Source organism: Streptomyces sp. NBC_00289, assembly GCF_041435115.1.
Taxonomy (GTDB): domain Bacteria; phylum Actinomycetota; class Actinomycetes; order Streptomycetales; family Streptomycetaceae; genus Streptomyces.
The window spans coordinates 3,738,831-3,794,515 of the sequence record NZ_CP108046.1 but is presented as its reverse complement, the minus strand read 5'-3'; the positions used below and the strand labels follow the sequence as shown (position 1 = coordinate 3,794,515).

Below are 55,685 nucleotides of genomic sequence, written 5' to 3'. Positions count from 1 at the left end.
GCTCACCCCCGAGGAACGGCGGGTGATCGAGCTGCACCCCGAGTACGGGCACGAGATGGTCCGCGGGATCTCCTTCCTCGGGGAGGCGCGAGCGGCGGTCCTGCACCATCACGAACGGCTGGACGGCAGCGGGTACCCCTACGGGCTGAGCGGGAGCCAGATCCCGGAGTCCGCGCGCGTGGTCGCGGTCGCCGACGCCTTCGACGCGATGACCTCCACCCGGTCCTACAGCAGGGCCCGGCCGGTGGAGACGGCACTGGCGGAACTGGGGCGCTGCGCCGGGAGCCAGTTCGACCCCCGGATGGTGACGGCCCTCCTGCGGGCGCTGACCCGGCACGGCTGGCACCCGGTCGCGACCGGGGACGACGCCCGCCCGCCCCGGCCCCGGCCGTCGGCCCCGAGCCGGCCGAAAGCGCACCGATGAGCGCCCGCCGGCCCTCCTGCCTCCGCACGCCGATCCATGCCGCCGCCGCCCTCCTCGCCGCGGTCTGCCTGCTCACCACCCTCTGGACCGGCCTCGACGAACGCCCCCTCGCCCTCGCCTTCGGCCTGCTCGTCACCGTCGGTGAGCTCACCGGCCCCCACTACCGGCCGGGCTCCGGCGAAGGGACCTCCGCGCCCGGTGCCCGGGGCAGGGAGACCGCGCCGCTCGGGGCCGCGGGGGCCCTGTCGTACGCGCTGGTCGCGGCGGACGCGGGGCAGCCCACGCATCACGGTGTTCCGCAGGTCGTGTCCGTGGTCCTCGCCGCCTCGCTCCTGGGCAGTGTGCCGCACATCGCGCGCGGGCAGCGGGCGACGGCCGACCATCTCGCCCGGCGGGTGCTGACCGCGGGATTCGCGGCCGTCTGTTGCCAACCCCTGCACCAGGAGGGTGTGCTGGGCACCTGGGGCGGCCCCGCCTACGCCGTGTCGCTGCTGGCGCTGCTGTCCCTCACCGCACTCTGCGACGCCGTGCTGGCCGCCGCGCAGGCCCACGCGCGCACCCGCTGGCCCTTCGGTCCGCTGCTGCGCGACCAGCTGCGGGCGCTGCTCGGCATCGGGTCCGCGGTGATCGCGACCGGGGCGGTGATGGCGCTCGGCGTCGCGGTGGTCGGGCTGTGGGCGTTGCCGGTGTTCTCGCTGCCCTTGCTGCTCGCCCAGATGTCCTTCCGGCGGTACGCCGCCGTGCGGACCACCTACCGGCAGACCATCGCCTCCCTCGCCCGCGCCACCGAGGTCGCCGGGTACACCCCGGCCGGACACGCCCGCCGGGTGGCCGCGCTCAGCAAGGCCGTGGGGCGGGACCTCGGGCTGTCCGGACCCGAACTGTCCGTGCTGGAGTACGCGGCCCTGATGCACGACATCGGACAGCTGAGCCTGGTCGATCCGGTGCCGGCGGGCGCCACCGCGGGGCTGCCCGTCGCCGAGCAGCGTCGGATCGCGCTGCTCGGCGGCGCCGTCGTCCGGCAGACCGGCGTGGACGCGGCGGTCGCCCTGGTCGTGGAGCGGCAGGCCGACCCCTGCGGGGAGCAGCCGGTGGCCGCCCGGATCGTACGGGCCGTGAACGCCTACGAGGAGAAGGTGCGCGACGCCGGGCCCGGCGGTCCCCTGAACGCCTTGGAGGAACTGCGCCTCGCGACCGCGGGTGACTATGCGCCGGAGGTCGTGGAAGCGCTGGCCCGGGTCCTGTCGAGGGACTGTCTGACCCTGCCCGCGGCTGGGTAACCCATGGGTAATGAGCGCCCTTCCAGCGGTACGTGGTTGGATGCGATGGAAAGGGTGTCCGGGGGCAGCCAGCCCACTCCACGGAACTGGCAGGCGGGAATCGTGAGGATCTTCGGCAAGGGACGGCACCGGCCCTCCGCCTCCTGGCGGCAGGCCACCGACCGCGCGTTCACCCTGATCGGCGACGGCCGGTACGAGGACGCCGGGGCGCTGCTCACACGGGCCGCGGACCTGGAACCCTGGCTGTCGGAGTCCTGGTTCAACCTCGCCCTCCTCCACAAGTTCCGGCACGACTGGGAGCAGGCCCGTGCGGCCGGGCTGCGCGCCGTGGCACTCCTCGAGCGGGAGACCGGGGCGCCCGACTGGTGGAACGTCGGCATCGCCGCCACCGCCCTGCAGGACTGGCCGCTGGCCCGGCGGGCCTGGCAGGCGTACGGGCTGCGGGTGCCCGGCGGCGCCACGGCGGCCGGTGAGCCCCTCGGCATGGACCTCGGCAGCGCGGCCGTACGGCTGTCGCCCGAAGGGGAGGCCGAGGTGGTGTGGGGGCGGCGGCTGGACCCCGCCCGCATGGAGGTGCTGTCCATTCCGCTGCCGTCCTCCGGGCGGCGCTGGGGCGAGGTCGTGCTGCACGACGGGGTGCCGCACGGGGAGCGGACCACCGCCGTGGGACACGCCTATCCGGTGTTCGACGAGATCGAGCTGTGGGCTCCCTCACCCGTCCCCACCTGGGTGGTTCTCCTGGAGGCCGCCACCGAGGCGGACCGGGACGCCCTGGAGCAGCTCGCCGCCGACGCCGGCTTCGCCGCGGAGGACTGGTCCTCGTCCGTACGGCTGCTGTGCCGGATGTGCTCCGAGTCCCGGATGCCGTCCGACGAGGGCGACGGCGAGCACCTCGACCCGCACGACCACAGTGAGCCGGGACATCCCGGGCCGCTCGGTCACCGGACGGACGGGCAGCTGTGGGTGCCGGAGCGGGAGTGCGGTCTGGCCGCGCCGGCCTCGCTGGTGCGGGGGTTGCTGGACGGGTGGGTCGCGGACAGTCCGGATTCACGGGACTGGCGGGACCTGGAAGAGGTCTGCTGAGGCAGTCGTACGGCCGCGGGGCGTCCGCGGCCGGTGGCGCCCGGGCTGCCCGGCCGCACGTCGAGACCGGCCCGCGCCCGTCGGGGGCGGGATCCCCGTACCCTGTATCAGCAACTCACCCCCAGGTTTTTTGAGGAAGGCGTACGTCGGTCATGGCGCAGCAGGACACCGATCAGCAGCACGCGGGCGTGCTCCCCGTGGACGACGAGGGCTTCGTCGTCGACACGGAGGACACGGAGGAGCGCGAGAACGCCTGGCGTGAGCGCGGCACCTCGCGGCCGATCACGGTCGTCGGGAACCCGGTGCTGCACAAGGAGTGCAGGGACGTCACCGAGTTCGGCGAGGAGCTCCAGCAGCTGGTCGCGGACATGTTCGCCTCGCAGCGCACGGCCGAGGGCGTGGGCCTGGCCGCCAACCAGATCGGCGTCGACCTGAAGGTCTTCGTCTACGACTGCATGGACGACGAGGGCAAACGGCACGTCGGTGTGGTCTGCAACCCGAAGGTGGTCGACCTGCCCGCCGACCAGCGCCGGCTGGACGACAGCAACGAGGGCTGCCTGTCCGTGCCCACCGCGTACGCACCGCTCGCCCGCCCGGACTACGCCGAGGTGACAGGACAGGACGAGCGGGGCGAGCCGGTCAAGGTGCGCGGCACCGGATACTTCGCCCGGTGTTTGCAGCACGAGACGGATCACCTGTACGGCTACCTCTACATCGACCGGCTCTCCAAGCGTGAACGCAAGGACGCGCTGCGGCAGATGGCCGAGAACGAGCCCCGCTACCCCGTGGTCGCGAACGACTGACGCCTCACAACACCCCTGCATCCGACGCCTGTTCAGGTCTCCCGTCCTGAACAGGCGTCGTGCGTCTGTGCGTCGCACATCCGATCGCTTGTGCGCGTGCGGTGATCTGTAAGCAGTCGCAGAGGGGGAGCAGCACGGCACTGTGGGGTAGTGAATGAAGCAAATCCGTTCCCAGAACGGTCAGTTGTAGGGCTGAATGGAGTGTGCGGGGATACGCAACGGCGCACGCCCGGCACGGCGGGAGGGGTGTGCGCGACTGGCGGCTGAGAGGGGTTTGTTCGTGCATGCTTTCCCACACAGCACCACATCGACACCGACGGCGATCGCGGTTCCTCCTTCGCTCTCTCTTCCGGTGATCGAGGCAGCGTTTCCCAGGCAACTCCACCCGTATTGGCCCAGGCTCCAGGAGAAGACGCGCACCTGGCTCCTCGAAAAACGGCTCATGCCACCGGACAAGGTGGCTGAATATGCCGATGGCCTTTGCTACACCGACCTCATGGCGGGGTACTACACCTCCGCCCCCGACGAGGTCCTCCAGGCGATAGCGGACTACAGCGCGTGGTTCTTCGCCTGGGACGACCGGCACGACCGCGACATCGTCCACGGCCGGGCCGGAGCCTGGCGGCGCCTGAGGTTCCGTCTGCACGCGGCCCTCGACGCCCCACGCGACCACCTGCGGCACGAGGATCCGCTGGTCGCCGCGTTCGCCGACAGCATGGTGCGGCTGTACTCGTTCCAGCCCGGGGCGTGGAACGCGCGGTTCGCCCGGCACTTCCACGAGGTGATCGAGGCCTACGACCGGGAGTTCCACAACCGCACCACCCAGACCGTGCCCACGGTCGAGGAATACCTCGCCCTGCGCCGCCTCACATTCGCGCACTGGATCTGGACCGATCTGCTGGAACCGAGCGCGGGTCGCGTACTGCCCGACCGTGTGAGAAAACACCCGGCATATCGGCGGGCGGCGCTGCTCAGTCAGGAATTCGCCGCCTGGTACAACGACTTGTGCTCGCTCCCGAAGGAGATCGCGGGCGACGAGGTCCACAATCTCGGACTCTCCCTCATCACTCATGAGGGACTGACCCTGGAAGAGGCGGTCGGAGAAGTCCGGCGACGGGTCGAGGAATGCATAGCCGCATTCCTCGTGGCCGAACGAGAGGCATTACGGTTCGCCGACGAACTCGGTGACGGAACGGTACCGGAAAAGGAACTCGGCGCCGCCGTGCGGACCTGCCTCGGAAATATGCGGAACTGGTTCAGTTCCGTCTACTGGTTCCACCACGAGTCCGGCAGGTACATGGTCGACAGCTGGGACGACCGGTCCACGCCCCCGTACGTCAACAACGAAGCGGCAGGTGAGAAATGACCGTCGAGTCCGTACGGCCCGAACCCCCCGAGGTCCGGGAACCGTGTGAGCCGCCCCTCGCGGGCGGGGGTGTCCCGGGCCTCGGCCACGGGTGGCGACTGGTCCGCGACCCGCTGGCGTTCATGGCCGGGCTGCGCGACCACGGAGACGTCGTACGGCTGAAGCTCGGCCCGAAGACGGTCTACGCGGTCACCGCGCCGGCCCTCACCGGAGCACTGGCGCTCGACCCCGACTACATCATCGCGGGGCCGCTGTGGGAGTCGCTGGAGGGCCTGCTCGGCAAGGAGGGCGTCGCGACGGCCAACGGGCCGCAGCACCGGCGCCAGCGGCGCACCATCCAGCCCGCCTTCCGGCTCGACGCGATCCCCGCGTACGGACCGATCATGGAGGAGGAGGCGCACGCGCTCGCCGAGCGCTGGCAGGCCGGGGAGACGATCGACTGCACCTCCGAGTCCTTCCGGGTCGCCGTGCGCGTCGCAGCCCGCTGTCTGCTGCGCGGCGACTTCATGGACGAGCGGGCGGAGCGGCTGTGCGTCGCGCTCGCCACCGTCTTCCGGGGCATGTACCGGCGCATGGTGGTTCCGCTCGGGCCGCTCTACAGGCTGCCTCTCCCGGCCAACCGCACATTCAACCGGGCCCTGGCCGATTTGCATCTTGTCGTCGACGAGATCGTCGCCGAGCGGCGGGCATCCGGTCAAAAGCCGGACGATTTGCTGACGGAATTGCTGGCGGCGAAGGACGACAATGGCGACCCCATCGGGGAACAGGAGATCCACGACCAGGTGGTCGCCATCCTCACCCCCGGCAGTGAAACCATCGCCTCCACGATCATGTGGCTGTTGCAGATGCTGGCCGAACACCCGGAACACGGGGACAAGGTGTGCGCGGAGGTCGAAGCCGTCACCGGCGGGCGCCCGGTCGGATTCGAGGACGTCCGGAAGCTCACGCACACGAACAATGTCGTCGTCGAGTCCATGCGTTTGCGTCCCGCCGTATGGATATTGACGCGACGGGCGGTGGCCGACACGGAACTCGGTGGCTATCGCATTCCGGCTGGGGCCGACATCGTGTACAGCCCGTACGCGATCCAGCGCGACGCGCGTTCCTATGCGCACCACCTGGAGTTCGACCCCGACCGCTGGCTTCCGGACCGGGTGAAGGCGGTGCCGAAACACGCGATGAGCCCGTTCAGCGTGGGCAACCGCAAGTGCCCGAGCGACCACTTCTCGATGTCCATGCTGACCCTCATCACGGCGGCGCTGGCGACGAGGTACCGCTTCGAGCAGGTGTCCGGGTCCGACGACGGCACCCGGGTGGGCATCACCCTGCGCCCGCAGAAGCTGCTGCTGCGGCCGGTGCCGCGGCGGTGACGGCTCAGGCCGCCTCCGGCCCCCGGAACGTGCGCCGGTAGGCGTTCGGGGTGGTGTCCAGTGCCCGGGTGAACTGATGGCGCAACGCGGCCGCGGTGCCGAATCCGGTTCGGCCCGCGATCGCGTCCATCGTCTCGTCGGTCTCCTCCAGCAACCGCTGTGCCAGCAGCACCCGTTGACGCAGGATCCAGCGGTACGGAGTCGTCCCCGTCTCCTGCTGGAAGCGGCGGGCGAAGGTGCGCGGGGACATGTGCGCGCGGTCGGCGAGCTGCTCGACGGTGACCTCCTCGTCGAGGTGCTCGGCCATCCACACCAGCACGTCACCGACGGTGTCGCACGAGGACCTGGGCAGCGGCCGCTCGATGTACTGGGCCTGCCCGCCGTCCCGGTGCGGCGGCACGACCATCCGCCGGGCGATCTTGTTGGCGACCTCGGTGCCCTGGTCCTTGCGCACGATGTGCAGACAGGCGTCGATGCCCGCGGCGGTGCCGGCGGAGGTGATGACCGGGTCCTCGTCGACGTACAGCACGTCCGGCTCGACGGTCACGTGCGGATACCGGCGGGCGAGCGCCTCCGCCTGGTGCCAGTGCACGGCACACCGCCTGCCGTCCAGCAGCCCGGCCGCGGCGAGCAGGAAGACGCCGGAGCAGACGCTGAGCACCCGGGTCCCGCGGGCCACCGCGCGCCGCAGGGCCTCGAGGAGTTCGGGCGGGAAGTCCCGGGAGGCGTAGTTCTCCCCGGCCGGTACGGCGATGAGGTCGGCCTCCTCCAGCCGCTCCAGGCCGTGCTCGATGTGCAGGCTGAAGCCTGCCCGAGAGCGCAGCGTCGGCCCCTCGGCCGAGACGACCGCGAAGTCGTACACGGGCAGTCCGTCGTCGCTGCGGTCGGTGCCGAAGACCTCGCACGCGACGCCGAGTTCGAAGGGGTTCACGCCGTTCAGGACGACGGCGGCCACGTTTTCCAGCATGGAGCCAGTGTGCCTCGAAAGTGGCAGTAAATCGAGCCCCTGCGGCAGTCCTGCCACTGTTGGTAAGGAGTGTCGGTGGTCAGACTGGTGTACATGAATACGACACAGACGCAGGCAATCATCGGAATGCTGGCCGCTCTCGGGCTCCTGGTGTTCATGGTCACCCCCGCGGTGATCGGCATCGCGCACGAGCGGCGGATGGAACGTCAGATCAGGAAGGCGGAGCAGTCCCGCCGCGACCCGCAGCCCGCCCGGCCGGTGCGGAGGCGGTCTCAGCGCTTCGTCACCACGACCGTCACCCACCACTCCTGAAGCCCCTTGCACGAGATGCGGCCGGACGAGGTGGCGCACAGCGGCCGGGACGAGGACAGCCGTACCGTCCCGGCCGAGACCGCCTCGAAGGCGGCGGAGGCGTCACCGCCCCGCAGGACGATGCCGCTGTTGACGGCCTTCAGGCCCGGTCCGTCGGCGGTGACGGGAGTCCAGGCGCGGTCGGCGGTACCGTCCAGACCGATACGGATCACGCCACCGGTCGACAGGCAGAACCTGCGGCCGGTGTCGGCCGCGTCCAGGGCCGATCGTGCCGCACAGGTCTCTCCGGAGGCGCCCGTCGAGGGGGACGGGGACGGCGACACGGGCGAGGTCACGGCGTCGCTGCCCCGGCTGTCGGTCCCGGGGTCGGTTCCGGCCCGCGTGCCGCCGCAGCCCGCGAGGGTGAGTGTCACCGCCGCGAGGGCGGCGATCCGGTACTGGATGGTTCGGCTCATGGCAGGGCCTCCTTCTCCATGGGACGTGCGCGGCGGGCGAGGGGATCCACCGGGGCCCCGCCCGCGTCGGCAGCCGAGGCCCAGGTGCGGGGCGGGGATCAGCTCGTCGTGACGGCGGTGTCGTCGATGACGAAGCTGGTCTGGAGGGAGGAGTCCTCGACTCCGCTGAACTTCAGCGTGACGCCGGAGCCGGCGAACGAGGGCAGGTCGATGGTCTTCTGGGTGTAACCGGTGGCCTTGTTGAGGTTGGAGTAGGTCGCCAGGGTGGTCGATCCGGCGGTGACGGTCAGCTTGTCGTAGGCCGTGGTCGTGCTGGTCTCGCCCGAGTCGACGTGCAGGTAGAAGGTCAGCGTCGCCTTGCACCCGCTGGGGACCGTCACCGACTGGGAGAGCGTGTCGGTGTGGGCCGAGCCGTAGCCGTCCAGCCAGGCGTAGGAGGAGCCGCCGTGCGCCGCCTCACCGGTGGCGTTGGTGATGACCCCGCTGCTGGAGCTCCAGGTGGTGCTGCCCGACTCGAAGCCCTGGTTGCCGAGCAGTTGCGCCGAGGTGCAGCTGCCGCCGCCCGAGGTGCTGACGGTCCAGGTGAAGGAGACCGAGCCGGAGGCGCCCGTGCCGTCGGTGGCGGTGACCGTGGTGCTGTAGGTGCCGGCCGTGGTCGCGGTGCCGGAGATCAGTCCGGTCGAGCCGCTGATCGACAGCCCCGTCGGCAGACCGCTCGCGCTGTACGTGAGGGTCGCGCCCGCGCTGTCCGAGGCGGAGATCTGCAGGCTGACCGAGCCGCCGGTGGCGGTGGACCGGCTGCCCGGGTTGGTGACGGTCACCGTGTTGCCGGTGCTGCCGCCCGACGCGAAGGCGGTGGTGCCGTTGGGGGTGCCCCAGCCGGTCGGGCCGTCGTAGCCGGTGACCGCGGTGCAGAAGTAGGAGGGGGAGCAGCTGCCGTTGCTGCCGCTGGTGACGTCGTTGAGGCTCGAGGTGTGGGAGTAGGGGTACTTCGCCGGGTAGTCGCCGCTGCCCGGGGTGCCGGCCAGCGCGTACACGCCCGCGATGATCGGCGCGGAGGCACTCGTACCGCCGTAGACCGCCCAGCCGGAGCCGCCGTAGGTGTCGTAGACGGCCACGCCGGTCGCGGGGTCGGCGACCGCCGAGACGTCCGCCTCCATGCGCTTGGAGCAGCCGGTGTCGGTCTGCCAGCTCGGCTTCGGGTCGTACGCGGAGCAGCCGGAGCCGGTGCCCTCGGTGCTGCTCGTCTTCCACACGGACTCGGTCCAGCCGCGGGAGTTGGAGGAGGTGGACAGCGCGGTGCCGCCGACGGCGGTCACGTACTGGGAGGTCGCCGGGTACTCGGCGCCGTAGGCGGAGTCACCGGAGGAGACGGTGATGGCGACGCCCGGATGCTTGAAGTACGAGGTGTCCTCGCCGGTCTGGGAGGAGGACTCGTCGCCGCCCCAGCTGTTGGACACGAACTTCGCGCCCAGCGACACCGCCTCGTTCTCGGCGGTGCCGAGGTCGGAGTCGTTCGCCGAACTGGCCTCGACCAGAATGATGTTGCAGTTGGGGCAGACCGCGCTGACCATGTCGATGTCCAGCGCCTCCTCACCCGCCCAGCCGGTGTCGTTCGAGGGCAGCGAGGTGGTCGAGCCGGTCTGGCCGACCTGCTTGAAGCAGCCGTTGGCCTTGGTGCACGCCGACAGCCCGAACTGGGAGCGGTAGGTGGCGAGGTCGGCCGCGGCGTTGGGATCGTTGTACGCGTCGACCACGGCGACCGTCAGACCGGAGCCGCCGGTCGAGGGGAGGTTGTACGCGCTGTGCAGGTTGGCGGGGCTGAGGCCGGACACCGCGGCGGCGGCGTCGGGGGAGACGGCCGCGGCCAGCTTCTGCCGGATGTCGGTTCGGCGCTGGGCGAAGCAGGAGGCGTGACCGGGGGCCGGGGCGCCGCACAGGTGGGTGGTCGGCACCTTCTGGCCGGCCTTGCCGGTCGTGTGGACGGCCTGGGCCGCGGGGGCGGTGAGGGCCTTGGCGTTCTGGGTGACGCGGGAGGTGTGGGCGGCGGCGGGCGCCGCGTGCGCCGGTGCCGCGACGAGCCCGGCGAGGCTGAGCGCGAGGGCGGGTACGGCGGCGGCCAGGAGTCTTCGCAGGCTCCGCCTGGACTTACCGGTGTGCGTCTGACGCATGGGGTACTGCCTCCGTCAAGGGAGTGGGGATCTCGACGCTGGTGGCAGGCCTGTGACGCGCGTAGCGGCGGCGGTGCGCGATGCCGTCATGGGCATGACACTTCTGGCGTCCTGTGGTGTCGCCGTGCCGTGCGGTTGCGGGTGACATGACAGAACGGGCAGAACGTAACCGGGGCCCGTGCGGCGCGGATAGCGGCGCCGGAAGAACTTTGCCGCCCCATAGGGGGTCCATGGACGGCCCATGGACGCTCCATGGGCCGTCCCAGGCCAGGCGGCTTTCGGACCGTCAGCAGCCTGGCGGCTTGCGGACCGTCAGAAGTCCTCGTCGAGGTCGACCGTGCCCTCCACCGCGACCTGGTACGCCGACGGGCGCCGCTCGAAGAAGTTCGTCAGCTCCTGGACTCCCTGCAACTCCATGAAGGAGAAGGGGTTTTCGGAGCCGTACACGGGCGCGAACCCGAGCCGCTGCAGGCGCTGGTCGGCGACGCACTCCAGGTACTGGCGCATCGACTCGGTGTTCATGCCGGGCAGCCCGTCACCGCACAGGTCGCGGCCGAACTGAAGCTCCGCCTCCACGGCCTCCCGGATCATGTCGGTGACCTGCTCGCGCAGTTGCTCGTCGAAGAGCTCCGGCTCCTCCTTGCGGACGGTGTCCACCACCTCGAAGGCGAAGGACATGTGCATCGTCTCGTCGCGGAACACCCAGTTGGTGCCGGTCGCCAGGCCGTGCAGCAGACCCCGGCTGCGGAACCAGTAGACGTACGCGAAGGCGCCGTAGAAGAAGAGGCCCTCGATGCAGGCGGCGAAGCAGATCAGGTTGAGCAGGAAGCGGCGGCGGTCGGCCTTCGTCTCCAGGCGGTCCAGCTTCTCGACCGAGTCCATCCACCGGAAGCAGAACTCCGCCTTCTCGCGGATGGAGGGGATGTTCTCCACCGCCGCGAACGCCGCCGTGCGGTCCTCCGGGTCGGGGAGGTAGGTGTCCAGGAGGGTCAGATAGAACTGGACGTGGACCGCTTCCTCGAAGAGCTGCCTGCTCAGATACAGGCGCGCCTCGGGGGAGTTGATGTGCTTGTAGAGGGTCAGCACCAGGTTGTTCGCCACGATCGAGTCGCCCGTCGCGAAGAACGCGACCAGCCGGCCGATCATGTGCTGTTCGCCCTGCGACAGCTTCGCGAGGTCCGACACGTCGGAGGCGAGGTCGACCTCCTCCACCGTCCACGTGTTCTTGATGGCGTCCCGGTAGCGCTCGTAGAAGTCCGGGTAGCGCATGGGGCGGAGGGTGAGTTCGAAGCCCGGGTCGAGCAGGTTCTTGGTGATGTCGGCGGTCATTACTGGCAGGCCTCGCAGGACTCGGGGTTCTCAAGGGAGCAGGCGACCGCGTCGGGGTCGGCGACCTGCTGGACGGGAAGGGTCTGCTCGGGCAGCGCCTGGGCCCGGGCGGCGCGGGCGATGCGGGTCGCCGGGCGCGAACGCAGGTAGTACGTCGTCTTCAGGCCCTGCTTCCAGGCGTACGCGTACATCGAGGAGAGCTTGCCGATCGTCGGCGTCTCCAGGAAGAGGTTCAGCGACTGCGCCTGGTCCAGGAACGGGGTACGGGCGGCGGCCATGTCGATCAGGCCGCGCTGCGGGAGTTCCCAGGCCGTGCGGTACAGGGCCCGGACCTCCTCCGGGATCCAGGCGAATCCGCTCACCGAGCCGTTCGCGTCGCGCAGCGCCTCACGGGTGCGCGCGTCCCAGACGCCCAGCTCCTTCAGGTCCCGCACCAGATACGAGTTGACCTGGAGGAACTCCCCGGACAGGGTCTCGCGCTTGAACAGGTTGGACACCTGCGGCTCGATGCACTCGTACACGCCCGCGATCGACGCGATGGTGGCGGTGGGGGCGATCGCGAGCAGCAGCGCGTTGCGCATGCCGACCGCCGCGACCCGCTCCCGCAGGGCGGCCCAGCGCTCCGGCCAGGTGAGCTCCACGTCGAAGTGGTCGGGGTGCAGTACACCCCGGGCGGTACGGGTCTTCTCCCAGGCCGGCAACGGGCCGTTGCGCTCGGCGAGATCGGTGGAGGTCTCGTACGCGGCGAGCATCACGCGCTCGGCGATGCGGGTCGAGAGCGCCTTCGCCGCCGGCGAGTCGAAGGGCAGCCGCAGCGCGAAGAAGACGTCCTGCAGGCCCATCACCCCGAGGCCCACCGGACGCCACCTGGCGTTGGAGCGGCCCGCCTGCTCGGTCGGGTAGAAGTTGATGTCGACGACCCGGTCGAGGAAGGTGACCGCGGTACGGACCGTCGCGTCCAGCCGCTCCCAGTCGATGTCGCCGTCCCGGACGAAGGCACCCAGGTTGACCGACCCCAGGTTGCAGACCGCCGTCTCCCCGTCGTCCGTGACCTCCAGGATCTCGGTGCACAGGTTGGAGGAGTGGACCACGTGACCCGGCTCGGCCGTCTGGTTGGCGGTGCGGTTGGCCGCGTCCTTGAAGGTCATCCAGCCGTTGCCGGTCTGCGCGAGGGTCCGCATCATCCGGCCGTACAGGTCGCGGGCGGGCAGGGTTCGGCGCGCGAGCCCCTCGGCCTCCGCCCGGCGGTACGCGGCGTCGAACTCCGCGCCCCACAGGTCGACGAGCTCCGGCACGTCGGCGGGGGAGAACAGCGACCACTCGGCGTCCGCCTCGACCCGGCGCATGAACTCGTCCGGGACCCAGTGCGCGAGGTTGAGATTGTGCGTACGGCGGGCGTCCTCACCGGTGTTGTCGCGCAGCTCCAGGAACTCCTCGATGTCGGAGTGCCAGGTCTCCAGGTAGACCGCGGCGGCGCCCTTGCGCCGGCCGCCCTGGTTCACGGCGGCCACCGAGGCGTCCAGCGTCTTGAGGAACGGGACGATGCCGTTGGAGTGCCCGTTCGTGCCCCGGATCAGCGAACCCCGCGCCCGGATGCGGGAGTAGGACAGGCCGATGCCGCCGGCGTGCTTGGAGAGGCGGGCGACCTGGTGGTAGCGGTCGTAGATGGAGTCCAGCTCGTCCAGCGGGGAGTCGAGGAGGTAGCAGGACGACATCTGGGGGTGCCGGGTACCGGAGTTGAAGAGGGTGGGCGAGGACGGGAGGTATTCGAGGCGGCTCATGAGTCCGTAGAGCGCGGCGACCTCCTCCAGTGAGCGCGCCGTGTCGTCCTCCGCGAGGCCGCTCGCCACCCGCAGCATGAAGTGCTGAGGCGTCTCGATCACCTGACGGGTGATCGGGTGCCGGAGCAGATAGCGGCTGTGCAGGGTGCGCAGGCCGAAGTAGCCGAAGCGGTCGTCGGCTTCGAGGTCGACCAGCGCGTCGAGCCGGTCGGCGTGCACGCGCACGAACTCGGCCGTGCGGTCGGCGACGAGCCCCTCGCGGTGTCCGACGGCGACGGAGTCGGTGAAGGTCGTCACGCCCTGCGAGGCGGCCTCGGCGGCGATGCTCAGCGTCAGCAGCCGCGCGGCCAGCCGCGAGTAGGCCGGGTCCTCGGAGATGAGGCCCGCCGCCGCCTCGGTGGCCAGCTCCCGCAGCTCCGTCGCGTCCGCCCGCGCGGACCGGCCGCGCAGCGCGGCGGCGGCGACCCGGCCGGGGTCGGCGTCGGGGAGGTCGGCGGTCAGCCCGGTCAGGATCCGCAGCAGCGCGGCTCCGGGACCGTCGTCGGCCACGGGGTTGGCTGCCGCTGAAGCCGGTTCGGCTGGCGCGATGGTCACGTGGGGCTCTCCCTCGCTCGGCACGGGGCCTTGCGGAGGGGGCGGTTCACGAGCGCACGCGGCGTCGCGTCCACCGGCCCATTCCACGAGGCCCGGACGTCCTGGCAGCCCGGCCGGATGGCCGGGCGCGCTGTCGGCAGGTCCTCGGACTGACGCTCGTACGCGGATATGCGCGCATGAGTACACCGTTGCGGGACAGTTCCGGATTCGCACCGGATTCCCCTGCGGCGACAGCGAGCATGAGCATACATCTTGTGCCGGGCCGCGGTTGCACCCCCAGATGTTGTGTCACGTCGGCTTCGGAGCGTGTCTGAGCGGCAACGCGGGGAGGGCGACGGCGGGGGCGGAGACGAGCTCGCGGAGACGCCGGCGGGCCGCCGGACGTGCTCCGGCGGCCCGCTGGCGGGTGCGTGCGTCGGGTCAGTGCGAGGTGCCCGCCGTGGCCGGCGGCAGCTCCACCTCCACGCCCGGATCGCCGGCGTCCGCCGTGTAGTCCACCGGGCTGGTCTCGTCGATGCCCTCGGGGGCCTTCGCGGCCTTCAGGACGAAGGTGAGGACCACCGTGACGACCAGGTTCAGCACGAACGCCGTCAGGCCGATGTAGCCGATCTCGCCGATGCCGGGGATCTCCTTCGCCGAGCCGCCGAAGTGCTTCTGGGTGGGGGAGGCGACGCCGTACGCGGCGAAGGTGCCGTAGACCATGCCGACCGCCCAGCCTGCCAGCAGTGCCCAGCGGTGGAACCAGCGGGTGAACAGGCCGCCGACCAGGGCCGGGAAGGTCTGCAGGATCCAGATTCCGCCCAGCAGCTGGAAGTTGATCGCCACCGTCTTGTCCATGGTCAGGACGAAGACCAGCGCGCCCACCTTCACCAGGAGGGAGACCAGCTTGGAGACCTTGGTCTCCTGGGCCGGCGTCGCGTCGGGCTTGATGAAGTCCTTGTAGATGTTGCGGGTGAAGAGGTTCGCGGCCGCGATCGACATGATCGCCGCCGGGACGAGCGCGCCGATGCCGATCGCCGCGAAGGCGACACCCGCGAACCAGTCCGGGAACATGTCCTCGAACAGCTGCGGAATCGCCAACTGCCCGTTGGTGACCTTCACCCCGGCCGCGATCGCCATGAAGCCGAGCAGCGCCAGCAGGCCGAGCATCAGCGAGTACAGCGGCAGGATCGTGGTGTTGCGACGGATCACCTCACGGCTGCGTGAGGACAGCGTCGCCGTGATCGAGTGCGGGTACATGAAGAGCGCGAGGGCGGAGCCCAACGCCAGGGTGGCGTACGTCCACTGCCCCGCCTCGGCCGGGACGAGCGCCCCGCGCGGCTTGCCCGTCGCCGGGTTCGTCTGGCTGAAGGCATCGGCCGCCTTGGCGAAGATGTCGTCGAAGCCGCCCAGCTTGATCGGAATGTAGATGATCGCCACCGCGATGACGATGTAGATCAGCGTGTCCTTCACGAACGCGATCAGCGCGGGCGCGCGCAGCCCCGACGAGTAGGTGTACGCCGCCAGCACACCGAACGCGATCAGCAGGGGCAGGTCCTTCACGAACCAGTTGGTGTTCTCGCCGCCGCCCACCCCCATCACGTCCAGCACGGCCTGGATGCCGACCAGTTGGAGCGCGATGTACGGCATCGTCGCGAGGATGCCGGTGACGGCGACCGCCAGCGACAGGCCCTTGGAGCCGAACCGGCCGCGCACGAAGTCCGAGGTGGTGACGTATCCGTGCTTGTGCGAGACCGACCACAGACGCGGCAGGAAGGTGAAGATCAGCGGGTACACCAGGATCGTGTACGGCACCGCGAAGAAGCCGGCCGCGCCGGCCGCGTAGATCGCCGCGGGCACGGCGACGAAGGTGTACGCCGTGTACAGGTCGCCGCCGAGCAGGAACCAGGTGACCCAGGTGCCGAACGACCGGCCGCCCAGGCCCCATTCGTCGAGGCTGTGCTCGTTCTCGGCCTTGCGCCAGCGTGCGGCGAGGAAGCCCATGGCCGTGACGGCCACGAAGAAGAAGATGAAGACGGCGAGCGCGACGCCGTTGACTCCGTCGTTCACGTCGACGCACCCCCGGTCCGTGCGGCGCGGGCGCGCTGGTCACGGCGCCACAACGCGTACGCGGTCATCGTCAGGACCGTGGAGATGAGCACCCACAGCATCTGGTACCAGTAGAAGAACGGGATCCCGATGAACGCCGGGTCCGTCTTCGCGTAGGAGCCGATCCACAGCATCGCGACGAACGGCGCTATGAGACAGAGCGCGATGACCACGCGGACCGGTGTCACCACCGGTGGTTGCACTTCGGGCACATCTGACATGTCGCGGCTCCGTCCCCTCGCTGATCACCTGGGCAATGCGCAGGCAATGTAGGCGACGGTGTCAGGACAGCGGAAGACCCCGTCCGAATATCGACTCCACATCCTCACTCGGCCGCACCGAACCGGGGACCTGCCCTGGTCGGAGGGCGGCGGAGCCTAGTCCTGCGGCCGCTTGAGCCTGGCCACGAACTTGTAGCGGTCCCCCCGGTACACCGACCGCACCCACTCCACCGGCTGTCCCTTCCGGTCCAGCGAGTGCCGGGACAGCATCAGCATCGGCAGACCCACGTCGGTGCCGAGCAGGCCGGCCTCGCGCGGGGTGGCCAGCGAGGTCTCGATGGTCTCCTCGGCCTCGGCGAGATGGACGTCGTAGACCTCGGCGAGCGCCGTGTAGAGGGAGGTGTACTTGACGAGACTGCGGCGCAGCGCCGGGAAGCGCTTCGCGGCCAGATGCGTCGTCTCGATGGCCATCGGCTCGCCGTTGGCCATGCGCAGCCGCTCGATGCGCAGCACCCGGCCGCCGGCCGTGATGTCGAGCAGACCGGCGAGCCGGTCGTCGGCGGTGATGTAGCCGATGTCCAGGAGCTGGGAGGTGGGTTCGAGGCCCTGGGCGCGCATGTCCTCCGTGTACGAGGTGAGTTGGAGCGCCTGGGAGACCTTCGGCTTGGCGACGAAGGTGCCCTTGCCCTGGATGCGCTCGAGCCGGCCCTCGACGACGAGTTCCTGCAACGCCTGGCGCACCGTCGTGCGCGAGGTGTCGAACTCGGCGGCCAGTGTGCGCTCGGGCGGTACCGGCGTGCCCGGCGACTGCGTCTCCGTCATGTCGAGCAGATGCTTCTTGAGACGGTAGTACTTGGGCACGCGCGCGGTACGGACGGTGGCCCCACCCTCGTTCTCCGCACTGCTGACGTCGGTGCTCATGCTCCGCCTTCCCGGCTTCGGATGCCGAAACGACCGACACCCGTCGGCCACGGCTCACATCGTGGCACGGCTCCGGGCGGGTTGGCCCCACACGCTCCGTGATCCCCTCTGTATACCGTCGGCGCCGGTGTTGGTCTAGTCCACCGCGCCGTTCCTCACGCTGTGGTACAGCGGCACTGGTCCGTCCGATCTGTCGCTTGCGCAATGAAAGGTCCCTGCATATCTCGGTCGCATCACGGACGCCCGGAGCCCGCCTGAACACCCTTGACACGCCTATTGGTCTGGGCCAAGCTCCCCCTACTGGTCTACACCATTGGTCCAGTCCCGGCCCCGCTGGGCGGTATCCACGACAACGGTCACCGCAGGGAGCGTGGGGGGTTTGAGGGCATCCCTGAGGAGGGTGGCGTGAAGCGCAAGCTGATAGTCGCGATCGGTATCGCGGGCATGATGGTCTCCATCGCGGCGTGCGGGGACGACAACAGCGGGGGTTCGGACAAGAGCGGCGCTGACGCCAAGGAGCTGACCGTCTGGCTCACCGTCGACGCTCAGAACAACTGGCCGGAACTGGTGAAGGCCGCCGACGCCGCCGTGCAGAAGAAGCACCCCGGCGTCAAGATCAACCACGAGTACTACGGCTGGCCGGACAAGAACACCAAGCTCGACGCGGTGCTCGCCACCGATAAGGCCCCCGACGTGGTCGAGATGGGCAACACCGAGATGCTCGGCTACATGGTCAAGGGCGCCTTCGCCCCCCTCGACGCGGCCAAGTTCGACAACTCCTCCGCCTGGCTGGACGGCCTCAAGGCCTCGGTGACCTACGACGGCAAGACCTACGGCGTCCCCTACTACGCCGGTGGCCGCGTCGCCAACTGGCGCAAGGACCTGTTCGCCTCGGTCGGCGTCAAGTCCACCCCGAAGACGTACGCCGAGCTGACCTCCGCCCTGAACAAGGTGCAGAAGAAGGAGGGCGACAAGTTCAGCGCCTGGTACCAGCCCACCCGCGACTGGTACGCGGCCATGTCCTTCGTCTACGACGCCGGCGGCTCGATCGCCGCCGAGTCGGGCGGCCAGTGGAAGGGCACCCTGTCCTCGCCGGAGTCCGTCAAGGGCCTCACCGCGTTCAAGAACGTCGTCGACAAGTACATGCACGGCGACAAGACCAAGGACGAGTCGGACCGGTACATCGTCTACGGCCAGGGCAAGTCCGGCATGATCTTCGGCGCGGCCTGGGAGGGCGCGACCTCCGAGGACCCGAAGAACGACAAGACCGGCAAGCTCAAGGGCAACCTCGAGAACTTCGTGATGCCCGGCCCGTCCGGCAAGAACCTCCCCGTCTTCCTCGGCGGCAGCGACCTCGCCGTACCGGTGAAGTCGAAGGCGCAGGCCCTCGCCGCCGAGTGGATCAACGCGTTCACCGGTCCGGCCGGCCAGAAGGGCCTGATCGGCAAGGGCAACCTGCCCAACAACAAGACCGACCTCGCGACCCTCAAGAACGACCCCGCGACCGCGGTCCCGGCCACCGCGGCCGAGTCCAACTGGTTCGTCCCGATGGCGCCGGGCTGGGGCCAGGTCGAGAAGGCCCAGGTCCTGCAGACCATGCTGCAGCAGATCGGTACCGGCAAGAAGTCGGTGGAGGCGGCCGCGAAGGACGCGGACGCCGCGATCGACAAGGTCATCAACACCAAGTGACCTGAGGCGGGGCCCCGTTGTCGGCGGGGCCCTGCTTTCCGTACGACCTGAGGGACCGCTGAGGAGCGCGCGGATGAGTGCCGCAGACACGACCACTGCCAAAGTGCCGCCCACGCGGCAGTCGCCACCACCACCGGCCGTCGCGAAGAAGCCACCCGGCAAGCGGAGTTCGGGCGCCGGCACGCCATGGCTGCTGCTCGCCCCCTGTCTTCTGATCCTGGTGCTCGTCCTCGGCTATCCGCTGGTCCGCCTGGTCACCCTCTCCTTCCAAAAGTTCGGGCAGTCCCAGCTGTGGGGCTTCCAGCCGGCCGAGTCGGTCGGGTTCGACAACTTCACCAAGGTGCTGAGCGACGACGAGTTCTGGCAGGTCGTGGTCCGCACGATCGTCTTCGCGGCCGGTTCGGTGATCTTCACGATGGTCATCGGCATGGCGGTGGCACTGCTGCTGCAACGCGTCTCCGGCTGGGTGAAGACACTCGTCAACATCGCGCTGGTGGCCAGCTGGGGCATGCCCATCATCGTCGCCACCACGGTCTTCAAGTGGTTGTTCGACGCCGACTACGGCATCCTCAACGCGCTGGCCAGCAAGCTGCCCGGCGTCGACCTGATCGGCCACAACTGGTTCGCCAGCGGACCGCAGGGCCTGGCCGTGATCATGCTCCTGGTGGTGTGGGGCGCGGTGCCGTTCGTCGTCATCACCCTCAGCGCGGGCCTCACCCAGGTGCCCGCCGAACTGGAGGAGGCGGCCCGGCTGGACGGCGCCGGAGCCTGGGGCGTGTTCCGGCACGTCACCCTCCCCATCCTCAAGCCGATCATCGTGATGCTGACGACCCTCTCGGTCATCTGGGACATGGGCGTCTTCCCGCAGGTCTTCGTGATGCGCAACGAGCATCCCGAGGCCGAGTTCCAGCTCCTCACCACGTACTCGTACGACCGTGCCTTCGTGGTCAACGACTACGCGCAGGGCTCCGCGATCGCCCTCCTCACCGTGCTGTTGCTGCTCGGAGTGGTCGCCGTCTACATGCGCCAGATGCTGCAGATCGGAGACGTCGAATGACCGCCGTGAACGCCGTCGCCACCACGGGAACCGGCTCGGGAACCACCTCGGGAACCGGCGCGGGGAGCACCTCGCGGCCCCGCAGGTCCAAGGCCGGCTGGAACCTCCTCGGTCTCCTCGTCTTCCTCGCCGCGGGCTTCCCCGTCTACTGGATGGTCAACACGGCCATCAAACCGGCGAAGGACGCCATCGACCCGGACCCGAGCCTGCTGCCGACCGGATTCACCCTCTCCAACTTCAGCCGGGCGCTGGACATCGCCGACTTCTGGGGCCCGGTCGGCCGCAGCCTGATCGTGTCCCTGTCGGTCGTGGCCATCGGCATCGTCGTCGGCATGCTGGCCGCGCTCGCCATCTCGCGCTTCGCCTTCCGCGGCCGCAAGGTCGTGATCGTCGGCATCCTGGCGGTCCAGATGGTCCCGCTGGTCGCCATGATCATCCCGGTCTTCCTGCTCCTCAACGACCTGGAGCAGTACGACAAGCTCACCGGCCTGATCCTCACCTATCTGACCTTCATCCTCCCCTTCACGGTGTGGACGCTGCGCGGCTTCATCGTCAACATCCCGAAGGAACTGGAGGAGGCGGCCATGGTCGACGGCTGCTCCCGCACCGGCGCCTTCATCCGGGTCGTGTTCCCGCTGCTGGCCCCCGGCATGGTCGCCACCTCGGTCTACGGCTTCATCCAGGCCTGGAACGAGTACCTGTACGCCCTCATGCTGCTCAGCCAGAAGAACCAGACCGCGACCGTCTGGCTCGGCAACTTCACCACCAAGCACGGCACCGAGTACGCCCCGATGATGGCCGGCTCCACGATGATGGCCGTGCCGATCGTCGTCCTGTTCCTCCTCGTCCAGCGCAAGATGGCCGCGGGCCTGACCGCGGGCGCCGTGAAGGGATAACGCAGCCCGATGACGACATTCGCCAGTGGCACCACTGCGTCCAGTTCAGGTGGAGACGGCCTGTCGCGTGACGCGCTTACCGTCCTCCAGCCCGGCTTCCCCGGCACCACGGCCCCCGACTGGCTGCTGCGCCGGCTCGGCGAGGGCCTCGCCTCCGTCGGCCTGTTCGGCCGCAACATCGCCTCCGCCGAGCAACTGTCCGCCCTGACCGCCCAGCTGCGCGCCGAACGCGAGGACGTGCTCGTCGCGATCGACGAGGAGGGCGGCGACGTCACCCGGCTCGAGGTGCGGACCGGTTCCTCCTTCCCGGGCAACAACGCGCTGGGCGCGGTCGACGACGTCGAGCTGACCAGGGACGTCGCCGCCGAACTCGGCCGCCGCCTGGCCGCCTGCGGGGTCAACCTCAACTGGGCTCCGTCGGCGGACGTGAACTCCAACCCCGCCAACCCGGTCATCGGTGTCCGCTCCTTCGGCGCCGACACCCGCCTCGCCGCCCGGCACACGGCCGCCTATGTCACCGGCCTGCAGTCCGCCGGAGTCGCCGCCTGCACCAAGCACTTCCCCGGCCACGGCGACACGGCGGTGGACTCCCACCACGCGCTGCCCCGCATCGACGCGCAGGGCGAGGTGCTCGGGGAACGCGAACTCGTGCCGTTCCGCGCCGCGATCGCCGCGGGCACCCGCGCGGTCATGAGCGCCCACATCCTGGTCCCGGCCCTGGACCCGGACCGCCCGGCGACGTTGTCCCGCCGCATCCTGACCGACCTGCTGCGCGGCGAACTCGGCTACGACGGCCTGATCGTCACCGACGGCATGGAGATGCGGGCCATCGCCGGCACCTACGGCATCGAACGCGGCAGCGTCCTCGCCGTCGCCGCCGGAGCCGACGCGATCTGCGTGGGCGGCGGACTGTGCGACGACGAGACGGTACGGCGCCTGCGCGACGCCCTGGTCGCGGCCGTGCGCTCCGGCGAGCTGCCCGAGGAACGCCTCGCGGACGCGGCGGAGCGGGTGCGCGCCCTGGCACGCTGGACGGCGGCGGCGGGCAGCGCCGGCCAGGACGCCGGTGACAGCGAGGTCGGCCTGCGCGCGGCCCGGCGTGCCCTGCGGATCACCGGAGCGCCGGACTTCACCCCGCTCACCGAAGCGCCCTACGTCGCCGCGCTCACCCCGGTCGCGAACATCGCGGTCGGCGCCGAGACGCCCTGGGGAGTGGCCGCTGAGCTCTCCCGCCTGCTTCCCGGCACGGAGACGGGCAGCTTCTCGGGCGAGGACGCCGGGCAGCACGCCCTGGCCGCCGCCGGTGGCCGTCGGGTCGTGGCCGTCGTGCGCGACGAACACCGCCACCCCTGGATGGCGGCCGCCCTCGACACCCTGCTGGCGGCCCGCCCCGACACGGTCGTCGTCGAGATGGGCCTGCCGCAGGCCACCCCGCGAGGAGCCCTGCACATCGCCACCCACGGCGCGGCCCGGGTGTGCGGCCGGGCGGCCGCGGAGGTCGTCGCGGGGGCGTGAACCCGTACGACGAAGGCGCCGGCCCCCGCTGGGGACCGGCGCCTTCCGCGTGCCCGCGCCGGGCGACGACAGGCCGTGGGGGACAGGCGGAGAACTAGATCCCCTGCCAGTCCGGCTTGTTGGCGAAGGTGTGCCGGAAGTAGTCGGCGAGCTTCAGCTTGGACGCGGCGGCCTCGTCGACGACCACGGTGGCGTGCGGGTGGAGCTGGAGCGCGGAGGCCGGGCAGACCGCGGCGACCGGTCCCTCCACCGTCGCGGCGACCGCGTCCGCCTTGCCCTCACCGGTGGCGAGGAGCACCAGGTGGCGGGCCTCGAGGATGGTGCCGATGCCCTGCGTGATGACGTGGTGCGGGACCTGCTCGATGTCACCGTCGAAGAAGCGCGCGTTGTCGATCCGGGTCTGCTCGGTGAGCGTCTTGATCCTGGTCCGCGAGGCGAGGGAGGAGCAGGGCTCGTTGAACCCGATGTGTCCGTCGGTGCCGATCCCGAGCAGCTGGAGATCCACCCCGCCGGCCTCGGCCAGCGCCCTGTCGTACGCCTCGCAGGCCCCGAGCACGTCCTGGGCCGTGCCGTCGGGTCCGATGAACGCGTCCATACCGATCCCGAGCGGCTCCAGCACCTCGCGCCGCAGTACCGAGCGGTAGGACTCGGGGTGCTCGGCGGGCAGCCCCACGTATTCGTCGAGCTGTGCGATCCGGGCCCGCGAGGCGTCCACGGCGGCGGACTTCACCTCGGACGCCAGCGCCTCGTAGACGGGCAGCGGAGTCGAGCCGGTGGCCACGCCGAGCAGGGCGTCGGGCTTGCGCCGCAGGAGCCGGGCGATGGCATCGGCGATGAGCTCGCCGCCCGACCGGGCGTCCGGAACGATGACAACTTCCACGCTGGGCCTGCCGATCTGAAGAGCGATCCGAACACGGTGAGAATGACGATATGTGGTTTAGACCAATCTAACAGAGCGCGAAGAGCCGGAGGCGTCGGCGGGAAATGTCATCGGAATCTCCCCCCGCACACGAACCCACACGGGTTAGGCTGCGTGGTGGATGCCAGGACGTCCTACCACTTCGGGAAGTGACAACAACAAACAGCCTCCAACGCATGGACACACACAGTGGTCTAGTCCAGAATGCGATGGAGGAAGCGCCACGCTTCCGTCTTCCCCGCACAGGAAGACGGACCGAGGATCCGGAGCTCTCTGCCCTGACTGCCCCGGCTCCTCATCCTTCGGCCGACCGGGACCGCACACCCCACGGCCGATGTTGCTCCGGGCTGCGGTGCCGGGAGGGTTGAGGGTCCCTCCCAGGCGCCGCGGCCCGCGGGTGTCTCCGGGGCCTGTGCGCCCTCCGGGTACGCTCGGTGACGTGCCCTCCATGAACGAACTCGTACGCCAGCACACCGCCCTCGACGACTCCGACCTCGAGTGGCTTCACCTGCTGGTCTCGGAGTGGCAGCTGCTCTCCGACCTCTCCTTCGCCGACCTCGTCCTGTGGGTCCCCACCCGCGACGGCACCCGCTACGTCTCCGTCGCCCAGATGCGGCCCAACACCGGCCCCACCTCGTACCAGGACGACATGGTCGGCCACCTCGTGCCCCGCGGCCGCCGGCCCATGCTGGACGCCGCGCACGACGAGGGCCGGATCGTCCGCGAGGGCGACCCCGAGTGGCGTGAGGAGGTCCCGGTCCGGGTCGAGTCGATCCCCGTACGGCGTGAGGGGCGCGTGCTCGGGGTCATCGCGCGCAACACCAACCTGCTCACCGTGCGTACCCCGAGCCGCCTGGAGCTGACGTACCTCCAGAGCGCCTCGGACCTCGCGCAGATGATCGCGGCCGGCTCCTTCCCGTTCGCGAACCAGCAGGTGGACATGGACGCCTCGCCCCGGGTGGGCGACGGTCTCATCCGGCTGGACGCGGACGGCATCGTCCAGTACGCCTCGCCGAACGCCCTGTCCGCGTACCACCGCCTCGGCCTCGCGACCGACCTCGTCGGCCAGCACCTGGGCGAGACCACGGCCGAACTCGCCCCGACACTCGGGCCGGTGGACGAGGCGCTGGCCAAGGTCGCCAGCGGCTGGGCGCCGCGCGAGTTCGAGATCGAGTCCCACGACGGGGTGATCCAGTTCCGGGCGATTCCGCTCAAGCCCAAGGGCACCCGGATCGGTTCGCTGGTCCTGCTCCGGGACGTGACCGAACTACGGCGGCGCGAGCGAGAGTTGATCACCAAGGACGCGACCATCCGGGAGATCCACCACCGGGTGAAGAACAACCTGCAGACGGTGGCCGCCCTGTTGCGCCTCCAGGCCCGGCGTATCGAGTCCGACCGCGGCCGCGAGGCCCTGGAGGAGGCGGTACGGCGGGTCGGTTCGATCGCGATCGTGCACGAGACCCTCTCCCAGAACCTCGACGAGCGGGTGGAGTTCGACGAGATCGCCGACCGTGTCCTCGCGATGGTCGCCGAGATCTCCCCGGGCAAGGTGGCCGGCCGGCGCACCGGCCGCTTCGGCATCCTGGACGCCGAGGTCGCCACGCCCCTGTCGATGGTGCTGACCGAGATCCTGCAGAACGCCCTGGAGCACGGCTTCCGCGAGGGCGACACCGGCACCGTCGAGGTCTCGGCGGTCCGCGGCGGCTCCACGAAGGAGACCCGCCTGCTGGTGACCGTCCAGGACGACGGCGTCGGACTGCCCGAGGGCTTCGACCCGCACACCGGGGGCAACCTCGGCCTGCAGATCGTACGGACCCTGGTGGAAGGCGAGTTGGGCGGCACGTTCGACATGGTCCGCGCCCCGGAGCGGGGGACCCGGGTGATCCTCGACATTCCGGTGCGGGCCCCCAAGTAGCGCGCCCGTCGGCGAAAGGCACAGCAAGAAGCCCCGGACCGTTGAGCGGTCCGGGGCTTCTTCATGCTCGTTGCCAGCGTTTGCTGCGCATCGGGGGTACTGCGCGCTGCGGCTCGGGGGCGGGAGTTGCGTACTCGCTGTACGCGCCGCCAAGCCAGGCTGTCGCGGGGCGGGTGTGTCAGGCGGTGGCCTGACGGGCCCGGTTGCGGGCGGCGCGGCGCTTCATCGCGCGGCGCTCGTCCTCGCTGAGACCACCCCAGACGCCGGAGTCCTGGCCGGACTCGAGCGCCCACTGCAGGCACTGCTCCATGACGGGGCAGCGGCGGCAGACGGCCTTGGCTTCCTCGATCTGCAGCAGCGCAGGACCGGTGTTGCCGATGGGGAAGAAGAGCTCGGGGTCTTCCTCGCGGCAAACGGCGTTGTGACGCCAGTCCATGGCTGCTACCTCTCCTTGGTATTACATGCAGGTTGCTTGTGAATGTGAACGCTTTCACGAATCCCTCAACAAGTGAAGGGCCGACTGCCAGGTTCCCTGGTGTGGTCCTTGTGATGAGGGGTTCTGGTGATCAGTGGAGGCCGGTGTTGCGGGCCGTCTCGATCGCCACGTAGAGACTCGCAAACCTCAGCGGCGGATACAACCCCTACCGGAAAGTTTTTTTTGATTCCTCGGTGTCGACTAGGTCACAGCCGTACTTCCATGGGGTGGACCCTGGTCTAAACGTTCGAGTGAAAGGACTTTCGCGTCTTCTGCTCACACAATCACACGCAGTGCACGGCGTACGCCTGTGAACGTCACGCTCGTACGCAGCCCGAGGTGGTCGCCGTCCATCTGAAGGGGTAGCGGGGCCTTCGAATGCAAGGTGAACTCGGTCAGGTCGTGCAGGGACACGGCATGCTTGCCATGGGGTCCGCGCTCCGGGGACGAACTGAGCAACTGGGTGCCATACCGGGCGACCGCGGGCGTGGAAAGGCGGCTGAGACCGAGTATGTCGAGGCCTTTATCGAACGAGGCCTTAGGCGACGTGTACATCGGGCGATTGCCGAGATACGTCCAGGGCGAGGTGTTCGAAACTATCGCCACCACCAGATCGTCGACCGTCTCCTCGCCGGGCCGCTCGACCGAGATCGTGCCGTGCCGGCGGTTGGTCTCCCCGAGGAACTGGCGCACCACCTGGCGCACATACAGCGCGTGCGTCGATTTCCGGCCCCGCTCACGCTGCTGCTCGACGCGGCCCACCACCCCGGCGTCGAAGCCGAGTCCGGCGTTGAAGGTGAACCAGCGGGACGGCACCGACTCGTCCTCGGTGCCCGGGGTGCCGGACGTCAGGCCCAGCCCGACGGTGCGTTCCCGTCCCTCACGCAGAGCGTCCAACAGGGCGCCCGTGGCCTCCACGGCGTCGTTCGGCAGGCCCAGCGCCCGGGCGAAGACGTTGGTGGAACCACCGGGAACCACCGCGAGGCCGGGCAGGCGATCCGGCTCGGGACCGGCGTGCAGCAGACCGTTGACGACCTCGTTGACCGTGCCGTCGCCGCCGAGGGCCACCACCAGGTCGACGTTCCCGCTCTCCGCCGCCTGCCGGCCCAGGTCGCGCGCGTGGCCGCGGTACTCGGTGGTGACCGCCTCGAGTTTCATCTCGCTCGCGAGCGCGTGGATCAGGACATCGCGCGTACGTGCGCTTGTGGTGGTTGCCGCCGGATTGACCACGAGGAGTGCACGCATGGATTGCAGCGTACCTACTCGGCGGTACCGATCCCAGGCCGAGTCAAGGATCGAGTAAGAGATCGGTGCGTGAACCTCACCACGAGTGACCGCGCCGGCGCGGCTACCCTGCAAGGGTGACGTCTCAGAATCCCGCCCCCGCAGCCGAAACCGCCCGGGACACGGGGCCCCGCCCCGCCCGGCTGACCGCCGCTGCGGCGCTCGCCGCGCTGGAGGGGCTCGCGCTGGCCGTCGGGGGTGCCTGGATCCTGGTGGAGGGCCTCGCGGGGGAGCCGGACGACCGCGGCTCGGCCGTCACCGGCGGCATCACACTGATCGTCCTCGCGCTGCTGCCGCTGCTCGCCGCGCGCGGGCTGCTCAAACGGCGCGGCTGGAGCCGGGGCCCGGCCGTCATCACCCAGATCATGGCCCTGCCGGTGGCCTACAACCTGCTCCAGGCGGACAGCGTGGCGATTCCGGCGGGCATCGCCCTCGCGGTCGTCGCGGTCACGGCACTGGTGCTGCTGGTCAACCCGGCGACGACCCAGGCCCTCGGGGTCAAGGGGCCGGGCCGCGCACAGGACGGGAAGCGGTAGCCGCGGACCCAGACGGTCGCCGTACATCCGGCGACAGTCGTGCGGTGCGGGGACTCCTACTCCTCCACCAGCAGCTTCTCCCGCAGCTGGGCCAGCGTTCGAGCCAGCAGCCGGGACACGTGCATCTGCGAGATCCCGACCTCCTGCGCGATCTGCGACTGGGTCATGTTGCCGAAGAAGCGCAGCAGCAGGATCCGCTTCTCGCGCGGCGGGAGGTCCTCCAGGAGCGGCTTGAGCGACTCGCGGTACTCGACGCCCTCCAGCGCCTCGTCCTCCGCGCCCAGGGTGTCCGCGACCGCCGGGGACTCGTCGTCCGTGTCGGGGACGTCCAGGGACAGCGTGGAGTACGCGTTGGCGGACTCCAGGCCCTCCAGGACCTCCTCCTCCGAGATGGCCAGTTTCTCGGCCAGCTCGTGGACGGTGGGGGAGCGGCCGTGCTGCTGCGAGAGTTCCGCCGTCGCGGTGGTGAGCGCGAGACGCAGTTCCTGCAGCCGGCGCGGGACGCGCACCGCCCAGCCCTTGTCGCGGAAGTGGCGCTTGATCTCGCCGACGACCGTGGGCGTCGCGTACGTCGAGAACTCGACGCCGCGCTCCGGATCGAAGCGGTCGACGGACTTGATCAGGCCGATGGTGGCGACCTGGGTCAGGTCGTCCAGCGGCTCGCCGCGGTTGCGGAAGCGGCGGGCGAGGTGCTCGACGAGCGGCAGGTGCATGCGGACCAGCCGGTTGCGCAGCTCCGCGTACTCCGGGCTGCCGTCCTGCAGTTTGCGCAGTTCGATGAACAGGGCGCGTGCCCCGCTGCGGTCCTGGGGCCGGTGCGAAGTGTGCTGCACGCGCTGCGCGGCCTTGTCGTCTTCTCGCTCGTGCTCGCTCATCGTCCCGCCCGTTGCCCTTCCCCGAGCCTCTGCCTCCGCTCGGACAGGGGTGACCCCGATCCGTCCGTCCAGAGGCGCGCTCCGCACGGCACCTTCCCGATCACGCTGCCCGTCGCCCGGGACGACGGCCTCCGAGGAGTCGTCCTCCGGGTGCGGCCGGGCCTGCTCGGGGATGCCGTCGATGGCGTCCGCCTTGCGTCGGAATGCGCTCGGGCCGTCTTCTCCCGAGCCCTCGACCGTGCTCGAGCCGGGGGGACCCCCCTCCTCGGCCGGCAGCTCCCGTGTGCCGCGCTCTTCGTCACGCACCGGCCCGTCCCCGTTCCTCACGCCGGCCCGGGTCCCGCGCCGCGCTGTTTGTAGAGGCTGATCGAAACGGTTTTGTCCTCGTCCACGGCGGAGGAGACCTTGCCCGCCAGGGCCGACAGGACGGTCCAGGCGAACGTGTCGCGCGCGGGGGCGTGACCGTCCGTGGTCGGCGCCGAGACGGTGACCTCGAGCGAGTCGTCGACGAGCCGGAAGACACAGCTGAGCACCGAGCCGGGCACGGCCTGCTGGAGCAGGATCGCGCAGGCCTCGTCGACCGCGATGCGAAGGTCCTCGATCTCGTCGAGGGTGAAGTCCAAACGGGCCGCGAGGCCGGCCGTGGCCGTCCGCAGCACCGACAGGTAGGCACCCGCAGCCGGCAGCCGGACTTCCACGAAGTCCTGGGTCGCGGGTTCGCCTGCGATCTGGGACACCCTCACCTCCAAGGTGGTACAAGCTTTTCGGGCCGAGGGTCGCCCCCCGGGGTAACGCGATACGTGGTGCAGCGGTGACGCTACCGCGCTCTCGACTTTCCTGTCCCCGGGACCCCGACCCCCTGCTGTCACTCATAGTAAACCTATGAGTACGCTCCGTGGCTAGAGGGTTCGCGGGCCCAATTGGGAACAGGGCGCGTCGGGTTGACGTACCCAGACGTCAGACGGTCGAACCGTCCGGATCCGGAGTCTCCCCAGGCCGTCCAGAGTCACACGAGGACGTGGTCCACGAAGCACCAACGCCAGTTCTCGCCGGGTTCGAAGGTTCGCATCACGGGATGACCGGACTCCTTGTGGTGCTCGTTGGCGTGCCGTGCCGGAGAGGAGTCGCAGCAGCCGACGTGACCGCAGGTGAGGCAGAGCCGAAGCTGTACCGGGTGCGTACCGTCCCGTAGACACTCCGGACAGGTCTCGCTCAGCGGCTCCGGCTCCGGGTGCGGCAGCGCGTCGGCGTGCGTGCACTGTTTCATGATTGCCAGATTACGACGGGTGTGCGGGTGGCCGCGCGCAAAAACGAGGGCGGGCGAGAACGATGGACGTGATGCCACTGCTGTTGCTGGTGGCGGGGAGCGCGGCGATCGCCGCGGCCGCCCGGCGGACACCGGTGCCCGCACCGCTGCTGCTGGTCGCGGCCGGTCTGGTGATCTCGTACGTCCCCGGAATCCCCGAATACACCCTCGACCCCCACATCGTCCTGCCGCTCATCCTGCCCCCGCTGCTCTACACCTCGGCCACCGACAGCTCGTACCTCGACCTGCGTGCCCAGCTGCGGCCCGTCGCGCTGCTGTCGGTGGGGTACGTGCTGTTCGCGACCGTGGTGGTCGGCTGGGCCGTCTACAGGATCGTCCCGGGGCTGCCGCTGGCCGCGGCCCTGGTGCTGGGCGCGGTGGTGGCGCCGCCGGACGCCGTCGCGGCCACCGCCGTGGCGCGCCGGGTGGGGCTGCCGTCCCGGATCACCACGATTCTCCAGGGCGAGTCGCTGGTGAACGACGCCACCGCGATCACCGCCTACCGGGTCGCCCTCGCCGCGGCCATCGGCGAGGGCGCCACCTGGGCCGAGGGGATCGGCGAGTTCCTGCTCGCGGCGGTCGGCGGCGTCGGCATCGGGCTGCTCCTGATGGTGCCGATCCACTGGCTGCGCACCCACCTCAAGGAGGCGCTGCTGCAGAACACGCTCTCCCTGCTGATCCCGTTCGTCGCGTACGCCGTCGCCGAGCAGGTGCACGCCTCCGGGGTCCTCGCGGTCGTGGTCGTGGCGCTCTATCTCGGTCACCGCGCGTGGGAGGTGGACTTCGCGACGCGCCTGCAGGAGGAGGCGGTGTGGAAGATGGTCGCGTTCGTCCTGGAGTCGTCGGTGTTCGCCCTGATCGGACTGCAGCTCCCGGTCGTCCTCAAGGGCCTCGGGGAGTACGAGGGAGGCACCGCCGCCTGGTACGCGGTGGCCGTCTTCCTGGTCGTGGTCGCCACCCGCTTCGTGTGGGTCTATCCGGCGACCTTCCTGCCGCGCATGCTGTCGGCGCGGATCAGGGAGCGGGAGCCCGATCCCACCTGGAAGGGCGCGTTCGTCATCGGCTGGGCCGGCATGCGGGGCGTGGTGTCGCTGGCCATCGCCTTCTCGATCCCGCTCACGGTGCACGGCGGCGACAAGTTCCCCGGGCGCAACCTCATCCTCTTCCTGACCTTCACGACGGTCATCGGCACGCTCGTCGTGCAGGGCGTGACGCTGCCCCCGCTGATCCGCCTGCTGAAGCTGCCCGGCCGCGACCAGCAGGCCGAGACGCTCGCGGAGGCCAACGCCCAGGCGCAGGCCTCCCTGGCCGCCGAGCGGCGTCTGGAGGAACTCCTCGCCGACGAGCGCAACGCCCTTCCGCCGCCCCTCGCCGACCGGCTGCGCGCCGTCCTGGAACGCCGCCGCAACGCCGTCTGGGAACGCCTCGGCCAGGTCAACCCCCTCACCGGCGAGACCGTCGACGACACCTACCGGCGCCTGTCCCGGGAGATGATCAGCACGGAACGCAAGGTGTTCGTGCGGCTGCGGGACGCCCGCCACATCGACGACGAGATGCTGCGGACGCTGCTGCGCAGGCTGGACCTGGAGGAGGCGGCGGCCTTCCGGGAGGCGGCGAGCTGAGCACGCCGGGGTCGGAGCCGGTGACCGTGGTCAGGGCCCCGTGAGGAACGGCCGGCCCGTGACGACGGCCGTCACCGTCGTCCCGCGCCGGAAGGCGCCCTCCGCCACGAGCGCGACGAGGCCGTACAGCAACTTGGCCACATAGAGACGTTCGACGGGCAGGCCGTGGCGGTCCTCGAAGTCGCTCGCGAAGGCGTCGAGTTCCGTCGTGGTGCGGGCGTAGCCGCCGAAGTGGAAGCGGTCGTCGAGGTGCCAGGAGCCGCGCGGGCCGCCGAACGCCTCGCCCTGCAGGGCCTGTATGCCGGCGGTCAGGAAGCCGCCCCTGAGGACGGGCACGCCCAGGGCCCGCTGGCCGGGAGCGAGCCCGGCGGCCAGCCCCGCGAGGGTGCCGCCGGTGCCGCAGGCGACCGCGACGACGTCACTCCGACCGCGCAGCTCCGCGCCGAGTTCGCGGCAGCCCCGCACGGCCAGGGCGTTGCTGCCGCCCTCCGGGACGACGTAGGCGTCCTCGGTGCCCACCGCACGCAGCAGCGCCCCGAGGATCTCCGGCTCGCTCTTGCGGCGATACGTCGACCTGTCGACGAAGTGCAGACGCATGCCGTCCGCCGCACACCGGGCCAGCGAGGGGTTGAGGGGGCGGTCGGCGAGTTCCTGGCCGCGGACCACGCCGACGGTCGGCAGACCGAGGAGGCGGCCGGCGGCGGCCGTGGCGCGCAGGTGGCCGGAGTAGGCGCCGCCGAAGGTGAGGACCGTACGGCCCGCCGCGGCCGTGAGGTTGGGCGCGAGTTTGCGCCACTTGTTGCCGATGAGCTCCGGGTGGACCAGATCGTCGCGCTTGAGCAGCAGACGGACGCCGTGACGGGCGCAGCGGGGATCCGACAGCTCCTGCAGGGGCGACGGCAGGCGGGGACGCAGGGCGGCGGTGTCGGGGCTGGTCACGGCACCATTGTCGCCGCCCCGACCGGCCGCGGCCTACTTCAGGCGGTCACGCACCCGCGCCCGCAGCCACGCCATGGTGAACCCCCGCGGATCCACCTTCCCCGGCTGCCACTCCAGGTGGCCGATGACCGACCGCTCCGTCCAGCCGTGATGCCGGCAGACGGCCGCGGCGGCCTTCTCGATCGCCGTGAGCTGGGCCTGGGGCCAGGGGTCCTCGCCGTCGCCGAGGTTCTCGCACTCGAAGCCGTAGAAGTGGCGGTTGCCGTCGGTGTTCGCCTCGTTGTCGTGCGGCAGCGCCTTCTCCGCGATCACCGCGCGCAGGACGTCGTCGTCGCCGAGTCCGGCGTGGTTGGCCCGGCCGTATCCGACGAGGTGGACGGTGCCGTCCTTGGTGATGACGCCGTGGCACAGCGGCCCCGACAGGTCCGGGCGGCCGTCCCGGCACAGCGCCACCGTCAGCGCACTGCCATGGGTCACGGTGTGGTGGATCATCACGCCGTGGACGGGCCCCCAGGGGCCCTTGTGGTTGCGGTTGTGGTGCTTCCAGTCGCCGACCTCGACGACGGTGAGGCCTTCGGCCCTGAGTGCGGCCAGGAAGCCGCCCGCGGGCATGGGTGAGGCCATGGCCGCCTCCTTCGTGCTGTGCGCCGGCCGCCGTACGCTGCCCGCTGCTACCGATGCTTCTACCGAAAACGGGATGGCCCGGACACATCGTTCGCACGGCGAGCGATCCGATTCGGACAGGCCGGATGACGGGGGCGGAGGCGCGTGTCGCCGTTCGGGAGGCGCGACGGCACGACGCGTGTGGACAGAAGACCCATCCGTGCCCAATCGCCCCGTGATCCATTCCCGCTCTTTCGTGTAATAGCACCGACACGCTCCGTGAGGAAGGCTTGGTCAGGCAGATCGATGCCCAGGCGCAGATCGGTGCCGGGGCATGACCGGGAGGGCAATTCCTTATGTCGGTAGGCGAAGAGGTCCGCACGGATCAGGGCAAGCCGCAGCAGAGTCTCGGCACGGCGGCCGCGCGGAACCTGGCCACCACCACCAAGTCCGCGCCGCAGATGCAGGAGATCAGCTCTCGCTGGCTGCTGCGCATGCTGCCGTGGGTGAACGTCCAGGGCGGCACCTACCGGGTGAACCGGCGGTTGACCTACTCCGTGGGCGACGGCCGGGTGACGTTCGTGAAGACCGGCGACCGCGTCGAGGTGATCCCCGCCGAGCTGGGCGAACTGCCCGCGCTGCGGTCCTACGAGGACGAGGACGTGCTCACCGAGCTCGCCCGGCGCTGCCAGCAGCGCGAGTTCGGGCCGGGCGACGTGATCGCCTCCTTCGGCAGCGCGGCCGACGAGGTCTTCCTGCTGGCGCACGGCAGGGTGGAGAAGGTCGGCACCGGCCCGTACGGCGACGACGCGGTCCTCGGAGTCCTCGCCGACGGCGCCTACTTCGGCGACCAGTCACTGCTGGACCCGGACGCCATCTGGGAGTACACCGCCCGCGCGGTCACCGGGTGCACCATGCTCGTACTGCCCCGTCAGGACGTCGAGCAGGTCGCCGAGCGCTCCGAGTCCCTGCGCGAACACCTCCAGCAGCTGCGCAGCATTCCGGAGCAGCGCACCAACAAGTTCGGCGAGAAGGAGATCGACCTCGCGGCCGGCCACTCCGGCGAGCCGGACATCCCGCACACCTTCGTCGACTACGAGTCCAGCCCCCGCGAGTACGAACTGAGCGTCGCCCAGACCGTGCTGCGCATCCACTCACGCGTGGCCGACCTCTACAACCAGCCGATGAACCAGACCGAGCACCAGCTCCGGCTGACCGTCGAGGCGCTGAAGGAACGCCAGGAACACGAACTCGTCAACAACCGCGAGTTCGGGCTGCTGAACAACTGTGAGTACGACCAGCGGCTCCAGCCGCACGACGGCGTGCCCAGCCCCGACGACCTGGACGAACTGCTCAGCAGGCGGCGCGGCACCAAGCTGCTGCTCGCCCACCCGCGCGCCATCGCCGCGATCGGCCGTGAGCTCAACAAGCGCGGACTCGTGCCCGAGACCATCGACGTGGCCGGCCACCGCATCCCCACCTGGCGCGGCGTGCCGATCTACCCGTGCGCCAAGATCCCGGTCACCGAGGCCCGTACGACCTCGATCATCGCCATGCGTACCGGCGAGGCCGAGCAGGGCGTCATCGGCCTGCAGCAGGCCGGCATCCCGGACGAGATCGAGCCGAGCCTGTCCGTGCGCTTCATGGGCATCAACGAGCAGGCGATCATCAAGTACCTGGTGACGGCCTACTACTCGGCCGCGGTTCTCGTGCCGGACGCGCTCGGTGTCCTGGAGAACGTCGAGATCGGCCGCTGGAGGTGACGTTCCCGCACCGGGAAGCCGTGTCCCCGCCCGCCGGGGCGGGGGCACCCGGTCGCACGCGGCCGGCCGCTCCGCGGACACCGTCCGCGGACTCTCCGAGGGAGACCCCGTGACCGAGTTCATGACGGAGCCGAAGCAGCGGCCCACCGAGCCCTGTCCGCCCGACGGGCAGGAGGCCGTGGCGATCCTGGAGAGCGCCCGGGCCTGTGTCGATCCCGGACTGCGTGCGGCTCTCGAGTCGCTGCCCGGCTCGATGCGCCGGATCGCGCTCTACCACTTCGGCTGGGAACACGCCGACGGCACTCCGGCGGCGGGCAACCCGGGCAAGGCGATCCGCCCGGCGCTCGTCCTCACCGCGGCGGCCGCGCTCGGCGGGCAGCCCGCCCGCTCGGCGTCCCTGCGGGCGGCCGCGGCGGTGGAACTGGTCCACAACTTCACGCTGCTGCACGACGACGTGATGGACCGGGACACCACCCGCCGCCACCGGCCCACCGCCTGGACCGTCTTCGGCGACGCCGACGCCATCCTCGCCGGGGACGCTCTGCAGGCACTGGCCCTCGGACTGCTCGCCGAGGACCCGCACCCGGCGTCCGCGGCCGCCGCCGCCCGGCTCGCGGCCTGCGTCATGGAACTGTGCGCGGGCCAGCACACGGACACGGACATGGAGCGACGCGCACCCGGCGAGGTCACCCTCGGCGAGGTGCTCACCATGGCCGAGGCGAAGACGGGCGCGCTGCTGGGGTGCGCCTGCGCGATGGGCGCCCTGTACGCGGGCGTCGCGGAGGAGGACGTCGAGGCCATGGACGCGTTCGGCCGGCAGGCCGGGCTCGCCTTCCAGCTCATCGACGACGTGATCGGCATATGGGGCGACCCGGTGCGCACCGGCAAGCCGGCCGGTGCGGACCTCGTCGCCCGCAAGAAGTCACTGCCCGTGGTGGCCGCCCTCGCCTCCGGCACACCGGCGGCCGCCGAACTGGCCGAGCTGTACCGCGTCCCGTACCGCGAGGGGGACCTGGAGCGGACCGCGCTGGCGGTGGAGCGGGCGGGCGGACGCGACTGGGCGCAGGTCCAGGCGGCCGACCGGATGGCCCGCGCCATGCAGGAACTGGCCCGCGCGGTGCCCGAGCCGGAGGCGGCGGGTGGGCTGCTCGCGCTGGCCGAGTTCGTCACCCGGCGCAGCAACTGACGGTCGCGGTGACCGAGGGGCCCCGATACCCCGGAGCCACCGGAACCGTGCGGACCTGACCCCGCGCGGTGTCCGAGGGCTCCGGTCGGCGGGTCCCGCACATCCCCACGGTGTGCGGGGCCCGCCCTTTCTGCCACCGGATAGGCTCAACGCCCGTACGATCAATGTCGGTTGGACGAAGGGGCGGACATGGGTGTGGCGATCCGGGTGGCCGGCGAGGGCGACCGCGAGCCGGTCGTCCGGCTGCTGGACGAGGCCTTCCAGGACGATCCGGTCAGCAGATGGGTCTTCCCGGGCGACGCGTACCGCCGCACGACCCACCACAGGCTGATGGCCGCCTTCACCGACATCGTGCTCGCCGAGGGCCGTATCGACGTCACCGAGGACGGCGCGGCCTGCGCGCTGTGGCTGTCCGTGCCCGCGCCGGACGGCGCCGGCGAGCATGCGGACGGGCACGCCGAGGACGAGGGGCCGGCCCAGCTGCGCGCGGCCGTCGACCCGGACAACGAGCGCGTCGAGCTGATCGGCCGGCTGACCGCGGACATCCACCCCGCCGGCCGGGCCCACGAGTATCTGTGGATGATCGCCGTGGCGCCGCAGCGCCAGGGCGAGGGGCTCGGCAGCGCACTCATCGAGACGGTCCTCGACCGCTGCGACCGTGAGGCGCTGCCCGCCTACCTGGAGGCGAGCAGTGCCCGCAGCCGCACGCTGTACGAGCGTCTCGGCTTCACGCTCGTGGGCCGTCCCCTCGACCTGCCCGACGGCCCCCGGATGTGGCCGATGTGGCGGGACCCGCAGTCCGCGTAGCCCGCCCGGGACGCTCACCCCGGGCATCGGGCCGTGTCCGACGTGCCCGGGTGCGCGCCCTCACCGGCCGTGCACGCGGTCGCGTCGAGCGGGAAGCGCCGGGGGCCCCTGCGTCCTACCCTGAAGACATGGACGGCGAAGAGCACCACTGTCCCGCCTGCGGGCAGCCCGTCGACACGGTCGTCCGGCGCCACAAGACGCTGGGCGCGTGGGTCCCGGTGTGGGTGGCCGGCCCGTGCCGCAACCCCCGGTGCGACGCCTACGCGGCGAAGGGCGCGGCGGCCGTACGGGAGGGCTCCGTACGGGAGGGCTCCGTACGAGAGGGCTCCGTACGAGAGGGTGCCGCGTCCGACGAGGAGCCCGGAGAACCCGCCGAGAAAGAATCCTGACCCGTGTCGAGAACCCCGGCCCGGCTCCGACGTCCCCCGTGAGAGCCGCCCAGCGCGGGCGGCCGGATGCCGAAGGAGCGGAGTCATGAAGTATCTGGTCATGGTGCAGGGCACACAGGCGGACTACGAGTCGATGCGCGGCAAGGCGTCCCCGGGCGCCCCGGCCTGGAGCGAGCAGGAACTGCAGGCCATGTACGCCTACATGGGCGCGATCAGCGACGACCTGTCCGAGAAGGGCGAGCTGGTCGACGCGCAGGGCCTCGCGGAGCCCGCGCAGACCCGCCAGGTCACCCTCGGCGAGGACGGCAGGGCCGTGATCACCGACGGGCCGTACAGCGAGACCAAGGAGCTGATGGCGGGCTACTGGGTCGTGGAGTGCGAGAGCCTCGAGCGGGTCACCGAGATCGCCGAGCGGGTCACCCGGTGCCCCGGTCCCGAGGGGCTCACCAACTACCCGGTCGTGATCCGTCCGATCATGGACGGTGCCGGGGACATATGAGCCACGGTCCCGCCGACACCGAGGACCTGCTGCGCCGCAACGCGCCCCAGGTCCTCGGTGCGCTGGTCAGGCGGTACGGGCACTTCGACGCCGCCGAGGACGCCGTACAGGAGGCGCTGCTCGCGGCGGCCCGGCAGTGGCCCGCGGCCGGCGTGCCGGACAATCCGCGCGGCTGGCTCATCAGGGTCGCCTCGCGGCGGCTGACGGACAGCCTGCGCGCGGAGGCCGCGCGGCGGGCGCGGGAGGAGAGGGCGGCGGCGCTCACACCGCGCGACGCGTTCACGGCCCCGCCGCCGGGTGCCGACCGGGCTCCTCGCGAGGACGACACGCTCTCGCTGCTCTTCCTCTGCTGCCACCCGGACCTGACCCCGCCCGCGCGGATCGCGCTCACGCTGCGCGCGGTCGGCGGCCTGACGACGGCGGAGATCGCCCGCGCGCACCTGGTCCCCGAGGCGACCATGGCGCAGCGCATCAGCCGGGCCAAGCAGAAGGTGCGAGGCGTGCGCTTCGGCCGGCCGGACCACTGGGAGCAGCGGCTGCCCGCGGTCCTGCACATCCTCTACCTGATGTTCAACGAGGGCTACACGGCGACCTCCGGACCCAGCCTTCAGCGCCGTGACCTCGCACGCGAGGCGATCCGGCTGACCCGCACGGTCCACCGGCTGCTCCCCGACGACTGCGAGGTGACCGGTCTGCTCGCGCTGATGGTGCTCACCGACGCCCGCCGCGACGCGCGCACCGGACCGCACGGCGAACTCGTGCCGCTCGACGAACAGGACCGCGACCGCTGGGACAGGGCCGCGATCGAGGAGGGCGTCGCGCTGGTCACCGGCGCGCTCGGCGAAGGCCGCGCGGGCCCCTACCAGATCCGTGCCGCCATCGCGGCCGTGCACGACGAGGCCGCGTCCGCGGAGGCCACCGACTGGCGCGAGATCCTCGGCCTGTACGACGTGCTGGTGGGCCTCGTGCCCGGTCCCGTGGAACGCCTCGGCCGCGCCGTCGCCGTCGCCATGGTCCACGGCCCGCAGGCAGGCCTCGCCGAACTGGGAGAACTGGAGACAGAGTTGAGCGGCGGGCACCGGCTGGACGCGGTCCGCGGTCATCTGCTGGAGCGGGCCGGTGCGTACGAAGAGGCCCGCGCCGCCTACGAGTCGGCGGCCGCCAGGACCCTGAGCCTGCCGGAACGGCGCTATTTGCAGGCGCGGGCTGCCCGCTCGAGGCCGTAGCGTGAACGCATGTCCGAACCGGAACACATCCTGCACATCACCGAACGCTCCCTGTGGGACGCGGCGCGCACCCGGGGCGCGTACGAGATGTCGACCCGCGGTCGCACCCTCCGGGAGGAGGGCTTCATCCACTGCTCGACCCGAGACCAGCTCCCGCGCGTGGCCGCTTTCCTGTACGGCTCCCCCGACGGGCCCGAGGACCTGGTGGTGCTGGTCGTGGACCCCGCGCGGCTCGACGCCGAGGTGCGCTACGAGGCACCCGAGCCCGGCGGCGAGCGGTTCCCGCACGTGTACGGGCCGATCGCGGTGGACGCCGTGGTCGACGTGGAGGACTGGGTGTGACGCCGGACGGGGGAGAGCGCCGTCGGCGGATGTGGCGGTGGGCGCTGGTGGTGTGGGCGGTGACGGTGGCCGTCGGCGGCGGACTCACCCTGTGGCTCCAGGACTCGACCGAGCCGCCGCCGGCCACCGGCAGGCACGGCCGACAGGAGACCGCGGATCCGGCGGCGCCGCTGCTCCGGCTGGACGTGGACGACAGCGAGTGCCCGGGCCCCGGCGTTTCCCCGGAGCCCCGGGAAGAGCCGAACGCCGTCCTCTGCGCGTACGCGACGCTCCGTTAGCGGGCTGCGCGGGGGAGCCCGCCCGTCTCCGGGTCGCGGCCGGTCAGGCAGTACGTACCGCCCGCCGGGTCGCGCATCACCGTCCAGTGGCGGCCCCGGGCGACGAGCTGTGCGCCGAGTCGCTCGTGGTCGGCGCGGGTCGCCTCGATGTCCGCGCAGGCCAGGTCGAGGTGGGCGGTGGCGGGCCGCTCCTCGCCGAGGCGCTGGAGGAGGATACGGATCGGCAGCCCGGGCGGCGGCTTGACCACGTGGAACTCGGCGAGCGAGCCCGGCAGCGACTCCCAGCCGGCCGTCAGCCGGCTCCAGAAGGCGACTTCGGCCTCGTAGGCGGAGGGCGGCGTGTCGAGGCAGACCTGGTCGAGCCGGCTGCCGTGCGTCACGGGCGGGCGGGCCGACTCCCCGTGCCAGGGCACGGCACAGAACAACTGCCCGGCGGGAGACCGCAGTACGGCCCACCCGTCGTGTTCCCCGGCGAGCGACGCCCCGAGTTCGAGCGCCGTCCCCACGAACCCGGGTACGTCGTCGACGGCGAGGTCGAGGTGGGCGCCGCCGTCCTTGTCGTCGACGCCCTGGATCTTCACGCAGGCGTCGGCCGCGTCCGGCACGAGAGTGGCGAACTCGCCCCGCTCACCCCGGGGCGCGGACAGCCGCGTGTCCGTGACGGCCGTCCAGAACTCACCGGCCCGGTCGAGGAGGCCGGCCGGCCGGTCGACGAAGGCGTACGTCCAGCGGATGCTCATGCCGTGATCGTAGGTGGGTGACCTGCCGCGGCCGGTCCCGGTGTCAGTCGCCGTCCCGCTCCATGAAGCGCAGCATGTTCCCGGCGGGATCGCGGAACGCGCAGTCGCGGACCCCGTACGGCTGGTCCATCGGCTCCTGGAGGACGTCGGCGCCGGACTCCTGCACGCGCGCGTAGAGGGCGTCGCAGTCGGCGGTGGTGAAGTTGACCCCGCGCAGCATCCCCTTGGCCAGCAGCTGGGCCATCGCCTCCCGGTCCGCGGGGGAGGCGTCGGGGTTCGCCGCCGGCGGCTCCAGCACGATCTCCACGTCGGGCTGCAAGGGCGACCCGACGGTCACCCACCGCATGCCCTCGAACCCGACGTCGTTGCGCACCTCCATGCCCAGGACGTCACGGTAGAAGGTGATCGCCTTGTCGTGGTCGTCGACGGCGATGAAGCACTGCCTGAGTTTGATGTCCATGACCGCAGGCTAAGGCCGCGTCCGGCATTTCGCGTCGCCCGGCCGACAGGCACTGGGGCCACAGAGCCGGCTTCCTGGCCCTAGGCCCACGGAGCCGGCTTCGCCGTCCGCCTGGGCCGGGTGAACGTGCGCGCCACGCAGGCCGGGATCGACGCCCCCGCCTCGTGCGAGCGGGCCCGGTAGGCGCTCGGGGTCTCGCCGACCAGTTCGGTGAAGCGGGAGCTGAAGGAGCCCAGGGAGGTACAGCCGACCTCCATGCACACCTCCGTGACGGTCAGGTCACCGCGGCGCAGCAGGGCCTTGGCCCGTTCGACACGGCGGGTCATGAGGTAGCTGTAGGGCGTCTCGCCGAACGCCGCGCGGAAGCTGCGCTGGAAGTGGCCCGGCGACATCAGCGCGGTACCGGCGAGCGCGGCCACGTCGAGAGGCTGCGCGTACTCGCGGTTCATCCGGTCACGCGCCCGCCGCAGGCGGACCAGGTCCTCCGTGGTCACCATCACGACAGCATCGCACGATCCCCGCCACGCGGACGCGTGTTCGTGCCCGAACGCCGAAGGGGCCCGGCCGACGGATCGGCCGGGCCCCTTCGGGATGCCCGTGGGCCTGCGACGGTGCACCGGTCGCGGGTCCGCGGAGGCTGACAGACGTCAGGCCTTCTTCGTCTCCCAGAAGATCTTGTCGATCTGGGCGATGTAGTCCAGAGCCTTCTGGCCCGTGGCCGGGTCGGTGGACGCCTTGGCGGCCGAGAGGGCCTTCAGGGCGTCGTTGACCAGCTGGTGCAGCTCCGGGTACTTCTCGAAGTGCGGGGGCTTGAAGTAGTCGCTCCAGAGCACCGAGACGTGGTGCTTCGCGAGCTCGGCGCGCTGCTCCTTGATGACCGTGGCGCGCGCCTGGAAGTGCGGGTCGTCGTTGGCGGCCATCTTCTCCTGCACGGCCTTCACCGACTCCGCCTCGATGCGGGCCTGGGCCGGGTCGTACACACCGCAGGGCAGGTCGCAGTGCGCGCTGACCTTGACCTTGGGGGCAAACAGGCGGGAAAGCATGGAGCGTTCCTTCCTCGTGATCGTCTTCTCAGGTGGGACATTACTCCCTGGGGGAGTGGATTTCGCGAGTGCCCCCATGGGCTTAGGACAAAAGTCCAGGGTCAGACTGAGACTGGTGGAGGAACGGACCGGGGAGGTGCCGGGGATGCCGGAGCTGTCGCAGGAGACCGAGCGGGGGAGGGCGGTGCAGCCCTTCGGACGGTTCGAGGTGACCGGGCCGTCGATGGTGCCCACGCTGTACCAGGGCGACTGGCTCCTGGTGCGGCACGGGGGCCGGATCAGGCCCGGTGACGTCGTCGTCCTGCGCCATCCCTTCCAGCAGGACCTGCTCATCGTCAAGCGGGCCGTGGAGCGGCGCGAGGGCGGCTGGTGGGTGCTCGCGGACAACTCGTTCGCCGGGAGCGACAGCAACGACTACGGCGTCGTGCCCGACGACCTGATCCTCGGGAAGGTCCGTTTCCGCTACCGGCCGCTCGGTGCCGATCAGCGCTCGCCGCTCGCGGTGCTGCGCTGGGCGCTGTCGGCCGCCAGGCCCGTCTTCTGGGAGCGGTCCGTCTCCAGGCGCTTGCGGGCGCGGTAGGCCGCGACGTTCGCGCGGGTCGCGCAGCGGTCGGAGCAGTAGCGCCGGGAGCGGTTGGTCGAGGTGTCCAGGTAGGCGTTGCGGCACGGGGCCGCCTCGCACAGGCCGAGGCGGTCCACGCCGTGCTCGGTCAGATGGAAGGCCAGGCCCATCGCGGCGATCGCCGCGAAGCCGGCGGTCGCGTTCGACGGGTGGTCGGCCAGGTGCATGTGCCACAGCGGACGGCCCTCGTCGTCCCGGAAGTCGTGGCCGGAGATCTGCGGGCTCACCGGGAACTCCAGCAGCAGGGAGTTCAGCAGATCCACCGCGAGCGTCTCGTCGCCCTGGTCCGCCGCCTCGAAGACGGAGCGCAGCCGGCCCCGGACCGAGCGGAACCGCGTCACGTCCGCGTCGGTGGCGCGGCGGGCCGCCGACGAGTTGCCGCCGAACAGGTCGCGGACGGCCTCGACCGAGGTCAGCGAGTCCTTGCCCCGGGCCGGGTCCTCGCTGTTGACGAGACGGACGGCGTAGTCCGAGTAATAGGCCAGTTCCACTTGTAGTCCTTACGGAGGCGTTCTATCGTCGTGGTGCGGTCGGGTAACAGCTGATCGTGCTTTCAGGGTATTACGTGGGCGACCGAAACGAGGGCTTCCATGACCACCGGTACCGGAACCGACTGGCACGCCTGGCAGGAGAGCTGGGACCGCCAGCAGGAGTCGTACATGCCCGACCGCGAGGAGCGGTTCCGCATCATGCTCGACATGGTCGAGGCCCTCGCCGGCCCCGCGCCGCGCGTCCTGGACCTCGCCTGCGGCACCGGCAGCATCACGGCCCGGCTGCTCGCCCGCCTCCCGGACGCCACCAGCACCGGTGTCGACCTCGACCCGGCGCTCCTCGCCATCGCCGAGGGCACCTTCGCGGGCGACGGGCGGGTTTCCCTCGTCACCGCCGACCTCCAGGACCCGGACTGGCCGGCGAGACTGCCGTACGACTCGTACGACGCCGTCCTGACCGCCACGGCCCTGCACTGGCTGCACAGCGAACCCCTCACGGCCCTCTACGGTCAGGTCGCCGGACTCGTCCGCGACGGCGGTGTCTTCATGAACGCCGACCACATGACCGACGACACGACGCCCCGGATCAACGCGGCCGAACGGGCCCGGCGCCACGCCCTCATGGACCAGGCCCGAGGCGAGGGCGCCCTCGACTGGGCCCAATGGTGGCAGCTCGCCGCCCAGGACCCCGTTCTCGCCGAACCGACCGCGCGCCGCTTCGAGATCTACGGCGAGCACGCCGAAGGCGACACGCCCTCCGCCGCCTGGCACGCGCGCGTACTGCGCGAGCGGGGCTTCGCCGAGGCCCGGCCCGTGTGGTGCTCGCCGTCGGACACGCTGCTGCTGGCGCTCAAGTAGGACCGACGCGGCACCCGGCACATGCGAAAGGGGCGGTACGAGGATCTCGTACCGCCCCTCTCGCAGGTGGCGCTAGAGCACCTTGGACAGGAACGACTTCGTCCGGTCGTGCTGCGGGTCCGTCAGGACGTCGCGCGGATGGCCGGACTCGACCACCACACCGTCGTCCATGAAGACCAGCGAGTCGCCGACCTCACGGGCGAAGCCCATCTCGTGCGTGACGACGATCATCGTCATGCCGTCCTCCGCGAGGTCCCGCATGACGTCGAGGACCTCGCCGACCAGCTCCGGGTCGAGCGCCGAGGTCGGCTCGTCGAAGAGCATCAGCTTCGGCTCCATCGCCAGCGCGCGGGCGATGGCGACCCGCTGCTGCTGACCGCCGGAGAGCCGTGAGGGGTAGTGGTCCTTGTGCTCGCCGAGGCCCACCCGGTCCAGCAGCCGCTGCGCCCGCTCCCGGGCGACGGCCTTCGTCTCGCCCTTGACCTGGAGCGGCGCCTCCATGACGTTCTCGAGCGCCGTCATGTGGGGGAAGAGGTTGAAGCGCTGGAACACCATGCCGATGTCCCGCCGCTGCGCGGCCACTTCCTTCTCCTTGAGCTCGTAGAGCTTGTCGCCCCTCTGCCGGTAGCCGACCAGGTCGCCGTCGACCGACAGCCGGCCGGCGCTGATCTTCTCCAGGTGGTTGATGCACCGCAGGAAGGTGGACTTGCCGGAGCCGGACGGGCCGATCAGGCAGAACACCTCACGCGCGTTCACCTCCAGGTCGATGCCCTTGAGGATGTGCGCGAGCCCGAAGGACTTGTGCACCCCCTCGGCCTTGACCATGGGGTGGCCACTCGGGCTCGGGGTGAGGTCCTTGCTGAGACCGCTCATCGGGTCACCTCCGGGCGGCGGAAGGAAGCGAACAGACGGAGGTTCTTCCGCAGGCGCTGCAACGGGGTCGGCGGCAGGGTGCGCATCGAACCGCGGGCGTAACGGCGCTCCAGGTAGTACTGGAAGACGCTGAAGACGCTGGTCAGGATCAGGTACCAGATCGACGCCACGAAATACAGCTCGACGACGGCCAACGAGGTGCTGGAGACGTCCGTGGACCGTTTGATCAGTTCGTTGAACTGGACCGCGTAGGCGAGCGACGAGGTCTTCAGCATGTTGATGAACTCGTTGCCGGTCGGCGGCACGATCACGCGCATGGCCTGCGGAAGGATCACCCGTCGCAGCGTCTTGGCCTGCGTCATGCCCAGCGCGTGCGAGGCCTCCGTCTGCCCCTCGTCGACCGACTGGATGCCGGCCCGGACGATCTCGGACATGTACGCGGCCTCGTTGAGGCCCAGGCCGAGCAGCGCCGCGAGGAACGGCGTCATCACGTCGTTCATCTCGTCCTTGTAGAACCCCAGGTTGAGCATGGGGAACACGAGGGCGATGTTGTACCAGAGCAGCAGCTGCACCAGCACCGGGGTCCCGCGGAAGAACCAGATGTACAACCAGGACACCGTGCTGGTGACCGGGTTGGACGACATCCGCATCACCGCGAGGATCACGCCCAGGACGAGACCCAGCACCATGGCGAGCACGGAGATGTACAGCGTGTGCCAGACGCCGGACAGGATCAGGTCGTCCGTCAGGTAGTCCGGGATGATGTCGTAGTTGATGTTCGCGTTGGAGAACGCGATCCCGATCAGCACCAGGACGGCGATGACCGCCGCACCGGCCACCCAGCGGCCGTAGTGGCGCACCGGGATGGCCTTGATCTGCTCCGGCGGCACCGACGGCGCCGGAACCTTGTCGACAATGTCAGTCACAGTGACTGCCCTTCAGTGGTACGTCAGGCAGGGTCAGGAGCCGCCGTTGATCTTGGCCTCGGTCACCGCGCCGTCCGTGACGTTCCACTTCTCCAGGATCTTCTTGTACTCGCCGTTCTCGATGATCGCGCTCATCGCCGCCTGCAGGGCGTCGCGCAGCTGGGTGTTCGACTTGCTGACGCCGATGCCGTAGGGGCCGGCCTCGATCTGCTCGCCGACGACCTCGAAGTCGTTGCCGCCGCCCGAGGTCTTCGCGTTGTACGCGGCGACCGGGAAGTCGTTCAGGTCGGCGACGGACGCGCCCTGCTTCAGGCGGAGCAGCGCCTCGGGGTCGGTGTCGAAGGTCTGCAGCGTGATCGCCTTCTTGCCGTCCTCCTTGCACTTCGTGCTCTGGGCCTTGGCGATGCCCTCGGACGTGGTGCCCTTCTGCAGGGCCACGACCTTGCCGCACAGGTCGTCCAGGGACTTGATGTTCTTCGGGTTGCCCTTCTGGACCAGGATCGAGGTGCCCGCGGTGAAGTAGTCGACGAAGTCGATACCGTCGCCGACCTTCTTGCCGGTGTCGGAGTCGACGCCCTCCTGGCGGTCCTTGGTGTCGTTCATCGCGGACATGATCACGTTGAACCGCTTGGACTGCAGACCGACGATGAGCTGGTCGAACTTGCCGTTCTGGAAGTCGAACTTCACGCCGAGCTGCTTGCCGAGGGCGTCGGCGATGTCGGGGTCGATACCGACGGCCTTGCCGCTCTCCATGTACTCGACCGGCGGGTAGGCGATGTCGGAGCCCACCTTGATGACACCGGCGCTCTTGATGTCCGCGGGGAGCTTGCCGGCGAGCGGAGCGGCGGACGCGGACGACTCCGACGTGCTGTCGCTGCTGCTCTTGTCCGTCTGGTCACCACAGGCGGTGAGCAGCAGGGCGCCTGCGACCGCGATCGCACCGACCGCGGCTGTCCGGGAGTGCGCGACGGTCGTACGACGGGTGGAGCTTGCGGTCATGGTGGGTTCCTCCGGCGGATGGGTGGAGTGCCGATGGGGCCGGCGGTTGCCGACGGGGTCGACAGTTGCCGTGGGTCGACGAGAACACACGTCTTCGAGTGTCGCGACCTCGTGTGATGACGGCATCTTGCCATTCGGACTGAACCATTCAGGGGACTCGGCATGTCAAAATCGGATAACGGGTGACCCCCGAACCACACCAGGTCGGTACATCACGGCCGCACCTTCTGCGGGAATCTGTCCTTCCGGCCGGAAGATCTTCGGTACATCTCAGGATGCGACCTTCACTTGCGCAAAGCCTGTGATCTTCACCGTACGCTCCGGACGCTCATCGAGCGCTTCTCGAGGACTTGTCCAGATATCTCCTCATGATTCGTGTCACCGTCAGCATCCGACGCCTTCCGGAATGTCACCTCCGGGATGTGACCTTGCACGTATTGGACTCGTCGCCGCGCGGTCCGTCCGGTAAGAAGGTTCTTTACACCCCTCATCCGGGGCTCAGGGCGCGTGTGCGGCGCGCCCGTCGCGTACAGCCCTCACGCAACACGACACGGGCCGTGCGCGGTGCCCGCCCACTTCTCAACCAGGAGTGGCCACCCTCAAACCATGAAGACCTAAGGGGTAAGACAAAGTGGCAGCGGAGATCGTCAATCCTCGCAGCGACAGCGATACGGGCCAGGACAGCGGGGCGGAGCCCCTCGATTCCTTCGACCCCGCGTTCGCGCTGCACCGCGGCGGCAAGATGGCAGTGCAGGCCACCGTGCCCATCCGCGACAAGGACGACCTGTCCCTGGCGTACACGCCCGGCGTCGCGAAGGTGTGCAGCGCGATCGCCGAGCAGCCGGACCTCGTCCACGACTACACGTGGAAGTCCTCCGTCGTCGCCGTCGTGACGGACGGTACGGCTGTGCTCGGACTCGGAGACATCGGCCCCGAGGCCTCCCTTCCGGTGATGGAGGGCAAGGCGATCCTCTTCAAGCAGTTCGGCGGCGTGGACGCGGTGCCCATCGCGCTGGCCTGCACCGGAGTCGATGAGATCGTCGAGACCGTGGTGCGCCTCGCCCCCTCCTTCGGCGGCATCAACCTCGAGGACATCTCGGCGCCGCGGTGCTTCGAGATCGAGCGCAAGCTCCAGGAGCGGCTGGACATCCCCGTCTTCCACGACGACCAGCACGGTACGGCCGTCGTCACACTGGCCGCGCTGCGGAACGCCGCGCGGTTGACCGGGCGGGGTCTCGGTGATCTGCGGGCGGTGATCTCGGGCGCCGGCGCGGCCGGTGTCGCCATCGCGAAGATGCTGGTCGAGGCCGGCATCGGAGATGTCGCCGTCGCGGACCGCAAGGGCATCGTGTCCGCCGACCGGGACGACCTGACCTCGGTCAAGCGCGAACTCGCCGGCTTCACCAACAAGGCCGGGATCACCGGCCCGCTGGAAGCGGCGCTGGAGGGCGCCGACGTCTTCATCGGCGTCTCCGGCGGTACGGTCCCGGAGCCGGCGGTGGCCTCGATGGCGGAGGGGGCCTTCGTCTTCGCCATGGCCAACCCGAACCCCGAGGTGCACCCGGACGTGGCCCACAAGTACGCGGCCGTCGTCGCCACCGGGCGCTCGGACTTCCCGAACCAGATCAACAACGTGCTGGCTTTCCCGGGCATCTTCGCGGGCGCGCTGCAGGTGCGGGCCTCCCGGATCACCGAGGGCATGAAGCTCGCGGCGGCCGAGGCGCTGGCCTCCGTCGTGGGCGACGACCTCGCCGCGGACTACGTCATCCCGTCCCCCTTCGACGAGCGGGTCGCTCCCGTGGTGACGGCGGCCGTGGCCGCGGCCGCCCGCGCGGAGGGTGTCGCCCGCCGCTGACGCTCACCGAAACGGCCCCGTCCTTCTGGGCGGGGCCGTTTTTTTACCTGCCCGTCCGGCTGATCGAGTGGTCCGGGCCGGAGGCAAGAGGGCATGTGTCACAGGGCGTCCCGGTTCAAAAACACCGTGCCCGGCGCCTATCGTCGAGCCATGTTCGCTGCCTACGCCGCCCGGATCGACCGTGACCAGCCGCTCGCCGGCCTCGAGTTGGGAGAGCGTCCGGCTCCCGAGGCCCGGGCCGGCTGGAGTGTCGTCGACGTCAGGGCCGCCTCCCTCAACCATCACGACCTCTGGTCCCTGCGCGGCGTGGGCCTCGCGGAGGACAAACTGCCGATGATCCTCGGCTGCGACGCCGCCGGTGTCGACGAGGACGGCAACGAGGTCGTCCTGCACTCGGTCATCGGCCAGACCGGCCACGGCGTCGGCCCCCGGGAACCCCGCTCCATCCTTACCGAGCACTACCAGGGCACCTTCGCCGAGCGGGTCGCCGTACCGACGTGGAACCTCCTTCCCAAGCCCAGGGAACTCTCCTTCGCGGAGGCCGCCTGTCTGCCCACGGCCTGGCTGACGGCGTACCGGATGCTCTTCACGAACGCCGGTGTACGACCCGGTGACTCCGTCCTCGTCCAGGGCGCCGGCGGTGGTGTCGCCACGGCGGCCATCGTGCTGGGGAAGGCGGCCGGGCTGCGGGTCTTCGCGACCAGCCGGGACGAGGCCAAGCGGAAGCGGGCCCTGGAGCTCGGCGCGGTGGAGGCGGTGGAGCCGGGCGCGCGGCTGCCGCAGCGCGTGGACGCCGTCATCGAGACCGTCGGTGCCGCCACCTGGTCGCACTCGGTGAAGTCCCTGCGGCCCGGCGGGACGCTCGTCATCTCCGGCGCCACGAGCGGCGACCGGCCCGCGCACGCCGAACTGACCCGGATCTTCTTCCTCGAGCTCAAGGTGGTCGGCTCGACGATGGGTACCAAGGACGAGCTGGAGGACCTGCTCTCCTTCTGTGCCGCCACCGGTGTGCGCCCCGTCATCGACGAGGTGCTCCCGCTCGACCGCGCCCGCGAGGGCTTTCAGCGGATGGAGAGCGGGGACCACTTCGGCAAGATCGTCCTCACGAACGCCTAGCGGTGCAGCGGTTCCTCCGCTCCGCGCCTTCGTCTCGGCTCACGGCCGGTCCGGTCTTCCGGGCCGGCCGTCGGCGTGTGGCGCACGTCAACCATGGTTGACAACCCCGTGCTGTCAACCTAGATTGACAGCATGACGGAAGCAACGGATCTCGCCGAGCGGGCCGGCGACCGCGACCCCCGGGTGGGGCTGCGCGCTGTCGCGGCGCTGCGCAGGCTGCTGGAACAGCTGGAGGCGGTGCAGGTGCGCAGTGCGCGCCATCAGGGCTGGTCGTGGCAGGAGATCGCCGCGGAACTCGGAGTGAGCAGGCAGGCCGTGCACAAGAAGTACGGGAGGCATTGATGTTCGAGCGGTTCACGAAGGATGCCCGCGCCGTGGTCGAGGGCGCGGTGGGGCATGCCGAGCGGGAGGGTGCGGAACGGGTCGAGGAGACACACATGTTGCTCGCGCTGCTCGACCGGGAGGGCAGCCGCGGCTCGTTCGCGCTGGCCTCGCTCGGTCTGCCGCCCGGCGGGCGTGACGGGCTGGTGGGGGAGCTGGCCGAGGCCCGCCGCCGAGGCGGCCTCTCGCGGGCCGACGCGGACGCGCTGTCCGGGCTGGGCATCGACCTGTCGGACATCGTGTCGAGGGTGGAGGAGGTCCACGGCGAAGGGGCGCTGGCGGCCGGCGTCAGGAGCGGTGCGCTCGGCGGGTGGTCCGGACGGCGGCCGTTCGGCCGCAGCGCCAAGGACCTGCTCGTCGGGACCCTGCGCGTCGCCGTCGCCCGCCGGGAACGGAGCATCGGCGACGAACACATTCTCCTGGCGCTGGTCGCCCGCCCCGGCGTCCCCGCCGAGGCCCTCGCCGACCACGGAGTGACGTATGACTCGCTCACCCGGGTCCTGTACGGCGAGGGGCAGGCGAAGGCGGGCTGAGCAGGTCTCCCCGGAGAGCGGGGGGTGCGGCACCTCCGGCGCGGCGGCCACGTGCCGCCGGCTGCCGGAGGCGGCCGAGCTCAGACCTTCGGCGTGCGCAGCAGCGCCCCGATGTGCGCCGCCGCCGAGGAGAGATGGCGGCGGGCGTCGCGGAGCTGGTCGGCGGTGACGCCGTGGTCCCGGGCCGCGTCACGGATGTCGTCCCGGAAGCGGTCGAGCAGGCGGTCCAGGTCGCGGGCCGGGTCGCCGGAGGAGTCCGCGTCCTCGTGCGCCCAGGCGGGTTCGAACCCGGCCGGGAAGTCCTCCGGGGTGTCCGTGTACTCGGGTCGCGGTGCCGCCTTGTCCGCGCTGCCGCGTCCGAAGCCGAAGTCCTTCCCGAACTCCTTGCCGTAGTCCTTCCCGAACTCTCCGAACTCCTTGGCCAGTTCGGTCAGTCCTTCCCGCACCCCCGTCGGCCAGTCGCCCCGTGCGAAGTGGTCCTGCACCTGGTCCTGGACCCGCCGGGCGATGCGCTGCATCTCCTCCTGCGCCTGGGCCCGCGCCCGGTCCTGCGCATCCTTGGCCTGGTTGCGGGCCCGCTGGGCCTCCTCGCGGGCCCGCCGGCTCTCGTCCTTGGCGCGCCGGGCCTGTTCCTTCCACTCCTGCTTGACGCGGCGCATCTCCTCCTTCGCGGCGCGCCAGGCCTCCTTGTCGCCGAGCTCGCCCAGGTCCCCGAAGGGAAGGTCCTGCCCGCGACCGGCCTTGGTGCCGCCGCGTCGGGCCTCGGTCGCCGCCGCCCGCATCTCGCGCCGCAGGTCACCCGCCGCGCCGCGCACGTCGGCACGGATCTCCGCGGCCAGTTCGGCGACCGACTCGCGGATCTCCAGTTCCAGGTCGGCCAGTTCGCCGCTGCGGTCGGCGAGTTCGGCGCGGCCCGCGTCCGTGATGGCGTACACCTTGCGTCCGCCTTCGGTGGTGTGGGTGACCAGACCCTCGGCCTGCAGCTTGGCCAGTCGCGGGTAGACGGTGCCCGCCGACGGTGCGTACAACCCCTGGAAGCGCTCCTCGAGGAGTCGGATCACCTCGTAGCCGTGGCGCGGGGCTTCGTCGAGCAGCTTCAGCAGGTAGAGGCGCAGGCGGCCGTGGGCGAAGACGGGGGGCATGTCAGAGCACCTTCTTGTCGGTCGTGCCGTCGGCCGGGGCGCTGGTCGAACCCTCGCCCGGGCCGGAAGCGGAATTGTCCCCCGAATCGCCGTGCGGCCCGCCCACCGGGTCGTCGGCAGCCGACTTGGCGCCCTCGGTCCGCGTACCGGAATCGCCGGTGTCCCACGGTTCCGTCTCCTCGTCCTCCGCCGGCGGCCGGCGCAGCAGGGCGATGGAGCCGGAGACGGTCGTCGCGCGGAGTTTGCCGGTGCCGGCGCCGAGCCGCCCGGTGATCTTGTGGGCGCCCCACTGACCGTGCACGCGGAGACCCTCGAAGGCGTTGGAGATCGTGCCGCTCGCGGTGTTCGCCTCGACCTCGGCGTCCGCCGGCGCGGGCAGCCGGATGGCGATCTCGCCCGAGACGCTGGTCAGCCCGATGTCGGTGGGGCCGCCCGGGTCGAGGTCGACGATCATGGAGCCGCTGACCGAGTCGGCCCGCACGGAGGAGCCCGAGCCCTCGACGACGGTGAGGTCGCCGGAGACGGAGTTGAACCGCAGGTCGCCGGTGACGGCCTGGGCCTCCAGGTTCCCCGACACCGTGTCCGCGCGGACCGGGCCGGACAGGGCGACGAGGGTCGTGTCGCCGGTGACCCCCTTCACCACGGAGGGCCCGCGCAGCCCGGAGACGACCGCCGCGGCGCCGACGACGCCCACTTCGACGCGGGTGTCGGCCGGCACGGCCAGGGAGACGACCGCGCTGCGCCGCCAGCCCTTCCGGTCGAGCCACTTGAGAAAGCCCCGCCATGGCAGGTCGTCGTACGCCACGGTGAGCGTGCCGCCCTCCTGGCTGACCGTCAGCGGCGGCCCCTCGATCTCGGAGATCTCGAGGCGGGCGGAACCTTCGTCGGTGCCCACGACGTTCACCGTGCCATTGACGATGCGTACGTGGAGTTCCCTCACGGGCTCGTCGAACGTGAGCTTCCGGGGCTCTGCGACGGACCACTCGGACATGATGCGACCTCCCGTAGCAACGCGCCATATCGCGTCTTCCGCTATTCACGATATATCGCGGCACGCGAAAGTCAAGACACCCGTTCAGGGGACGGCGAAGCCGGAAAGAGGGCTCGAACGGGGCGGCACGGCGCCCCGGAGCGGGATCACACGGGCGGCAGGTCTCCCGGATGACCCCGGGACCTGCGGCATGTACGGCGGCTCGTACGGAGCGGCTCGCACAGCGGCACGTATCGCGGCGAGGCGGCACGCGCGGGAACGTACGGGAGCGGGGACGGCGACGCGGACCGGGAAGCCCGGGGTCGCGGCGCCCCCGCCGAGGACCTACTCCTCGTCCTCGTCGTCCAGCCGGGCCAGCCACGTCGCCAGCCGCTCCACCGGCACCTCGAAGTCAGGGTTCAGGTCGACGAACGTCCGCAGCTGCTCGGCGAGCCACTCGAAGGTGACCTCCTCCTCGCCGCGCCGCTTCGCCAGTTCTTCGATGCCTCGGTCGGTGAAGTACAACTCTCGCTCCTGATACGGACGGGACGAGCCCTGCTCGCTCCCGTGAACACGCCCTGCCCTCCAGGGTAAGGCCGTACGAACGCCAAAGGGCCCGGTCCGAGTCACCACGACTCGGGCCGGACCCTCGATCATGCGCCGCCGACCGTGCCCCGAAGGGGCGCGGGGAACTGGCGACAGCCACAACGCACCCGCAGCCGACAACCACCGCCGCAGCGGGCGCACCGCAGCCGACGCACCCCGCAGCGGCAGCGCCTACGCCTCGAACACCTCACGCACCAGCTGCTCCTGCTCGGCCTGGTGACGCTTGGCCGAACCCACCGCCGGCGAGGAGCCGTGCGGGCGCGAGATGCGGCGCAGCCGCTCCCCGTGCGGCACGTCCGCGCCGACCGCCAGGTCGAGGTGGTCGATCAGGTTGAGCGCGATGAACGGCCACGCACCCTGGTTCGCCGGCTCCTCCTGGGCCCACAGGTACTTCTCGGCGTTCGGGTACTTGGCGATCTCGGCCTGGAGCTCGGCACCCGGCAGCGGGTACAGGCGCTCGAGGCGGATGATCGCCGTCTCGGCGGCCGCGGGGTCCGAGGCGCCGCGCTTCTGACGCTCGGCCTCGAGGTCGTAGTAGACCTTGCCGGCGCAGAAGACGACCTTGCGGACGGCGGCCGGGTCGGCCGACGCGTCGCCGATGACCGGGCGGAACTGCTGGTCGGTGAACTCCTCCGCCTTCGACGCGGCCGCCTTGAGGCGCAGCATCGACTTCGGGGTGAAGACGATCAGCGGCTTGTGGTGCGGGTTGTGCACCTGCCACCGCAGAAGGTGGAAGTAGTTCGACGGGAGCGTCGGCGTCGCGACCGTCATGTTGTTCTGGGCGCAGAGCTGGAGGAACCGCTCCGGGCGGGCCGAGGAGTGGTCCGGGCCCTGGCCCTCGTAGCCGTGCGGGAGCAGCAGGGTGACGCCGGACGTCTGGCCCCACTTCTGCTCCGCCGAGGAGATGAACTCGTCCACGACCGTCTGCGCGCCGTTGACGAAGTCGCCGAACTGCGCCTCCCACATGACGAGCGCGTCGGGGCGGGCCAGCGAGTAGCCGTACTCGAAGCCCATCGCCGCGTACTCCGACAGCAGGGAGTTGTAGACGTTCAGGCGCGCCTGGTCCTCGGACAGGTACAGCAGCGGGGTGAAGTCCTCGCCCGTCGCACGGTCGATCAGCACCGCGTGACGCTGGCCGAACGTGCCACGCTGCGAGTCCTGGCCCGCGAGCCGGACCGGGACGCCCTCCAGGAGGAGGGAGCCGATGGCGAGGGTCTCGCCCATGCCCCAGTCGATCGTGCCGTCCTCGACCATCGACGCCCGGCGCTGGAGCTGGGGCAGCAGCCGCGGGTGGACGGTGACGTGGTCGGGGATGTTGACCTGGGACTCGGCGATCCGCTTCACGACCTCCGTGGACACCGCGGTGTTCACGGCGACCGGGAACTCGGCCTGCGGGTCGGAGGGCGCCGGCGACAGCGGCTGCGAGGTGGCCTCGCGGACCTCCGTGAAGACCTTCTCCAGCTGGCCCTGGTAGTCCTGCAGGGCCTGCTCGGCCTCTTCCAGGGTGATGTCGCCGCGACCGATCAGGGACTCGGTGTAGAGCTTGCGCACCGAGCGCTTCTTGTCGATCAGGTCGTACATCAGCGGCTGGGTGAAGGCCGGGTTGTCCGACTCGTTGTGACCGCGGCGGCGGTAGCAGATGAGGTCGATCACCACGTCCTTGTTGAACGCCTGGCGGAACTCGAAGGCCAGGCGTGCGACGCGCACGACGGCCTCGGGGTCGTCGCCGTTCACGTGGAAGATCGGGGCCTCGATCATGCGGGCCACGTCGGTGGCGTACATGGACGAGCGGGAGGACTCCGGGGCGGCGGTGAAGCCGACCTGGTTGTTGATGACCACGTGGACCGTGCCGCCGGTGCGGTAACCGCGCAGCTGCGACATGTTGAGGGTCTCGGCCACCACGCCCTGGCCCGCGAAGGCCGCGTCACCGTGCAGGGCGACCGGCAGGACCGTGAAGTCCGTGCCGCCCTTGTTGATGATGTCCTGCTTGGCGCGGGCGATGCCCTCGAGGATCGGGTCGACCGCCTCCAGGTGCGAGGGGTTGGCGGCCAGCGAGACCTTGATCTGCTCGCCGTCCAGTCCGGTGAAGGTTCCCTCGGCGCCCAGGTGGTACTTCACGTCGCCGGAGCCGTGCATCGACTTCGGGTCGAGGTTGCCCTCGAACTCGCGGAAGATCTGCGCGTACGACTTGCCGACGATGTTGGCGAGCACGTTCAGGCGGCCGCGGTGGGCCATGCCGATGACGACCTCGTCCAGACGGGACTCCGCCGCCGAGTCCAGGACCGCGTCGAGCAGCGGGATGACGGACTCGCCGCCCTCCAGGCTGAAGCGCTTCTGGCCGACGTACTTCGTCTGCAGGAAGGTCTCGAACGCCTCCGCCGCGTTCAGACGGCGCAGGATGCGCAGCTGCTCCTCGCGCTCCGGCTTGGAGTGCGAGCGCTCGATCCGGTCCTGGATCCACTTGCGCTGCTTCGGGTCCTGGATGTGCATGAACTCGACGCCGGTGGTGCGGCAGTACGAGTCGCGCAGCACGCCGAGGATGTCGCGCAGCTTCATCAGGGACTTGCCGGCGAAGCCGCCGACCGCGAACTCCCGCTCCAGGTCCCACAGGGTGAGCCCGTGCTCGGTGATGTCCAGGTCGGGGTGCTTGCGCTGGCGGTACTCCAGCGGGTCGGTGTCGGCCATGACGTGGCCGCGGACCCGGTAGGAGTGGATCAGCTCGAAGACGCGGGCGGCCTTGGTGACGTCGTCGTCGTGGCTGGCGTCGATGTCCTTGAGCCAGCG

The 55,685-nt window shown here is 70.6% G+C and carries 56 protein-coding genes and 1 riboswitch (2 of these 57 cut by a window edge); of the genes, 28 read left to right on the top strand and 28 right to left on the bottom strand.

The window, feature by feature from the left end:
• The 6 genes from OG985_RS17185 to OG985_RS17160 form a co-directional block, all read left to right on the top strand.
• On the top strand, window positions 1-424 hold the final stretch of the coding sequence (locus OG985_RS17185) for an HD-GYP domain-containing protein (protein WP_371669216.1). Its footprint begins 884 nt before the window's first position; only the last 424 of its 1,308 coding nucleotides appear in the window; the start codon falls outside the window, past its left edge; its stop codon occupies window positions 422-424.
• Entirely contained in the window at window positions 421-1,704 is a 1,284-nt protein-coding gene (locus OG985_RS17180; protein ID WP_371669215.1) for an HD-GYP domain-containing protein, read from the top strand. Before OG985_RS17185 ends, OG985_RS17180 begins: the two co-directional genes overlap by 4 nt.
• A gap of 102 nt (window positions 1,705-1,806) precedes the next feature.
• Window positions 1,807-2,787 (top strand): tetratricopeptide repeat protein, encoded by a 981-nt coding sequence (locus tag OG985_RS17175; RefSeq protein ID WP_371674400.1) that lies wholly within the window; start codon window positions 1,807-1,809, stop codon window positions 2,785-2,787.
• A gap of 152 nt (window positions 2,788-2,939) precedes the next feature.
• Window positions 2,940-3,590, top strand: a complete 651-nt coding sequence (def, locus tag OG985_RS17170) for a peptide deformylase (RefSeq protein ID WP_371669214.1) — start codon at window positions 2,940-2,942, stop codon at window positions 3,588-3,590.
• A 280-nt stretch (window positions 3,591-3,870) separates the two neighbouring features.
• The gene (gene cyc1 / locus OG985_RS17165) at window positions 3,871-4,956 is read left to right on the top strand and encodes an epi-isozizaene synthase (RefSeq protein WP_371669213.1); all 1,086 of its coding nucleotides are present in this window, start codon (window positions 3,871-3,873) and stop codon (window positions 4,954-4,956) included.
• The gene (locus OG985_RS17160) at window positions 4,953-6,326 is read left to right on the top strand and encodes a cytochrome P450 (protein WP_371669212.1); all 1,374 of its coding nucleotides are present in this window, start codon (window positions 4,953-4,955) and stop codon (window positions 6,324-6,326) included. Before cyc1 ends, OG985_RS17160 begins: the two co-directional genes overlap by 4 nt.
• Window positions 6,327-6,330: 4 nt before the next feature.
• Here OG985_RS17160 and OG985_RS17155 read toward each other — a convergent pair whose 3' ends face one another.
• The gene (locus OG985_RS17155) at window positions 6,331-7,293 is read right to left on the bottom strand and encodes a GlxA family transcriptional regulator (RefSeq protein ID WP_371669211.1); all 963 of its coding nucleotides are present in this window, start codon (window positions 7,291-7,293) and stop codon (window positions 6,331-6,333) included.
• A gap of 93 nt (window positions 7,294-7,386) precedes the next feature.
• On the opposite strand from OG985_RS17155, the gene OG985_RS17150 reads away from it, so the two are divergent.
• Window positions 7,387-7,605, top strand: a complete 219-nt coding sequence (locus OG985_RS17150; protein WP_371669210.1) for a hypothetical protein — start codon at window positions 7,387-7,389, stop codon at window positions 7,603-7,605.
• Here the strand turns inward: OG985_RS17150 and OG985_RS17145 are convergent.
• The 7 genes from OG985_RS17145 to OG985_RS17115 all read right to left on the bottom strand — a co-directional run bounded on the left by OG985_RS17145 (window position 7,566) and on the right by OG985_RS17115 (window position 17,165).
• The gene (locus tag OG985_RS17145) at window positions 7,566-8,060 is read right to left on the bottom strand and encodes a hypothetical protein (protein WP_371669209.1); all 495 of its coding nucleotides are present in this window, start codon (window positions 8,058-8,060) and stop codon (window positions 7,566-7,568) included. The genes OG985_RS17150 and OG985_RS17145 overlap by 40 nt on opposite strands.
• 98 nt (window positions 8,061-8,158) lie before the next feature.
• Window positions 8,159-10,231, bottom strand: coding sequence for a putative Ig domain-containing protein (locus tag OG985_RS17140; RefSeq protein WP_371669208.1), 2,073 nt, complete (start codon window positions 10,229-10,231; stop codon window positions 8,159-8,161).
• A gap of 312 nt (window positions 10,232-10,543) precedes the next feature.
• Window positions 10,544-11,560, bottom strand: a complete 1,017-nt coding sequence (locus OG985_RS17135) for a ribonucleotide-diphosphate reductase subunit beta (protein WP_371669207.1) — start codon at window positions 11,558-11,560, stop codon at window positions 10,544-10,546.
• Entirely contained in the window at window positions 11,560-13,935 is a 2,376-nt protein-coding gene (locus tag OG985_RS17130) for a ribonucleoside-diphosphate reductase subunit alpha (protein ID WP_371669206.1), read from the bottom strand. Before OG985_RS17130 ends, OG985_RS17135 begins: the two co-directional genes overlap by 1 nt.
• A 117-nt stretch (window positions 13,936-14,052) precedes the next feature.
• Window positions 14,053-14,217: riboswitch (cobalamin riboswitch) on the bottom strand.
• A 138-nt stretch (window positions 14,218-14,355) separates the two neighbouring features.
• Window positions 14,356-15,984, bottom strand: a complete 1,629-nt coding sequence (gene mctP / locus OG985_RS17125; RefSeq protein WP_371669205.1) for a monocarboxylate uptake permease MctP — start codon at window positions 15,982-15,984, stop codon at window positions 14,356-14,358.
• Entirely contained in the window at window positions 15,981-16,244 is a 264-nt protein-coding gene (locus tag OG985_RS17120; protein ID WP_371669204.1) for a DUF3311 domain-containing protein, read from the bottom strand. The genes mctP and OG985_RS17120 overlap by 4 nt, the downstream gene beginning before the upstream one ends.
• Window positions 16,245-16,400: 156 nt before the next feature.
• Window positions 16,401-17,165 (bottom strand): GntR family transcriptional regulator, encoded by a 765-nt coding sequence (locus OG985_RS17115; RefSeq protein ID WP_371669203.1) that lies wholly within the window; start codon window positions 17,163-17,165, stop codon window positions 16,401-16,403.
• A 405-nt stretch (window positions 17,166-17,570) separates the two neighbouring features.
• Here OG985_RS17115 and OG985_RS17110 point away from each other — a divergent pair, with 405 nt between their 5' ends.
• From OG985_RS17110 to OG985_RS17095, 4 genes are all read left to right on the top strand, one after another.
• Window positions 17,571-18,854 (top strand): extracellular solute-binding protein, encoded by a 1,284-nt coding sequence (locus OG985_RS17110; protein ID WP_371669202.1) that lies wholly within the window; start codon window positions 17,571-17,573, stop codon window positions 18,852-18,854.
• Window positions 18,855-18,927: 73 nt separating this feature from the next.
• A complete protein-coding gene (locus OG985_RS17105; RefSeq protein ID WP_371669201.1) occupies window positions 18,928-19,911 on the top strand; it encodes a carbohydrate ABC transporter permease in 984 nt (327 codons plus the stop codon).
• A complete protein-coding gene (locus tag OG985_RS17100) occupies window positions 19,908-20,807 on the top strand; it encodes a carbohydrate ABC transporter permease (RefSeq protein ID WP_371669200.1) in 900 nt (299 codons plus the stop codon). The genes OG985_RS17105 and OG985_RS17100 overlap by 4 nt, the downstream gene beginning before the upstream one ends.
• 9 nt (window positions 20,808-20,816) lie before the next feature.
• Window positions 20,817-22,322 (top strand): glycoside hydrolase family 3 protein, encoded by a 1,506-nt coding sequence (locus OG985_RS17095; RefSeq protein WP_371669199.1) that lies wholly within the window; start codon window positions 20,817-20,819, stop codon window positions 22,320-22,322.
• Window positions 22,323-22,416: 94 nt separating this feature from the next.
• Here the strand turns inward: OG985_RS17095 and nagB are convergent, their stop codons facing one another.
• Window positions 22,417-23,202, bottom strand: coding sequence for a glucosamine-6-phosphate deaminase (gene nagB, locus OG985_RS17090; RefSeq protein WP_371669198.1), 786 nt, complete (start codon window positions 23,200-23,202; stop codon window positions 22,417-22,419).
• A gap of 478 nt (window positions 23,203-23,680) precedes the next feature.
• On the opposite strand from nagB, the gene OG985_RS17085 reads away from it, so the two are divergent.
• Window positions 23,681-25,156, top strand: coding sequence for a sensor histidine kinase (locus OG985_RS17085; RefSeq protein ID WP_371669197.1), 1,476 nt, complete (start codon window positions 23,681-23,683; stop codon window positions 25,154-25,156).
• Window positions 25,157-25,334: 178 nt separating this feature from the next.
• On the opposite strand, the gene OG985_RS17080 is transcribed toward OG985_RS17085, so the two are convergent.
• The gene (locus OG985_RS17080; RefSeq protein WP_006380970.1) at window positions 25,335-25,592 is read right to left on the bottom strand and encodes a WhiB family transcriptional regulator; all 258 of its coding nucleotides are present in this window, start codon (window positions 25,590-25,592) and stop codon (window positions 25,335-25,337) included.
• A gap of 315 nt (window positions 25,593-25,907) precedes the next feature.
• Complete coding sequence (locus tag OG985_RS17075) at window positions 25,908-26,876, bottom strand: diacylglycerol kinase family protein (RefSeq protein ID WP_371669196.1); 969 nt, start codon at window positions 26,874-26,876, stop codon at window positions 25,908-25,910.
• A 116-nt stretch (window positions 26,877-26,992) separates the two neighbouring features.
• Between OG985_RS17075 and OG985_RS17070 the strand changes: the two genes are divergently transcribed.
• A complete protein-coding gene (locus OG985_RS17070; RefSeq protein WP_371669195.1) occupies window positions 26,993-27,451 on the top strand; it encodes a hypothetical protein in 459 nt (152 codons plus the stop codon).
• Between the two features lie 56 nt (window positions 27,452-27,507).
• Here OG985_RS17070 and OG985_RS17065 read toward each other — a convergent pair whose 3' ends face one another.
• The 3 genes from OG985_RS17065 to OG985_RS17055 form a co-directional block, all read right to left on the bottom strand.
• Window positions 27,508-28,653 (bottom strand): RNA polymerase sigma factor SigF, encoded by a 1,146-nt coding sequence (locus tag OG985_RS17065; RefSeq protein WP_371669194.1) that lies wholly within the window; start codon window positions 28,651-28,653, stop codon window positions 27,508-27,510.
• The gene (locus tag OG985_RS17060; protein ID WP_019058277.1) at window positions 28,650-29,063 is read right to left on the bottom strand and encodes an anti-sigma regulatory factor; all 414 of its coding nucleotides are present in this window, start codon (window positions 29,061-29,063) and stop codon (window positions 28,650-28,652) included. The genes OG985_RS17065 and OG985_RS17060 overlap by 4 nt, the downstream gene beginning before the upstream one ends.
• A 269-nt stretch (window positions 29,064-29,332) precedes the next feature.
• Window positions 29,333-29,593: a UBP-type zinc finger domain-containing protein gene (locus OG985_RS17055; RefSeq protein ID WP_371669193.1), complete on the bottom strand. Its 261-nt coding sequence runs from the start codon at window positions 29,591-29,593 to the stop codon at window positions 29,333-29,335.
• Window positions 29,594-29,655: 62 nt separating this feature from the next.
• Between OG985_RS17055 and OG985_RS17050 the strand changes: the two genes are divergently transcribed.
• Window positions 29,656-31,254 carry a Na+/H+ antiporter gene (locus OG985_RS17050; RefSeq protein ID WP_371669192.1) on the top strand — a complete coding sequence of 533 codons (1,599 nt, stop codon included), beginning with the start codon at window positions 29,656-29,658 and terminating at the stop codon, window positions 31,252-31,254.
• Window positions 31,255-31,284: 30 nt separating this feature from the next.
• On the opposite strand, the gene OG985_RS17045 is transcribed toward OG985_RS17050, so the two are convergent.
• Together OG985_RS17045 and OG985_RS17040 are read right to left on the bottom strand one after the other, a co-directional pair.
• Window positions 31,285-32,193 carry a 1-aminocyclopropane-1-carboxylate deaminase/D-cysteine desulfhydrase gene (locus tag OG985_RS17045; protein ID WP_371669191.1) on the bottom strand — a complete coding sequence of 303 codons (909 nt, stop codon included), beginning with the start codon at window positions 32,191-32,193 and terminating at the stop codon, window positions 31,285-31,287.
• A gap of 33 nt (window positions 32,194-32,226) precedes the next feature.
• Complete coding sequence (locus tag OG985_RS17040; protein ID WP_371669190.1) at window positions 32,227-32,817, bottom strand: N-acetylmuramoyl-L-alanine amidase; 591 nt, start codon at window positions 32,815-32,817, stop codon at window positions 32,227-32,229.
• A gap of 335 nt (window positions 32,818-33,152) precedes the next feature.
• Between OG985_RS17040 and OG985_RS17035 the strand changes: the two genes are divergently transcribed.
• The 8 genes from OG985_RS17035 to OG985_RS17000 all read left to right on the top strand — a co-directional run bounded on the left by OG985_RS17035 (window position 33,153) and on the right by OG985_RS17000 (window position 39,286).
• Window positions 33,153-34,559, top strand: coding sequence for a family 2B encapsulin nanocompartment shell protein (locus tag OG985_RS17035; RefSeq protein ID WP_371669189.1), 1,407 nt, complete (start codon window positions 33,153-33,155; stop codon window positions 34,557-34,559).
• A gap of 121 nt (window positions 34,560-34,680) precedes the next feature.
• Complete coding sequence (locus OG985_RS17030) at window positions 34,681-35,745, top strand: family 2 encapsulin nanocompartment cargo protein polyprenyl transferase (RefSeq protein ID WP_371674399.1); 1,065 nt, start codon at window positions 34,681-34,683, stop codon at window positions 35,743-35,745.
• Window positions 35,746-35,934: 189 nt separating this feature from the next.
• On the top strand, window positions 35,935-36,552 hold the full coding sequence (locus OG985_RS17025; RefSeq protein WP_371669188.1) for a GNAT family N-acetyltransferase: 618 nt from the start codon (window positions 35,935-35,937) through the stop codon (window positions 36,550-36,552).
• 128 nt (window positions 36,553-36,680) lie between these two features.
• Window positions 36,681-36,941 (top strand): hypothetical protein, encoded by a 261-nt coding sequence (locus OG985_RS17020; RefSeq protein ID WP_371669187.1) that lies wholly within the window; start codon window positions 36,681-36,683, stop codon window positions 36,939-36,941.
• Window positions 36,942-37,026: 85 nt separating this feature from the next.
• Window positions 37,027-37,440: a YciI family protein gene (locus OG985_RS17015; RefSeq protein ID WP_371669186.1), complete on the top strand. Its 414-nt coding sequence runs from the start codon at window positions 37,027-37,029 to the stop codon at window positions 37,438-37,440.
• A complete protein-coding gene (locus tag OG985_RS17010; protein ID WP_371669185.1) occupies window positions 37,437-38,666 on the top strand; it encodes an RNA polymerase sigma factor in 1,230 nt (409 codons plus the stop codon). The genes OG985_RS17015 and OG985_RS17010 overlap by 4 nt, the downstream gene beginning before the upstream one ends.
• A 9-nt stretch (window positions 38,667-38,675) precedes the next feature.
• Window positions 38,676-39,008: a DUF952 domain-containing protein gene (locus OG985_RS17005; protein ID WP_371669184.1), complete on the top strand. Its 333-nt coding sequence runs from the start codon at window positions 38,676-38,678 to the stop codon at window positions 39,006-39,008.
• Window positions 39,005-39,286: a hypothetical protein gene (locus OG985_RS17000; protein WP_371669183.1), complete on the top strand. Its 282-nt coding sequence runs from the start codon at window positions 39,005-39,007 to the stop codon at window positions 39,284-39,286. Before OG985_RS17005 ends, OG985_RS17000 begins: the two co-directional genes overlap by 4 nt.
• Here the strand turns inward: OG985_RS17000 and OG985_RS16995 are convergent.
• The 4 genes from OG985_RS16995 to sodN all read right to left on the bottom strand — a co-directional run bounded on the left by OG985_RS16995 (window position 39,283) and on the right by sodN (window position 41,529).
• Window positions 39,283-40,026 (bottom strand): VOC family protein, encoded by a 744-nt coding sequence (locus OG985_RS16995; RefSeq protein ID WP_371669182.1) that lies wholly within the window; start codon window positions 40,024-40,026, stop codon window positions 39,283-39,285. The two genes, OG985_RS17000 and OG985_RS16995, sit on opposite strands and share 4 nt — an antisense overlap.
• A 43-nt stretch (window positions 40,027-40,069) precedes the next feature.
• On the bottom strand, window positions 40,070-40,486 hold the full coding sequence (locus tag OG985_RS16990) for a VOC family protein (RefSeq protein WP_371669181.1): 417 nt from the start codon (window positions 40,484-40,486) through the stop codon (window positions 40,070-40,072).
• Between the two features lie 80 nt (window positions 40,487-40,566).
• Entirely contained in the window at window positions 40,567-40,980 is a 414-nt protein-coding gene (locus OG985_RS16985; RefSeq protein WP_371674397.1) for a helix-turn-helix transcriptional regulator, read from the bottom strand.
• A 153-nt stretch (window positions 40,981-41,133) separates the two neighbouring features.
• Window positions 41,134-41,529, bottom strand: coding sequence for a superoxide dismutase, Ni (sodN, locus tag OG985_RS16980; RefSeq protein WP_020123534.1), 396 nt, complete (start codon window positions 41,527-41,529; stop codon window positions 41,134-41,136).
• Window positions 41,530-41,674: 145 nt separating this feature from the next.
• Between sodN and sodX the strand changes: the two genes are divergently transcribed.
• On the top strand, window positions 41,675-42,109 hold the full coding sequence (gene sodX / locus OG985_RS16975) for a nickel-type superoxide dismutase maturation protease (RefSeq protein WP_371674396.1): 435 nt from the start codon (window positions 41,675-41,677) through the stop codon (window positions 42,107-42,109).
• On the opposite strand, the gene OG985_RS16970 is transcribed toward sodX, so the two are convergent.
• Window positions 42,013-42,642, bottom strand: a complete 630-nt coding sequence (locus tag OG985_RS16970) for an ABATE domain-containing protein (RefSeq protein ID WP_371669180.1) — start codon at window positions 42,640-42,642, stop codon at window positions 42,013-42,015. The genes sodX and OG985_RS16970 overlap by 97 nt on opposite strands.
• A gap of 99 nt (window positions 42,643-42,741) precedes the next feature.
• Here OG985_RS16970 and OG985_RS16965 point away from each other — a divergent pair, with 99 nt between their 5' ends.
• On the top strand, window positions 42,742-43,500 hold the full coding sequence (locus tag OG985_RS16965; protein WP_371669179.1) for a trans-aconitate 2-methyltransferase: 759 nt from the start codon (window positions 42,742-42,744) through the stop codon (window positions 43,498-43,500).
• A gap of 72 nt (window positions 43,501-43,572) precedes the next feature.
• Here OG985_RS16965 and OG985_RS16960 read toward each other — a convergent pair whose 3' ends face one another.
• Genes OG985_RS16960 through OG985_RS16950 form a run of 3 tightly spaced genes read right to left on the bottom strand, consistent with a single transcriptional unit; the run spans window position 43,573 to window position 46,298 of the window.
• The gene (locus OG985_RS16960) at window positions 43,573-44,373 is read right to left on the bottom strand and encodes an amino acid ABC transporter ATP-binding protein (protein WP_371669178.1); all 801 of its coding nucleotides are present in this window, start codon (window positions 44,371-44,373) and stop codon (window positions 43,573-43,575) included.
• Entirely contained in the window at window positions 44,370-45,299 is a 930-nt protein-coding gene (locus tag OG985_RS16955; RefSeq protein WP_371669177.1) for an amino acid ABC transporter permease, read from the bottom strand. The genes OG985_RS16960 and OG985_RS16955 overlap by 4 nt, the downstream gene beginning before the upstream one ends.
• Window positions 45,300-45,332: 33 nt before the next feature.
• Window positions 45,333-46,298, bottom strand: coding sequence for an ABC transporter substrate-binding protein (locus OG985_RS16950; RefSeq protein WP_371669176.1), 966 nt, complete (start codon window positions 46,296-46,298; stop codon window positions 45,333-45,335).
• A 631-nt stretch (window positions 46,299-46,929) separates the two neighbouring features.
• On the opposite strand from OG985_RS16950, the gene OG985_RS16945 reads away from it, so the two are divergent.
• From OG985_RS16945 to OG985_RS16930, 4 genes are all read left to right on the top strand, one after another.
• Window positions 46,930-48,153, top strand: a complete 1,224-nt coding sequence (locus OG985_RS16945; protein ID WP_371669175.1) for an NADP-dependent malic enzyme — start codon at window positions 46,930-46,932, stop codon at window positions 48,151-48,153.
• Window positions 48,154-48,303: 150 nt separating this feature from the next.
• Complete coding sequence (locus tag OG985_RS16940; RefSeq protein WP_371669174.1) at window positions 48,304-49,269, top strand: zinc-binding dehydrogenase; 966 nt, start codon at window positions 48,304-48,306, stop codon at window positions 49,267-49,269.
• A 132-nt stretch (window positions 49,270-49,401) separates the two neighbouring features.
• A complete protein-coding gene (locus OG985_RS16935; protein ID WP_030038196.1) occupies window positions 49,402-49,611 on the top strand; it encodes a helix-turn-helix domain-containing protein in 210 nt (69 codons plus the stop codon).
• The gene (locus OG985_RS16930; protein WP_371669173.1) at window positions 49,611-50,183 is read left to right on the top strand and encodes a Clp protease N-terminal domain-containing protein; all 573 of its coding nucleotides are present in this window, start codon (window positions 49,611-49,613) and stop codon (window positions 50,181-50,183) included. The genes OG985_RS16935 and OG985_RS16930 overlap by 1 nt, the downstream gene beginning before the upstream one ends.
• Window positions 50,184-50,263: 80 nt before the next feature.
• On the opposite strand, the gene OG985_RS16925 is transcribed toward OG985_RS16930, so the two are convergent.
• The 4 genes from OG985_RS16925 to OG985_RS16910 form a co-directional block, all read right to left on the bottom strand.
• Complete coding sequence (locus OG985_RS16925; protein WP_371669172.1) at window positions 50,264-51,325, bottom strand: helix-turn-helix transcriptional regulator; 1,062 nt, start codon at window positions 51,323-51,325, stop codon at window positions 50,264-50,266.
• Between the two features lies 1 nt (window position 51,326).
• The gene (locus OG985_RS16920; protein WP_371669171.1) at window positions 51,327-52,316 is read right to left on the bottom strand and encodes a DUF4097 domain-containing protein; all 990 of its coding nucleotides are present in this window, start codon (window positions 52,314-52,316) and stop codon (window positions 51,327-51,329) included.
• 324 nt (window positions 52,317-52,640) lie between these two features.
• Window positions 52,641-52,820, bottom strand: coding sequence for a DUF6104 family protein (locus OG985_RS16915; RefSeq protein ID WP_371669170.1), 180 nt, complete (start codon window positions 52,818-52,820; stop codon window positions 52,641-52,643).
• 252 nt (window positions 52,821-53,072) lie between these two features.
• Window positions 53,073-55,685: the 3' portion of a multifunctional oxoglutarate decarboxylase/oxoglutarate dehydrogenase thiamine pyrophosphate-binding subunit/dihydrolipoyllysine-residue succinyltransferase subunit gene (locus tag OG985_RS16910; RefSeq protein ID WP_371669169.1), read on the bottom strand. Its footprint extends 1,182 nt past the window's final position; the window shows 2,613 of its 3,795 coding nt (coding positions 1,183-3,795); its start codon lies off the right edge, out of view — the gene reads right to left on this strand; its stop codon occupies window positions 53,073-53,075.

Bases quoted from the DNA above. Each gene is read 5' to 3' on its own strand.
- OG985_RS17050 (WP_371669192.1), top strand. From the start codon at position 29,656: ATGGACGTGATGCCACTGCTGTTGCTGGTGGCGGGGAGCGCGGCGATC.
- OG985_RS16925 (WP_371669172.1), bottom strand. From the start codon at position 51,325: ATGCCCCCCGTCTTCGCCCACGGCCGCCTGCGCCTCTACCTGCTGAAG.
- OG985_RS17010 (WP_371669185.1), top strand. From the start codon at position 37,437: ATGAGCCACGGTCCCGCCGACACCGAGGACCTGCTGCGCCGCAACGCG.
- OG985_RS16940 (WP_371669174.1), top strand. From the start codon at position 48,304: ATGTTCGCTGCCTACGCCGCCCGGATCGACCGTGACCAGCCGCTCGCC.
- OG985_RS17075 (WP_371669196.1), bottom strand. From the start codon at position 26,876: ATGCGTGCACTCCTCGTGGTCAATCCGGCGGCAACCACCACAAGCGCA.
- OG985_RS17030 (WP_371674399.1), top strand. From the start codon at position 34,681: ATGACGGAGCCGAAGCAGCGGCCCACCGAGCCCTGTCCGCCCGACGGG.
- OG985_RS17115 (WP_371669203.1), bottom strand. From the start codon at position 17,165: ATGAGCACCGACGTCAGCAGTGCGGAGAACGAGGGTGGGGCCACCGTC.
- OG985_RS16990 (WP_371669181.1), bottom strand. From the start codon at position 40,486: ATGGACATCAAACTCAGGCAGTGCTTCATCGCCGTCGACGACCACGAC.
- OG985_RS16960 (WP_371669178.1), bottom strand. From the start codon at position 44,373: ATGAGCGGTCTCAGCAAGGACCTCACCCCGAGCCCGAGTGGCCACCCC.
- OG985_RS16920 (WP_371669171.1), bottom strand. From the start codon at position 52,316: ATGTCCGAGTGGTCCGTCGCAGAGCCCCGGAAGCTCACGTTCGACGAG.
- OG985_RS17005 (WP_371669184.1), top strand. From the start codon at position 38,676: ATGTCCGAACCGGAACACATCCTGCACATCACCGAACGCTCCCTGTGG.
- OG985_RS17135 (WP_371669207.1), bottom strand. From the start codon at position 11,560: ATGACCGCCGACATCACCAAGAACCTGCTCGACCCGGGCTTCGAACTC.
- OG985_RS17035 (WP_371669189.1), top strand. From the start codon at position 33,153: ATGTCGGTAGGCGAAGAGGTCCGCACGGATCAGGGCAAGCCGCAGCAG.
- OG985_RS17040 (WP_371669190.1), bottom strand. From the start codon at position 32,817: ATGGCCTCACCCATGCCCGCGGGCGGCTTCCTGGCCGCACTCAGGGCC.
- OG985_RS17055 (WP_371669193.1), bottom strand. From the start codon at position 29,593: ATGAAACAGTGCACGCACGCCGACGCGCTGCCGCACCCGGAGCCGGAG.
- sodX (WP_371674396.1), top strand. From the start codon at position 41,675: ATGCCGGAGCTGTCGCAGGAGACCGAGCGGGGGAGGGCGGTGCAGCCC.
- OG985_RS17150 (WP_371669210.1), top strand. From the start codon at position 7,387: ATGAATACGACACAGACGCAGGCAATCATCGGAATGCTGGCCGCTCTC.
- OG985_RS16930 (WP_371669173.1), top strand. From the start codon at position 49,611: ATGTTCGAGCGGTTCACGAAGGATGCCCGCGCCGTGGTCGAGGGCGCG.
- OG985_RS17155 (WP_371669211.1), bottom strand. From the start codon at position 7,293: ATGCTGGAAAACGTGGCCGCCGTCGTCCTGAACGGCGTGAACCCCTTC.
- def (WP_371669214.1), top strand. From the start codon at position 2,940: ATGGCGCAGCAGGACACCGATCAGCAGCACGCGGGCGTGCTCCCCGTG.
- OG985_RS17105 (WP_371669201.1), top strand. From the start codon at position 18,928: ATGAGTGCCGCAGACACGACCACTGCCAAAGTGCCGCCCACGCGGCAG.
- OG985_RS16965 (WP_371669179.1), top strand. From the start codon at position 42,742: ATGACCACCGGTACCGGAACCGACTGGCACGCCTGGCAGGAGAGCTGG.
- OG985_RS17140 (WP_371669208.1), bottom strand. From the start codon at position 10,231: ATGCGTCAGACGCACACCGGTAAGTCCAGGCGGAGCCTGCGAAGACTC.
- sodN (WP_020123534.1), bottom strand. From the start codon at position 41,529: ATGCTTTCCCGCCTGTTTGCCCCCAAGGTCAAGGTCAGCGCGCACTGC.
- OG985_RS17025 (WP_371669188.1), top strand. From the start codon at position 35,935: ATGGGTGTGGCGATCCGGGTGGCCGGCGAGGGCGACCGCGAGCCGGTC.
- OG985_RS16950 (WP_371669176.1), bottom strand. From the start codon at position 46,298: ATGACCGCAAGCTCCACCCGTCGTACGACCGTCGCGCACTCCCGGACA.
- OG985_RS17015 (WP_371669186.1), top strand. From the start codon at position 37,027: ATGAAGTATCTGGTCATGGTGCAGGGCACACAGGCGGACTACGAGTCG.
- OG985_RS16935 (WP_030038196.1), top strand. From the start codon at position 49,402: ATGACGGAAGCAACGGATCTCGCCGAGCGGGCCGGCGACCGCGACCCC.
- OG985_RS17145 (WP_371669209.1), bottom strand. From the start codon at position 8,060: ATGAGCCGAACCATCCAGTACCGGATCGCCGCCCTCGCGGCGGTGACA.
- OG985_RS17020 (WP_371669187.1), top strand. From the start codon at position 36,681: ATGGACGGCGAAGAGCACCACTGTCCCGCCTGCGGGCAGCCCGTCGAC.
- OG985_RS17080 (WP_006380970.1), bottom strand. From the start codon at position 25,592: ATGGACTGGCGTCACAACGCCGTTTGCCGCGAGGAAGACCCCGAGCTC.
- OG985_RS17120 (WP_371669204.1), bottom strand. From the start codon at position 16,244: ATGTCAGATGTGCCCGAAGTGCAACCACCGGTGGTGACACCGGTCCGC.
- OG985_RS16995 (WP_371669182.1), bottom strand. From the start codon at position 40,026: ATGAGCATCCGCTGGACGTACGCCTTCGTCGACCGGCCGGCCGGCCTC.
- OG985_RS17095 (WP_371669199.1), top strand. From the start codon at position 20,817: ATGACGACATTCGCCAGTGGCACCACTGCGTCCAGTTCAGGTGGAGAC.
- OG985_RS17100 (WP_371669200.1), top strand. From the start codon at position 19,908: ATGACCGCCGTGAACGCCGTCGCCACCACGGGAACCGGCTCGGGAACC.
- OG985_RS17180 (WP_371669215.1), top strand. From the start codon at position 421: ATGAGCGCCCGCCGGCCCTCCTGCCTCCGCACGCCGATCCATGCCGCC.
- OG985_RS17160 (WP_371669212.1), top strand. From the start codon at position 4,953: ATGACCGTCGAGTCCGTACGGCCCGAACCCCCCGAGGTCCGGGAACCG.